Source organism: Massilia sp. Bi118, from assembly GCF_918697865.1.
Taxonomy (GTDB): Bacteria; Pseudomonadota; Gammaproteobacteria; order Burkholderiales; family Burkholderiaceae_D; genus Telluria.
This window is the reverse complement of record NZ_CAKKMV010000014.1, coordinates 111,993-162,834: the sequence shown is the minus strand read 5'-3', so window position 1 is coordinate 162,834 and position 50,842 is coordinate 111,993. Positions and strand designations below refer to the sequence as shown.

Genomic DNA, 50,842 nt, shown 5'->3' with positions numbered 1-50,842 from the left:
TGTCGGGCACCGCGCGCGTCACTTGCGGCGACAGCGTCAAGCTGCTGGCCGAGAACGAGTCGACCTACATCCCGATCGGCATGACCCACCGCCTGGAAAACCCGGGCAAGCTGCCGCTGCACCTGATTGAAGTGCAGTCGGGCAGTTACCTGGGGGAAGACGACATCGTGCGTTTCGAGGACGTCTATCAACGTGCCTGACCGGCGCGCCTGATTCTTGAAGCATCGTTCGCGTCATTTCACGCCGCCCGCGCACCAGCGCCGGCGGCGTTTCTCTTTTCCGCCGGCCGCCTAACGTGCGTTCATCATCATGCGAGGGGCATACAATGCTTCGTCGAGAACCGGTTCGGGAGAGACCATGAAGACGATCATTGCGGCGGGCGGCGTGCTGCTCGCGCTTGTTGGCGGGGTGGCCCGGGCCGGCGATATCACCGGCGGCTCCAGCCTGCTGGACGACGGCCGCCACGCCCAGCTCGAGCGCTGGCTCGGCGCCGGCGAGTTCAACCTGAACAACGTCTACACCCTGCGTCCGGGCGATACCTCGGTCAATTTCCACCAGGCGGCGGACGGGAAGGGCGCCACCTTCACCCTGATCGAAGTGACGAACACGGCCGGCCAGACTTTCCTGGTGGGCGGCTACAACCCGCAAAGCTGGTCGGCCACCGACGGCTGGCACGAGACCGAGCGCGACTTCCAGCGCACCGCCTTCATCTTCAATTTCACCACGCCGGCGGTCTACCGCCAGGTCCCGACCAGCTTCGAGCTGCCCAGCCAGGGGCAGCGCCAGACCTATAACGACATCCTGTTCGGTCCCGTGTTCGGTTCCGGCCCGGACCTGCTGGTCAACAACGACCTGACCCACGCATTGTCCTGGCAGCTGAGCTACGGCAACCCGGACAACGAGGGCGTCAGCATCATCGACGGCAGCCTGCTCGGCCAGACCGTGAACGTGAACGCGATGGAGATCTTCGCCATCGCGCCGGTGCCGGAACCCGCCTCGGGCGCGATGCTGCTGGCCGGGCTGGGAGTGGTCGGCGGCATGCTGCGCTGGCGCCAGCGCAAACGTGCGGAGCGTCTCGCGTAAATTGTCCGCATTACAATTGTGGCATCATGAAAGGGAGCAGCTGTGCTCCCTTTTTTTGACCTCCAGATTGCCGATGATATCGATCCGACGCCTGTTCCTGACTATCCTGCTGCTGGCCACCGCCGCCGGCGCCCGCGCCCAGTTCACCAGCGCGCCCAGCCTGCAGCCGGCCCAGCTGGCCATCGTGATCAACGACGCCGAGCCGAACAGCGTCAAGATCGGCGAGTACTACCGCAAGCGGCGCGGCATTCCGGCAGCGAACGTGGTGCACGTCAGCATTCCGGACAAGCCGCACGGCATCAGCGTCGAGCGCTTCCGGCTATTGAAGAAGGAGATCGACAGCCACCTCGGGCCGAATATCCAGGCCGTGCTGATGGTCTGGACCGCCCCCTACATGGTCGACTGCAATTCGATTACCGGCGCCTACACGCTGGGCTTCGACGCCTCCCAGTGCGCGAAGACCTGCGCCAGCGGACGTTCCAGTCCGTATTTCAACTCCAAGTCCACGCGGCCGTTTACCGACCTCCAGCTGCGCCTGTCCATGCTGCTGCCGACCGAGTCGGTGGCGGACGCCAGGGTCCTGATCGACCGCGGTGCCTCGGCCGGATTCCGCATCGTGCCGGCCACCGCCTATTACCTGGTGACCTCCGAGAAGGCGCGCAATTCGCGCGCCGGCTTCTTCCCGCCGCCCGGCCGCATCGAAGCCAGGAAACTCAGCACCAAGACCATCCATGGCGACGTGCTGGAAGGCGCGAAGGACGTCATGATCTACGAGACCGGCATGGCCCAGGTCGACAAGCTGGACACCCTGCATTTCGTTCCCGGCGCCCTGGCCGACCACCTGACCTCGCTCGGCGGCGATCTGCTGGGGGATGGGCAGATGAGCAGCCTGCGCTGGCTGGAAGCGGGCGCCACCGCCAGCTACGGCTCCGTCAGCGAACCCTGCAACTACTGGCAGAAATTCCCCAACCCGACCGTGTTGCTCAAGCACTATGTGCAAGGCAATAGCGCGATCGAAGCCTACTGGAAGAGCGTCGCCTGGCCCACGCAGGGGCTGTTCATTGGCGAGCCTTTGGCTGCGCCTTACCGCAAGCGGCTTCGTTAGAGGCGAGGGCAGGCGGCTTGTTTTGTATCCTTTTCGCCACCTTTCTCTGCAGTAACGCATCCTACCCAAAATGGGTGAAGCCCGCTTCCCTCTAGGGCTCCCGCCCTTTGGCGATTTATTCGTCAAACATATCAATTCTCAAAGCAAATCATATTGTTCAGTTGATCTTGCTTGGTGCATATTAAAATCCAGCCCAGTCCCGCAGATAGACCTATGCATACCTAGCCCATGGCTGCACATATTCTCGTGGTCGAACCCGATCCCGCCATCCGCCAGTTGCTCGAGCTGAACCTGACCAGCGCCGGGCACGAGGCCGACACCTGCCTCGACGCCGAGTCGGCGCTGGTGCTGATGGAATACAGCCTGCCCGAGATGCTGCTGCTGGAATGGGACTTGCCCGGACAAACCGGCGAGGCGCTGATCCGCCGCCTGCGCGCCCAGACCAAGACGCGCGATCTGCCCATCATCATGGTGTCGGGCCGGGCAGGGGAGCACGACAAGATCCTGGCGCTGGAGTCCGGCGCCGACGACTACCTCACCAAGCCCTTCAATCCGCGCGAACTGCTGGCGCGCATGGGCGCGGTATTGCGGCGGCGCGTGCCGCACGTGTCGAGCGAGACCGTGCAGATGGCCGGCCTGCGCCTCGATCCCTGCACCCAGCGCGTGATCGCCGGTTCGCGCCAGGTGGCGCTGGGAGCGGTCGAATTCCGCCTGCTGAACTTCCTGATGCACCATCCCGAGCGCGTGCACACCCGGTCGCAGCTGCTGGATAAAGTCTGGGGCCGCCACGCCGTGCTCGACGAACGCACCGTCGACACCCATGTCGGGCGCCTGCGCAGCGCGCTGCAGCCCAGCGGCCACCAGGAGCACATCGAAACCGTGCGCGGCACCGGCTACCGCTTCGTGGCCTGGAACGCGCGCGCCGACTGGTCCGGCGCCGCTTGAGCCCGTCCCTCGAACCGGTCGTCATCCTCAGCCGGCAAGAGCAGGAATACCTGCTGCGCACCATCGAATCCGGCCTTCGGGTCGTCAGCATGCGCCAGTTCTTCCTGTGGACCCAGGGCCAGCTGCAGACCCTGCTGCCGCACCAGGTGATGGTGGCGCTGCAGTTCGCGCCCTCGGGTGCGCTGCGGCGGCTGGAGTGCCTGCATGCGACCGTGCTGGCGCCGCAGCGCGAGTCCTTGCTGGCCGACCGTCGCGATGGCCTGGCCTTGCGCGTCGCCCGTCATTGCCTGCAGGGCGCGCGGCTGCCGGCCATGGCCGACGTCGCCGTGGACGGCGGGGATCGCCAAGCCGGCGTGCTGGGCGGCTTCGGCAAGGAGCTGCGCGAAGCGGGCTTCGAGAGCGTGCTGGTGCACGGGACCGGGACCACGGCCGAGGGCGCAAGCGTGTTCATGCTGTTCGGCCTGCCGATGCGGCCGGGACCGCGCCATGCCTATTTCCTGGAATTGTTGCTGGCGCATCTGCACCTGGCGCTGCTGCGCCTGCCGTCGCCGGAGAAGCGCGGCGCCGGCGCGCCGGCAAGACCGCTGAGCGCGCGCGAAGCCGAGATCGTCGGCTGGCTGCGCGAGGGGAAGAGTAACGAGGAGATGGCGCAGATACTGGGAATCAGCGCCCTGACCGTCAAGAACCACCTGCAGCGGATCTACCGCCTGCTGGGTGTCGGCAACCGCGCGCACGCACTGGCGCGCTGCCTGGAACTGCGTCTGCTGTAGGGTGGGGTAACTCAGTCCGGGGGACTGCGTTACGTGCCCACCATTGCATGCTGGAAAAGCCTAGATATTGGTGTTGCCTGCTGCCGCTTCCAGCTGGGCGCGGCGCATGGCGTCGTAGCGGTAGGCTTCGGCGTTGCCGTCGATAATGCGCAGGCTCTTGCAGCCCTCGGCGGCGCAATCCGGCTGCGGCATCGTGCTGCTGGCGACCTGGGCGGAGGCGCCGGACTGTCCGGACGCAATCACTGCGGCGGCGGTCTGGGTCGGCTGCTCGGCCTGGCCACCGCCGCAAGCGGCGAGAATCACGGCGATGCTGAGGGCGGAGACGGAACGGATGGCGTGAAGTTTCATGGTGCGGAAGAGGTCGCGTTCAACAGATGGGCTATTGTAGGCAGGAAATTTTCCGCAGCTCAACATTTTTTTAGTTGATTTAGTGCAAATATTGAAATATCGAAAGAGTTTTGTCTGGAAATAGGCGTAGTTCCGCGATGATCGCAGAAAATATCCTTGAGGAAATTTTCGATGCGTTGATGCAACGTCGTGTCGAAACGACGTCATCCATACAAATTCTTGAGAAATTTGATTGAACAATTTCCCATAAGTGGGAACTTGTGCTAGTGCATCAACTAGCCGAAGGGCGGAAGCCGGGGAGGGCGCCGGCGCAGGTCGCGGACGATTCCGCGGCCTGCGCCGGCAATCCTGCGGCGGGGTCTATCAGTGGCGGCGGCGCATGCGGGCGCCCAGGCCCAGCAGGCCGAAGGCCATCAGCGACAGGGTTGCCGGTTCGGGCACAGGATTAACCGGAGGCAGGTCCGACAGGGCGATGTTGTCGACGCCGATCTCGCCCGGACCGTTGTCCAGGCCGGTGCACTGGAAGTTGTCGTCGCAGCGGAAGCCGATGATGGCGATCTCAACGAAGTCGGTCATCGCGAACGTCGCGCCGTCGATCGTGCTTCGTAAGAGGTCGGCATCGGCGGCGTCATAAGTCTGGAAAGCGATAGCGTCCGGGATATTGAACTGGATCGTCTCCGTGGTTTGGTCTGCGCGCAGGCCGATGATCTGAAGTGCGGCGGGAATGGCAGGGTAAGTCACGCCCGGCGTGGCGATGAAGCTGGCATCCAGGCTGGCGAAGCGGAAGGTCGAACCCGTCGGCGCCGTGATGATGTCGATCAGGCCGCTGTTGAACAGGTCGAAGTAGGTGGTCGGGTTGTTCGTCGGGCAGATGCTGGGGGCGCAGGTGGCCGGATCGCTGCCGTCGATGAAGCGGCCGATCAGCACAGAGCCGGGCGAGGCCGTGCCGCCCGGGGCCTCGAAGGAGACCGTATAGCCGTCTTCCTGGAAGCTGCGTCCGTTATACGCCGGGCCGGTCTGACCCTCGAAAGTGATGACGGCCGCCTGGGCCGCGCTTACCGAGGCCAGGGTAAGTATGGCGGCGCCGAGCACGCGCCTGAGTACACCGCCGCGAAGTGTGGTCTTGTTCATATGCTTACCTTTTTCGTTGGAGTGAGCGCGGATGCGCGGCTTGCGGGACTGCTAATTCTGCTCAAAAGATTAGCACGAAGTATATCAATAAAGATAACTTTTGTTCGATGACGAACACACAAAAGAACGTTCGCCAATGGATGAGTTCGGCAAACCAATATTTGCAAAAAATGCAATGTTGCAAGGGGAAACGCTGGTGTTTTTCGATGCGGAGTGGATTTTCTAATAAGCATCAAGCGCACGGTTGACGCTGGCATGGCTTGAAGCGCATGATGGTCGGATGCGAACCTTGATCCTTTTACTACTGGCCGGCTGCGCCGCCTGCACCACCGCGGCGCCGCAAGCACCGCGAGCACCGCAAGCACCGCAAGCACCGCAAGCACCGCAAGCACCGCAAGCACCGCAAGCACCGCAAGCACAGCAGGCGCCGCAGAGCGACACCCTAGCCCGCATCCGCGTCCTGGCCGGCACGCCGGCCTGCTCCAGCGACGCCCAATGCCATTCGCTGCCCTTGGGCACACGCGCCTGCGGCGGACCGGAAAGCTACCTGGTCTGGTCGTCGGCAAGCACCTCCCAGGCCGAGATCGAGGCCCTCGGCGAGCGCTACAAGGAAGAGCGGCGCGCCGCCAATGCCGCGTCCCGCAGGGTCTCGACCTGCCAGTTCCTGATGGACCCGGGCGCGGTCTGCCGCGCCGGCACCTGCCAGCCGGGCTCAGGAGGCTTGCCGGAAGTGCGTTGACCCCTTTGCTGGGGGAAGCCGCCTTATCTTGATTTAATTCATAAAAAGAAATTGTCTGTGCGTCTAGGCGCATGGTAGCCTTGCACGGCTAAGAGCGTCTAACAAAACCTTCAGGGCAAGGGATGCGGCCTACCGACGCAGCGTCGAAGACAGTACGCTAGTACGGCGAGACGCTGCAACGCCGCCATGGAGGTTTTGTTAGGCGCTCTATGGTTCTCAAAGGCACAAAGGAGTAGAAATGGTTTCAAAGCTGTACCGGCGCGCAGGTTTCACGCTGCTCGAACTGCTGGTGGTCATCGTCATCATCGGCCTGCTGGCCGCCTATGTCGGTCCCAAGTATTTCTCGCAGCTCGGCAAGTCCGAAGTCACCGTCGCGCGCGCCCAGATCGAAGCCTTCGAAAAATCCCTCGATACCTACCGTCTCGACGTCGGCCGCTACCCGACCACCGAGGAGGGCCTGAACGCCCTGATGACCGCGCCGCCCACCGCCGCCGGCAAATGGAATGGACCCTACCTGAAGAAAGGCGTGCCGGCCGACCCCTGGGGTCATGCCTACCAATACCGTGCGCCCGGCGCAAAGAGCGAGTACGAGATCGTCTCGCTGGGCAAGGACGGCCAGCCCGGCGGCGCCGGCGAAACGGCCGATATCAGCTCGCAATAAGCGTTTCCTCTTTTCTCTCTCCGGCTTCCATGCAGTTCGCGGTTCGCACCCTCGCTCCCGACATGACCATCGCCAGCGTGGTGGTCGATGCCTCGGATGAGGCGGACGCGCGCCGCCAGGTCGAGGCGCGCGGCCTGTATGTGAGCGCGGTTGAGCCGGCGCGCGCGGCGGGCTTCGCATTCCGGCGCGGTGGCGGCGGCAAACTGTCGCTGGTGCTGTTCAGCCAGGAGCTGCTGGCCTTGCTCACCGCCGGCCTGGGCATCGTCGAAGGCCTGGAGGCCCTGCTGGAAAAGGAAGCCAGTCCCGCTACCCGCGCGGTGCTGGAACGCCTGCTGGCCGGCCTGCGCGAGGGCAAGCGCTTCTCCGGCGTACTGGCCGAGCAGCCGGCCCTGTTCCCGCCGCTCTATGTCGGCATCGTGCGCGCCGCCGAAGGCACCAGCGACCTGCCGCGCGCGCTCGAACGCTATATCGAATACCAGCAGCGCATCGATACCGTGCGCGCCAAAATCGTCAGCGCCTCCATCTACCCGGCGATCCTGCTGGTGGTGGGCGGCGGCGTCTCGATCTTCCTGATGTCCTATGTGGTGCCGCGCTTCGCCGAGGTCTACCAGGGCGCCGGCCGCAACCTGCCGTGGATGTCGCGCCTGATGCTGGAGTGGGGCCAGTTCGCCGGCCGCCACGCCGGCGGCCTGCTGCTGTCCTTCGGCGCGCTGATCGCACTGGCCGGCTTCGGCATCCGCCGCGCGCTGCGTCAGGGCGGGGCGGCGCGTTTGCTTGCAAAGCTGCCCGGCATCGGCGAGCGTGCCCGCGTGTATGAACTGTCGCGCCTCTACCTGACCCTGGGCATGCTGAACGAAGGCGGCATCACGCTGGTGAGCGCGATCGAGACCGTGCAGGGCATGGTCTCGCCCGGCATCCGCGCCGGCCTGCGCGCGGCCAAGGGCGCGATCGAATCCGGGCGCCCGCTGTCGGACGCCTTCGAGGCCAATGGCCTGACCACGCCGATTTCGCTGCGCATGCTGCGGGTGGGCGAGCGCACCGGCGAGATGGGGCCGATGCTGACCCGCTCGGCCGCCTTCTACGACGGCGAGATCGGGCGCTGGATCGACCGCTTCACGCGCACCTTTGAGCCGCTGCTGATGGCCGCCATCGGCCTGGTGGTGGGCGCCATCGTGGTGCTGCTCTACATGCCGATTTTCGACCTTGCCGGAGACATGTCGTGAGCGTTTCAAGCGTCGATATGTTCGACCCCGGCCTGCTGGCGCGCGCGCGCTCGCAGAGCCGCCAGTCGCAGCGCTCGCTGGTCGAGGAGCTGCAGGCTTTATCGGGCCAGGAACCGCGCCAGATCGTGCGCCAGCTGGCCGAGCCCTTCGGCCTGACGGTCATGGAGACGCTCGAGATGTTCGGCCAGCAGCCGGCCTTCGACCTGCTGCCGCTGGCGCTCGCGCTGGCGCGCCATTGCGTGCTGCTGCGCGATGCGCAAGGCCTGCTGACCGGCGTGATCGCCGATCCGTTCGACCTGGATCTGCAAACCTGGCTGGCCGCGCAGGCCGGCTGCACGGCGGCGCGTCCGCTGCACCTGCGCCTGGCGCTGGCCGGCGACATCCAGGCCTACCTGGGCAAGCAGGAGGAATCGGCGCGCGCGGTCGATACGCTGGTCGGCGACAGTGGAGAAGGGCGGCGCGACGGCAAGACCGCGGCCGTGCTTTCTTTTGCTTCGGTGTCGGAAGGCGCCAGCCCGGCCGTCAAGCTCGTCAACTCCACCCTGTACGATGCGCTGAAGGCCGGCGCCTCCGACATCCACCTGGAGAGCACGGCCGGCGGCCTGGCCGTTAAATACCGCGTCGACGGCGTGCTCGATCATGCGGCCTCGGTCGGCGGCATCGAGCTGGCCGAGCACATCATCTCGCGCCTGAAGGTGCTGGCGGAACTCGACATCGCCGAACGCCGCATCCCGCAGGACGGCAGCTTCCGCGTCGAATCCGGCGGGCGCGAGATCGACCTGCGCGTCTCCATCATGCCCAGCATCCACGGCGAGGATGCGGTCATCCGTATCCTCGACAAGCGCGCCATGATCGAGTCCTACGGCGCCTTGACGCTGGAGGCGCTGGGCTTCGACGCGCCTTCGCTGGCGACCCTGCGCAGCCTGGCCCAGGAAGCCTACGGCATGCTGCTGGTGACGGGGCCGACCGGCTCGGGCAAGACCACGACTTTGTACGCGGCTCTGACCGAGATCCACAACGGGCGCGAGAAGATCATCACCATCGAGGACCCGGTGGAGTACCAGCTGCCCGGCATCCTGCAGATTCCGGTGAACGAAAAGAAGGGCCTGACCTTTGCGAAGGGCCTGCGCTCGATCCTGCGCCACGACCCGGACAAGATCATGGTCGGCGAGATCCGCGACCGCGAGACCGCGGAAATCGCGGTGCAGTCGGCGCTGACCGGGCACCTGGTTTTAACAACTGTCCACGCCAACAACGTGTTCGACGTGTTCGGCCGCTTCACCCACATGGGCATCGATCCGTATGCCTTCGTCTCGGCCCTGAACGGCATCTGGGCCCAGCGCCTGATCCGCATGAACTGCCCGCACTGCGCCACGCCCTACGAGCCGGACGGCGCCGAACTGGCGTCCGCGCACCTGCAGCCGGAAGAGGTGGGCGACTACCTGTTCATGCGCGGGAAGGGCTGCGGCGACTGCCGCGGCACCGGTTATAAAGGCCGCCGCTCGATCGCGGAGATCCTGACCCTGAACGACGAGATCCGCGAGCTGATCGTCGACAAGCAGCCGATCCGCCGCATCAAGGCCGCCGCCGCGGCGAACGGCACGCGCAGCCTGCGCCTGGCGGCGCTCGACCTGGTCAGGCGCGGCGCCACCACCATCGAAGAAATCAAACGGGTGACCCTGCATGCGTAAGTGGTTCGGACAGTCCTTGCGGCTGGGCCTCGCGCCCGACGGCCTGGCGCTGGTGCGCACCAGCATCTGGCCGCACGAGCGCGCCCAGTTGCTGGCGCAGGCGCGCTTCAAGGAAAACAATGTCGACGCCGTGCTGCGCGAAGCCGAACGCATCCTGGCGGACCACGAGCGCGAAGGCTGGGCCCTGCGCGTGGTGCTGTCCGACGAACTGGTGCGCCTGTGGCAGGTCGCGCCGCCACCCGGCGCCGCGCGCATGGCCGACCTCGAAGCCGCCTGCGCGCTGCGCTACCAGACCCTGTTCGGCGCCAGCCCGGCCGGCTGGCAGATCCGCGCCGACTGGAGCGCCACCCGGCCCTTCCTGGCGTCCGCCGTGCCGCAGGCCTTGCTGGCGCAGCTGCAGCAGGCCGCCGCCGGCCAGGGCTTCCGCCTGGTCGAGGTCGTGCCGCAATTCGTCGCCGCGCTGAACCAGCACCGTTCGATGCGCCGCCCCGGCGCCTGGTTCGGGGTGGTGCATGGCGGGGTGCTGAGCGTGGCCGCCTTCGACGGCGCGCTGCTGGCGGCGGTGCGCACCGCGCCGATCCCGGAAGGCGCCGACCGCGACTGGCTGGAAGGCCACGTCGCCCGCGAAGCGCTGCGGGTGGGCCTGGGCCGGCCGGAACGCCTGCAGGTCTGCGGCCCCGCGCCCAGGGGCTGGGCCAGCAGCGCCGGGCGCCTGAAGTTCGCCTGCACGCTGTTCGAGGACGAACTCGATCCGCTGTGGCCCGACAGCGCCCGGCTGGCGATGACGGGGAGCGCGCCATGAAGAAGGTGAACATCGATTTCGCGCCGCCCAGCCTGGCGCGCAGCGTCCTGCGCACGCCGCGCCATTCGTGGGCCATGTTGTGGATCGTGTTTTTCGTCGCCATGGCGCTGGCCGGCGCGCATGCCGGGCTGCGGCGCGAGCAGGGCGAAGTCGAGCTGTTGCGCGCGCAGGCGCAGGCACGGGTAGCCACCCAGGCGCAGGCGAGCAGGGCGCCGGTCGCTGTGCGTCCGCCGGTGCCCGAGGCCCAGGCGAATGCCGTGAACGCCGCCGTGCTGCAGTTGAACCTGCCCTGGCGCGCGCTGCACGACGCGGTGCAGGCCGGCACACCGGCCACGATCGCGCTGCTGGCGCTGGAGCCGGACGCGCGCCGCAGCACGGTGCGCATCACCGCCGAGGCCAAGAGCAGCGACGACATGATCGCCTACGTCGAGCAACTGCAGAACGGCGACTGGTTCAGCGCCGTCAGCCTGACCCGCCACGAGATCAACGAGCAGGATCCGAACCGTCCGATCCGCTTCCAGCTCGATGCCCGATGGAGGCCCGCGCAATGAAGCAGCCGGCCTTCGGTCCGCTCGCGCTGCGCCTGCAACTGGCGCTGCGTGCGAATCCGCTGCCGGCGGGCGCCGGCGTGCTCCTGCTGGCCTGCGCCGCAGGGCTGGCATGGACCCTGCATGCGAACGTCGAACTCGACGCCGAACGCGAGGCCCTGCTGGCCGCACGTGCTGCGCGCCAGGCAGCGTCTCCGGCCGCCGCCGCCTCCGCAACGCCGGCACTGCAGGCTGCGCCGGCGCCGGCGCCGCCCGCGGGCAGCCTGGAAGCCTTCTACGCCGCGCTGGGCCCGCGCCGCTACGCCGAGCAGCAGGTCAAGACCCTGTTCACGCTGGCGGCAAAAAGCGGCCTGTCGCTGAGCCAGGGCGAATACAAGACCGCCTACGACCGCAACGCGCGCGTGAGCACCTACCAGGTCAACCTGCCGGTCAAGGGCAGCTATGGCGCGATCTGGCAGTTCGCCTTCGGCGCGCTGCGCGCGATCCCCTTCGCCTCGCTGGACGACGTCAGCTTCCGCCGCGACAGCATCGGCGACCCGGCCGTGGAAGCGCGGCTGCGCCTGACCTTCTATTTGAAGGACGCGCCATGAAGCCGCGCCACCTCGTGCTGGGCGCGGCCCTGGCGGGCGCCGCGCTGCTGGTGCTGTTCGGCGACCGCACGCCGGATACGGACGTGGCCGAGGCGGTCGAACGCACACCCGCTGCGCGTACCGCCACGCTGGTTCCCGCGCCTGCTCCCGGACTTGTCTCCACCATGGCACCTGCCGCGCGTGCGCCCGCCGCCGAGGGCAGTGCCGCCGCCGGCGGCGCGCCCATCCTGGCCCTGGTCCCGCGCGAAATCCTGATCGGCGACAGCGACACCCAGTTCCGCCAGGCCGAAAATGGCGTCTTCGGGCGCCAGGACTGGACGCCGCCTCCGCCGCCGCCTCAACCTGCGCCGCCGCCTCCGCCGCCGAGCGCGCCGCCGCTGCCCTTCAACTTCATCGGCAAGTCGGTGGCCGACGGCGTCTGGGAGGTCTACCTGGCGCGCGGCGACCGCACCTACGTCGTGCGCGACAAGACCCTGATCGACGGCACTTACCGGGTCGACGCCATCGCGCCGCCGGTGCTGACCCTGACTTACCTGCCGCTGAACATCGTTCAGCAGCTCAATATTGGAGTGTTCGAGTGATGCCTCGTCCGTCGATGAATGTGGCCCTCTGCGTGGCGGTGGCCGTGCTGCTGTCGGGGTGTGCCGGCCAGATGGCCTACCGCGAAGGCAATGCGCTGCTGGCCCAGGACAAGGTCGAGGCCGGCCTGCTGAAGTACCAGGAAGCGGTGGCCGCCGATCCGACCAATGCCGCCTACAAGACGGCCTGGCTGCGTGCGCGCGACGGCGCCACCAACCGCCTGCTGACCCAGGCCGACCGCGAGATCGCCGACGGCAAGGTCCAGCCGGCGCTGGAGAACTACCAGCGCGTGCTGGCCATCGATCCGGTCAACGACCGCGCCCGCGCCGGCCTGCGCCAGGTCGAGGCCGACCGCCGCCATGCCGTGCTGTTCGAGGATGCGCGCGCCGCCATCGAGCGCAAGGACTATGAGGCCGCGCGCCAAAAGCTGGGCGCGATCCTGAGCGAGCGCCCGAGCCACGAGCCGGCGCGCCAGCTGCTGGCCGAGGTTAACGAAAAGAACGCCGCCGCGCCCGCCGAGGCGGCGCTGGCGGCGGCCTTCCGCACGCCGATCAGCCTGGAGTTCCGCGACGCTCCCATCAAGCAGATCTTCGAGGTCATCGCGCGCCACTCGGGCCTGAACTTCCTGTTCGACAAGGACGTCAAGACCGACCAGCGCGCCTCCATCTTCCTGAAGAACAGCACCGTCGAATCGGCCGTCTACTACCTCCTGATGACCAACCAGCTGGAGCGCCAGGTCATGGACGGCAACACCATCCTGATCTACCCGAACGTGGCGGCCAAGCAGAAGGAATACCAGGAGATGACGGTGAAGACCTTCTACCTGGCGAACGCGGAGGCGAAGAGCATCGCCAACACGCTCAAGACCATCCTGAAATCGCGCGACGTGGTGGTGGACGAGAAGCTGAACCTGGTGATCCTGCGCGACAGCCCGGAGGCGGTCAAGCTGGCCACCCAGCTGGTGCAGCTGCAGGACGTGCCGGAGCCCGAGGTCGTGCTCGACGTCGAGGTGCTGGAAGTGCAGCGCAACCGCCTGCTCGACCTCGGCGTCGACTGGCCGACCGCACTGTCGTTCGCACCCTTGAAAAATGTCGGCGACGTGCCGCTGACGATCGACCAGCTGCGCGGGCTGAACTCCGGGAACATCGGCGTGTCGGGCGTCTCGGCGGTGATCTCGGCGAAGAAGACCGACGGCGACGCCAACACCCTGGCCGCGCCGCGCATCCGCGTGCGCAACAAGGAAAAGGCCAAGGTCGTCATCGGCGACAAGCTGCCGACCATCACCACGACGATCTCCTCGGGCGTCGGCGGCTTCGCCTCCGAGTCGGTGAACTACGTCGACGTCGGCCTGACCCTGAACGTCGAGCCGACTATCTACCTGAACAACGAGATCGGCATCCGCATTTCGCTCGAGGCCAGCACCCTGGTCGACACCATCGAGACCAAGAGCGGCACCACCGCCTACCGCATCGGCACGCGCTCGGCCGCCACCATGCTGCAGCTGAAGGATGGCGAGAACCAGGTGCTGGCGGGCCTGATCAAGAACGACGAGCGCAGCAGCGCGTCCCACCTGCCGGGACTGGGCGACCTGCCGATCATCGGGCGCCTGTTCGGCAGCCGGCAGGATACCCGCGACAAGACCGAGGTGGTGCTGTCGATCACGCCTCACCTGGTGCGCAATATCCAGCGCCCGGCCGCCAACGCCGCCGAGTTCAACGCCGGCACCGAGGCCAGCTTCCGGCGCCGCCCGGACGGCACGGTGCGGCTGCCGGCCGCGCTGCCGGGACGTCCGCAGCCGCCTTTGCCGGCCGTGGCGCAGCCGGCGCCGGCGATGGTCCCGGCTACCAGCGTCAACATGGGTGGACAGCCCCCGAGCGCGCCGCCGTCGAACCCCGCGACAGCCTTGCCATCCACGCCGGGCGTGCAGGCAGTGCCGGTCCCGCAACCGGGCGTGACGCCGCTGCCGGCCAAACAATGATGCGTCGCGCGCGCGGCTTCACGCTGATCGAGCTGCTGGTCACGCTCGCCATCCTGGCATTGCTGGGGGCGATGGTGGCGCCTAGCGCCAGCATGGCCGTGCAGCGCCGCCACGAACAGGACCTGCGCCTGGCCCTGCGCGAGATCCGCCTGGCCATCGACGCCTATAAAAAGGCCAGCGACGAAGGCCGCATCCCCAAAACCGTTGGCGCGACGGGCTACCCGCCGAAGCTGCAACTGCTGGTGGACGGCGTGGTCGACCAGCGCAATCCGAAGAAGGCCAAGATTTATTTTTTGCGTCGCCTGCCGCGCGATCCCTTTGCCGGCGATGCGGCTTTGGACGACGCCCAGACCTGGGGCAAGCGCAGCTACGCCAGCGAGGCATCGGCGCCGCGCGAAGGCAACGACGTGTACGATGTGTATTCGCTCTCCGGCCGCGTGGGACTCAATGGCATCGCGTACAACAAGTGGTGAGCTCATGAAGCGCAATCGCGGATTCACCCTGATCGAACTGCTGATCGTGCTGGGCATCGTGGCCCTGCTGCTGACGCTGGCCGTGCCGCGTTTCTTCCCCAGCGTCGACAAGACGAAAGAGACCATCCTGGCCGAGAACCTGCGCACCACGCGCGCCGTGATCGACCAGTTCTATGCCGACACCGGGCGCTATCCGGAATCGCTGGAGCAGCTGGTCGAGAAAAAATACCTGCCCCACCTGCCGGCGGATCCGATTGCGGAGAGCGACGACAACTGGGTCATCGTGCCGCCCGAGGATCCGTCGCGCGGCAGCGTCTACGACCTGCACAGCAGCGCTGAGGGCAAGGGGCGCAACGGCAAGCCATATTCGGAATGGTAGCGGCGCAGCCTCCGTTCAGACCGGGCCGTGTGGGCGGCTTCACCTACGTCGGCCTGATCGTGCTGGTGGCGATCATCGGCCTGGTGGGCGCCGCCACCCTGAAGGCAGATGCGCTGCTGCGGCGCGCCGCCGCCGAGGAAGAACTGCTGGAGATCGGCGCGGCTTTTTCCGCCGCGTTGACCAGCTATGCGGAAGCGACCCCGCGCGGCCAGCCGACCCAGCCGCCATCGCTGGAAGAGCTGCTGAAGGACCCGCGCGTGCCGGGCGTGCGTCGCCATCTGCGCAAGATCTTCGTCGACCCGATCACCGGCAAGGCCGAGTGGGGCATCGTCTGGCTGAACAAGGGAACAGGCATCAATGGCAGTGGCGGCAGCGGCGTGCTGGCCGTGTACAGCCTGTCGCAGGCCAGGCCGCTGAAGCAGGCGAACTTCGATGCGCGCTTCCAGAACCTGGAGAACCGCGAGCACCTCGCGGACTGGAAATTTGCGGCGACCGGGAAGGGCGTGGCCCAGGGGCAGATCGGTCAGCCGGGGCAGGGACAGCCCGGTCAACCGGGTCTGTTCGGGCAGCCGGGCCAGCCCGCGACTGGCCAGCCGCCGGCGCCGGCGCCATCGGACCCGCCTTCGCTGTTCCCGGGGCGCGGCAATCCGGGCACGATGAAGCCCTCGCCGGCGGAGCCGCCGCCGCCCGAACCCGCTCAGGCGCCGCCCGAGAAGGCCGAGCAGCCGGAAGCGCCAGAGCCGCCGCAGCAATCCGAAGATTCGGGCTCCGGCGACGACGAGAAGGACGCCAGGGACGAGCGGGAGCGCAAGGACAAGGAAGCGCGCGACGCCAACCGGCGTTGACGCCCCCTCGCCGGGATCGGTCCGGGACTACTTGGCGCGGCGCATGAAGTCGCGCGGACGGAAGCCCAGCGCGAACAGCACCGCGAAATAGACGGCCGCACTGAGGCCGATGATCAGCAGCAGGGCGCCGATGCGCAGGATCGGATGCGCGCGCAGCGCGGCCCAGTCGAGCTGCCCCTGGCTGACCCAGGCCGCCGCGCCCATCAGCGCGGTCGCCAGGACCACTTTGACGAAGAAGGGCAGCCAGCCGGCGTGCGGGGTGTAGATCTGGCGGCGGCGCAGGCCCAGGTACAGGAAGAGGGCGTTGATGCAGGCGCCCATGCCGATCGACAGCGCCAGCCCGGCCACGCCCATGCCCAGCACCAGCACGAACAGCAGGTTCATCAGCTGCGTGGCGACCAGCACGCCGATCGCGATGCGCACCGGGGTGCGGATGTCCTGGCGCGCGTAGAAGGCCGGCGCCAGGATCTTGACCAGGATGATGCCCAGCAGGCCGACCGCATAGGCCATCAGCGGCGCGGTGGCGGCGGCCACGTGGGCGGCCTTGAACGCGCCATAGTTGAACAGGGTGGCGATCAGCGGCGTCGACAGCGCCGCCAGGCCGACCGCGGCGGGCAGTGCCAGCAGCAGGGTCAGGCGCAGGCCCCAGTCGAGCAGGGCCGAGTATTCGGTGATGTCGCCCTCGGTGTTGGCTTTGGACAGGCTGGGCAGCAGGATGGTGCCGAGCGCCACGCCCAGGATCCCGGTCGGGAATTCCATCAGGCGGTCTGCGTATTGCAGCACCGAGACGGCGCCGCCGCCCATGTTGGAGGCGTAGTTGGTATTGATGAGCAGGCTGATCTGGGCGGCGGAGACGGCGAACACGGCCGGCCCCATCTTCTTGAGGATGCGGCGCACGCCGGGGTCGCTGAGGCCGGCAAGCGGATTGAGGGAAAGGCGCGGCAGCATGCCGATGCGCTTCAGGGCCGGGATCTGGATCGCGATCTGGGCCACGCCGCCGACCATCACGGCCACCGCCATCGAATAGATCGGCACTTCGAAATACTTCACCAGGAAGAGCGAGAAGAAGATCGAGGACAGGTTCCACAACACCGGCGTGAAGGCCGGGATCTTGAATTCGCGCCAGGTGTTGAGCACGGCGCCCGACAGCACCACGAAGGACATGCAGGCGATGTAGGGGAACATCAGGCGCGTCATGACGACGCCCTTGTCGAAACCGTCACCGTCCAGGCCGCTGGCGATGCCCATCAGGATCAGCGGCGCGCCGACGATGCCGAGCACGCTGACCAGCACGGTCGCCCAGACCAGGGTGTTGGCGACGTGGTCGACCAGGCTCCTGGTGGCCGCCTCGCCCTTCTGCGTCTTGTACTCGGCCAGGATGGGCACGAAGGCTTGCGAAAAGGCGCCTTCGCCGAACAGCCGGCGCAGCAGGTTGGGCAGGCGGAAGGCTATATAAAAGGCATCGGTGTAGGGGTTGGCGCCGAAAGCGCGGGCGAACAGGGTGTCGCGCAGCAGGCCGGTGAGGCGGGAAACCATCGTCATGCTCGAGATGGCTGCCAGGGTTCGAAGTAGGTTCATAGCCCGCGATTATAGCTGGGCAATAGCCCACGGAAACCGCCGGACGTCGCTTTTTCCGGGCAAAAGCGGACTCGAGTATGAATTTGGAATTGCCCTGCGATGAAACCTTCGCTATAATCGAGGGCTGTATTGAATTCAGTTGGCAGACACTAATCGTTTGAGGTGTTTGCGGACGCAACTTACACCGATTAGGAAATTCCATGGCAAATACCGCACAGGCGCGTAAGCGCGCTCGTCAAGCAGTTAAGCAAAACGCTCACAACTCGGCTCAGCGCTCGACCCTGCGCACCGCGATCAAGGCTGTCAAGAAGGCCATCCAGGCTGGCGACAAGGCCGCTGCGACCACCATCTTCCAGCAGTCCGTGTCGACCATCGACAGCATCGCTGACAAGAAAATCATCCACAAGAACAAGGCCGCTCGCCACAAGAGCCGTCTGGCTGCCGCTATCAAGGCCCTGTCGGCCTAAGCGACACCCCCGCGCGGCCTCTGCCGTGCAGGTTCTGCAGGATGAAAAACCCGCCCGACCCCAGGTCCGGCGGGTTTTTTCGTTGCCTGTACCCGTAAATTCGGGGTCAGAGCACTTTTTGGCTGCAATTCGGGGTCAGAGCACTTTTTGAGGTAAGTGCCTGCGAGCATACTTGGGTGGTCTCATACGGGCACCGCTACCTCCTCGCCAAGTGACTCATGCTAGAAAGTGCAATCTGGACATTGCTCCAAAAGTGCTCTAACCCCGAATTTTCATTGCTCCAAAAAGTGCTCTGACCCCGAATTTTGGCTTACTTTTTAGGGCCTACCGCCTCGGCCGGCACTTCCATCCATTCACCGGGCATGAGCGGGTGGCTGGACAGCGAGAAGGGCCCGATGCTCATGCGTACCAGGCGCAGGGTCGGCAGGCCGACCGCGGCCGTCATGCGCCGCACCTGCCGGTTCTTTCCCTCTTCGAGCGTGATCGCGATCCAGCTGGTTGGCTTGTCCTGGCGTTGCCGGATCGGCGGGTTGCGCGGCCACAGCCAGTCGGGTTCGGCGATCTTCACAGCGCGGCAGGGCTTGGTCACGAAGTCGCCGAGGTCGAGCGGCGCCTGCAGGCGGGCGAGCAGGGCAGGCTCGGCCACGCCTTCCACCTGCACGATATAGGTCTTGGCTTCCTTCTGGTCCGGATGGGCGATGCGGTGCTGCAGTTTGCCGTCGTCGGTCAGCAGCATCAGGCCTTCGCTGTCGGCGTCCAGGCGGCCGGCCGGGTAGATGTTGGGGATATCTATATAGTCGGCGAGCGAGGCGCGGCCGTCTTCGGCGCTGAACTGGCAAAGGACCTGGAATGGCTTATTGAATAAGATAAGGGACATGGAAGAGGTTTTTAGAGCAAAATAGCAATCATCGATATTGTATTTCGGAGACCCCACGATGTACGAACATATTCAAGTGCCAGCCGAAGGCAGGAAAATCACCGTCAACCCGGATTGCTCGCTGAACGTGCCCGACCAGCCCATCATTCCGTACATCGAGGGCGACGGCACCGGCGTGGACATCAGCCCGGTGATGCTGAAAGTGGTCGACGCGGCGGTGGCGAAAGCCTACGGCGGCCAGCGCAAGATCAGCTGGATGGAGATTTTCGCCGGCGAGAAGTCGACCCGGGTCTACGGCCCCGACGTCTGGCTGCCGCCCGAGACCCTGGCCGCGGTAAAGGAATATGTGGTGTCGATCAAGGGGCCGCTGACGACCCCGGTCGGCGGCGGCATCCGTTCGCTGAACGTGGCGCTGCGGCAGGAGCTGGACCTGTACGTGTGTCTGCGCCCGGTGCGCTACTTCGCCGGCGTGCCTTCGCCGCTGAAGGAGCCGCAGAAGACCGACATGGTGATCTTCCGCGAGAACTCCGAAGACATCTATGCCGGCATCGAATGGGCCGCCGAATCCGAGGGCGCGAAGAAGATCATCGATTTCCTCGTGAACGAGATGGGCGTGAAAAAGATCCGCTTCCCGGAGACCTCCGGCATCGGCGTCAAGCCGGTCTCGCGCGAAGGCACCGAGCGCCTGGTGCGCAAGGCGATCCAGTATGCGATCGACAACGACAAGCCTTCGGTGACCCTGGTCCACAAGGGCAATATCATGAAGTACACGGAAGGCGGCTTCCGCGACTGGGGCTATGCGCTGGCGCAGAAGGAATTCGGCGCCGAGCTGATCGACGGCGGCCCGTGGTGCAAGTTCAAGAATCCGAAGACCGGCCGCGACATCACGGTCAAGGATTCGATCGCCGACGCCTTCCTGCAGCAGATCCTGCTGCGCCCGGCCGAGTACAGCGTGATCGCCACCCTGAACCTGAACGGCGACTATGTCTCGGATGCGCTGGCGGCCCAGGTCGGCGGCATCGGCATCGCGCCCGGCGCCAACATGTCGGACTCGGTGGCGATGTTCGAGGCCACCCACGGCACCGCGCCCAAGTATGCCGGCAAGGACTATGTGAACCCGGGCTCGCTGATCCTGTCGGCCGAGATGATGCTGCGCCACATGGGCTGGACGGAAGCGGCCGACCTCCTGATCAGCTCGATGGAAAAGGCGATCACCTCGAAGCGCGTGACCTACGACTTCGCCCGCCTGATGGAAGGCGCGACCCAGGTGTCGTGCTCGGGCTTCGGCGAGGTCATGATCGAGAACATGTGAGAGGAGGGCGCGGCGGGAGCAAGCCGCGCCGGCATAAAAAAGCCCCGCCGAAGCGGGGCTTTTTGCTTCCTGGCGAACGCTTACGCGCCGACGATGTTGGAAGCTTGCTTGCCTTTAGGGCCTTGCGTGACTTCGAATTGGACTTTTTGACCTTCTTTGAGGGTCTTAAAACCGTTCATGTTGATTGCGGAGAAGTGCGCGAACAAATCCTCGCCGCCGTCATCTGGGGTGATGAAGCCAAAACCTTTGGAATCATTGAACCACTTCACAGTACCTGTTGCCATAAAATAACCTTCGATTTTAAAAACGAATCACACGAGCCATAAAAGCAAGAAGCTTCTTGCCCCCTCCTCAGCCTGCTCACTTCTTATCAACTAGTACATAAGTACATGTCAATAACTGCATTGTTGTTGCAATAATCTTGTAAGTCAAGCGCTTTTGAGCACGTGTTGTAAAAACTTTCACTACTGCTTTAGAACAAGGTCTTGATTTTTGCAATCGGGGCGCCATCTGCGCGCAGCAGGGAAAACGCGTAAGATGGAAAGCACATGGGATCGCACAGGAAACTACCCTGATTGTCCCTGATTGTTAACGTACGCACGAACAGCGAAAGCATCTTAGAATACTCTTATGGCAACCAAGCACGATACCGAACAGCTGCTGGAGCGGCAGACCGTAAAGCCACCCCCCCTGTACCAGGTGGCGCTGCTGAATGACGACTACACACCCATGGAGTTCGTGGTCGCCATCATCCAGGAGTACTTCAATAAGGATCGCGAGACGGCGACGCAGATCATGCTTTCCGTACATCGCCATGGTAAAGGGGTGTGCGGCGTGTTTTCCAAAGATATAGCGTGTACCAAAGTGGAGTTTGTATTAACGCATGCGCGCAAGGCAGGGCATCCCCTGCAGTGCGTGATGGAGGAAGTATGATTGCGCAGGAATTGGAAGTCTCTTTACATATGGCCTTTGTCGAAGCCCGGCAGGCTCGGCACGAGTTCATCACGGTCGAACACCTGCTGCTGGCGCTACTCGACAACCCCTCGGCCGCTGAAGTCCTGCGTGCGTGCGCGGTCAACATCGAAGATCTGCGCAAGACCTTGACGAATTTCATCGGCGACAACACCCCGACCGTGCCCGGCACGGGCGAGGTCGACACCCAGCCGACCCTCGGTTTCCAGCGCGTGATCCAGCGTGCGATCATGCACGTGCAATCCGCCTCGAACGGCAAGAAGGAAGTCACCGGCGCCAACGTGCTGGTGGCGATCTTCGGCGAGAAGGATTCGCACGCGGTCTATTATCTGCACCAGCAGGGCGTGACCCGTCTCGACGTGGTCAATTTCATCTCGCACGGCGTGCGCAAGGACCAGCAGATCGACAGCCAGAAGGCGTCGGAAGGCGTGGAAGAAGCGCAGGTCGAAGGTGCGACGAAGGAAAGCCCGCTGGACCAGTTCACGCAGAACCTGAACAAGTCGGCTGCCGACGGCAAGATCGATCCGCTGATCGGCCGCGAGGAAGAAGTCGACCGCGTGATCCAGATCCTGTGCCGCCGCCGCAAGAACAATCCGCTGCTGGTGGGCGAGGCCGGCGTCGGCAAGACCGCGATCGCCGAAGGCCTGGCCTGGCGCATCGTCCAGGAAGACGTCCCGGAGATCCTGCAGAATGCCGTCGTGTATTCGCTTGACATGGGCGCGCTGCTGGCCGGCACCAAATACCGCGGCGACTTCGAGCAGCGCCTGAAGGCGGTGCTGAAGCAGCTGAAGGACACGCCGAACGGGATCCTGTTCATCGACGAGATCCACACGATCATCGGCGCCGGTTCGGCTTCGGGCGGCACGCTCGACGCCTCGAACCTGCTGAAGCCGGCCCTGGCGAACGGCCAGCTGAAGTGCATCGGCGCGACCACGTTCACGGAATTCCGCGGCGTGTTCGAGAAGGACCACGCACTGAGCCGCCGCTTCCAGAAGGTCGACGTCAACGAGCCTTCGGTCGAGCAGACCGTGCAGATCCTGCGCGGCCTGAAGTCGCGCTTCGAAGAGCACCACGGCGTGAAGTACTCGTCGTCGGCGCTCTCCACCGCGGCGGAACTGGCGGCGCGCTTCATCAACGACCGTCACCTGCCCGACAAGGCGATCGACGTGATCGACGAAGCCGGCGCGGCCCAGCGCATCCTGCCGAAGTCGAAGCAGAAGAAGACCATCGGCAAGACGGAGATCGAGGACATCATCGCGAAGATCGCGCGGATCCCCCCGCAAACCGTCAACCAGGACGACCGCAGCAAGCTGCAGACCATCGACCGCGACCTGCGCAACGTGGTGTTCGGGCAGGACCCGGCCATCGAAGCGCTGTCGGCCGCGATCAAGATGGCCCGTGCGGGCCTGGGCAAGCAGGACAAGCCGATCGGCTCCTTCCTGTTCTCCGGTCCGACCGGCGTCGGCAAGACCGAGGTGGCCAAGCAACTGGCCTTCATCCTCGGCATCGAGCTGGTGCGCTTCGACATGTCGGAGTACATGGAACGCCATGCGGTGTCGCGCCTGATCGGCGCCCCGCCGGGCTATGTCGGCTTCGACCAGGGCGGCCTGCTGACCGAGGCCATCACCAAGAAGCCGCACGCGGTGCTGCTGCTGGACGAAATTGAAAAAGCCCACCCGGACATTTTCAACATCCTGCTGCAGGTGATGGACCATGGCACGCTGACCGACAACAACGGCCGCAAGGCGGACTTCCGCAACGTGATCATCATCATGACCACGAACGCGGGCGCCGAAAGCCTGACCAAGCGCTCGGTGGGCTTCGTGGATTCGAAGGCGGCAGGCGACGAGATGGCCGACATCAAGCGCATGTTCACGCCGGAGTTCCGCAACCGCCTGGATGCGATCATCAGCTTCCGCGCGCTGGACGAGGAAATCATCCTGCGCGTCGTGGACAAGTTCCTGATGCAGCTGGAAGAGCAACTGCACGAGAAGAAGGTGGAGGCCGTCTTCAGCGAGAAGCTGCGCAAGTTCCTGGCCAAGAAGGGCTTCGATCCGCAGATGGGCGCCCGTCCGATGTCGCGCCTGATCCAGGACATGATCCGCAAGGCGCTGGCCGACGAGCTGCTGTTCGGCCGCCTGGTCAACGGTGGACGCGTGACCGTGGACCTGAACGAGAAGGACGACGTCTTCCTCGAGTTCCCGGAAGGCGACGTCCCGCCGCCGCCGGAGCCGGTCGAAACGGTCGAGATCGAGTAATCGCAGAACCCCGCCCCGGCGGGGTTTTTTTTCGCCTGTCATCCTGGCCCGGGGCGTGGTCATGAAGTTGTCATATGGCAATCCTATACTGCCGCCATCTTCGCTTCCGCCCACGCCACCATGCGCCTCTCCAGGATCCAGACCGGTACCAAGATCATCGGCGCCTTCGCCGCCGTTTCCGCCGCCATCGTCGTCATCTGCATCGTCGCCTTGTGGCGCATGCAGGCGGGCGACGCGCTGACGAAGGACCTCGTCGACAACAGGCTGGCCAGCCAGCAGCTCACCGCCGAATTGCTGGGCATGGCGCGCCTGAACGGGGTGCGCGCCGGCGCCATCGCGCGCAGCGACAGCCTGGAGGCGGGCGACTATTTCCAGGCCCAGCTGACCAGGGGCGACAAGGAGGAGGCCGCGCTCGAAGCGCGCCTGAAAGCCATGCCTTCAAGCCTGGAGGAGCGGCGCCTGGCGGAGCAGGCCGCACAGCGCAAGGCGGCCTGGCTGGCTGTGCGCAGGCAGGTGTTCCAGGCCAAGGACCTCGGCAAGACCCAGGAAGTCGAACAGCTGGCCTCGACCGTCATGGCCGCCAGCTTCGAGGCCTACACCAGGGCGCTCGATGCCCTACTGGCCTGGCAGACCCGCCATGCGCGCGAACTCGCGGCAACATCAAGCAGCGCCTCGCTGTTCAGCCGCATGCTGCTGCTGGCCGTGGGCGGCGCCGCGCTACTGCTGGGCGGTGCAGCCGGCTGGCTGCTCACGCGCAGCATCGTCGCGCCGCTGCAGGACGCGGTGCAGCTGGCCGAACGCGTCGCCCGGGGCGACCTCAGCGCCACCATCCGCCACGCGCGCGGCGATGAGATCGGCCGCCTGTTCGACGCCCTGAACCATATGACGGGCGGCGTCTCGGCCACCGTCGTGAAAGTTCTGTACAGCGCCCGCCTGATCGACGACGCCTCGGCCGACATTGCCGCCGGCAACCGCGACCTCTCGCAGCGCACCGAGCACCAGGCCAGCAGCCTGCACGCGACGGTCCAGGCGATGGCCGGGCTGCTTGAAACCGTCCAGCAGAACCACCTGAACGCCCACGACGCCAGCGAACTGGCGCTGGCGGCCTCCGGCGTCGCTAGGGAAGGGGCGGGCGCGGTCGAGCAGATGGTGGAGCGCATGGCCACGATCCGCCAGTCGGCCGCGAAGATCGGCGACATGACGGCGATGATCGACGGAATCGCCTTCCAGACCAATATCCTGGCCCTGAACGCGGCGGTGGAAGCGGCGCGGGCCGGCGCGGAGGGACGCGGCTTTGCCGTGGTCGCCAACGAGGTGCGCAGCCTGGCCCGGCACTCGGCCGCGGCGGCCAAGGAGATCAAGACCCTGATCGCGGCCTCGCTCGGCGCCATCGAATCCGGCGCGGGCATTGCGGGCAGCGCCGGCGCGACCATGCGCCAGATACTCGGCCGCGTGCAGCAGGTGGCCGACCTGATGAAAGCCATCGACGCCGCCAGCGCCGAGCAGGCCGAGGGCATTGCCCAGGTCCGCCGCACCGTCGCCGGAATGGATGAGGCGACCCGCCAGAATGCCGCGATGGTCGAGCAGGCCGCGGCGGCTGCCGAGACCATGCGCGCGCAGGCCGAACAGCTGACCGGCGTGGTGGCGACCTTCAAGGTGAGTGAGCAGGGGAGAGGAGCATTGCTGCTGCCGGCCTGAGGCTGGGCCTACTCTTTTTTGCACGTATGCACGCCAACTGGCCGTTTCACTATGGCAAACTCATGTTCTCTAGCAAACTTGTCTAAGTGAACATGAACGTCTCCCGCACCGTCCTTGCGCTGTCGCTCGCACTCATCGGCCAGCAGGCCGCCGCCGCCGATCCTTATTTCCGTTTTCCCGCCGTGCGCGGCGACACGGTCGTGTTCACCGCCGAGGGCGACCTCTGGCGCACGTCGATTCTAGGGGGCAAGGCCACGCGCCTGACCACCCACCCCTCAAGCGAAACCCATGCCGCCATTTCGCAGGACGGCAAGCTGGTCGCCTTCATCGCTTCCTACGAGGGCGCCCAGGAAGCCTATGTGATGCCGATCGAAGGCGGACTGCCCAAGCGCATCACCTTTGAAAACGGCGGCGTGAACGTGCTCGGCTGGACGGCGCAGGGCGAGGTCCTGGTCAGCCTCGAAAACCCGGTCGGGCCAGCCAAGCGCCGCGTGGTCGCCACGCTGGATCCGGTCAAGCTCACGCGCCGGGTGCTGCCGCTGGCCGACGCCAACGACGCCGTGCTGGACGACACCGGCCGCACGGTCTACTTCACGCGCATGGGTCTGTCGATGACCAACGATAACGTGAAGTCCTACCGCGGCGGCGCCTACGCGCAACTGTGGCGGTTCGACCTGAATTCGAAAAACGAGGCCGAGCCGCTGTTCAAGAGCGATGTCTCGAACAACCGCCGCGCCATGTGGTGGAAGGGCCGCCTCTACTTCATCAGCGATGCCGGCGGCGCCGACAATCTGTGGACGGCGCTCCCGGACGGCAGCGACCGCCGCGAGCTCACCCACCACAAGGCCTGGGACGTGCGCACCGCCTCGCTCGGCGACGGCCGCATCGCCTACCAGCTGGGCGCCGATCTGCATCTGTTCGACATCGCCAGCGGCAGCGATGCGACCTTGAGCGCCAGCCTGGTGTCGGACTTCGACCAGCAGCGCCTGCGCCGCGTGAAGTCGCCGCTCGACGCCCTGACCGGCATCGAGGTCGCCAGCAAGCTTGATCGTATCGTGCTGACCGCGCGCGGCCGCGTGACGATCGCCGGCACCGGCAGCCATCGCCGCGTCGAGATCGCGGTGCCGGAAGGCGCCCGCGCCCGCGGCGCCGTCTTCAGCCACGACGACAAATGGGTCTATGCGATCGCCGACAACAGCGGCGAAAACGAAATCTGGCGCTACGCCGCCGACGGTTCCGGCCACGGCGAACGCCTGACCACGGACGGCGCCAGCCACCGCTCGGCCCTCTACCCCTCGCCGGACGGCAAATGGCTGGCGCACACCGACAAGAAGGGCCGCACCTGGCTGCTCGACCTGGCCGCGCGCACCAATGTCATCATCGACGATGCCGGCCAGGCAGGCCTCGACCGTTCGGATCAGGTGGTGTGGTCGCCCGACAGCCGCAACCTGGCCTTCGTGCGCGCCGGCAGCAGCGAGCGGCGCGACCAGATCGGCATGTTCAACCTGGCGAGCCGCACGATCACTTTTGTGACCACCGACCGCTACGAGGCCAGCTCGCCGGCCTTCTCGCCGGACGGCAAATGGCTGTACTTCCTGTCGGCGCGCCACTTCAACGTGGACGGCAAGAACTCGGTCTGGGGCGACCGCAACATGGGACCGGTGTTCGACAAGCGCGTCGGCGTGTTCGCGCTGGCGCTGCAGCCGGACGTGCGCTTCCCCTTCAAGCCGGAAGACGAGCTGACCAGGCCGGAAGAGAAGTCGCCCGAGGCGGCGGCCAAGGCGGCCGTGAAGTCGCCGGGCGCGGAAGAGCCGGACAGCGCCAAGGGCGCGGCGGTCGCTGCGGCGGCTGCAGCAGCGAACGCGGCCGCCAAGACGAAACCGGAGCCGCCGACGCCGGCCATCGTCTACGCCGGCCTGCGCGAGCGCCTGTACGAAGTGCCTGTCGCGCCGGGCAACTACCGTGCGCTGGCGGTCGACGACAAGCGCCTCTACCTGCTCGAAGCCGGCGACGACGAAGCCGGCAAGGGCACTTTGAAGACCCTGGCGATCGCGCGCAGCAGCCCGCAGCCGGAGACCTTTGCCGCCAACGTGCGCGAATTCGGCCTCTCCACCGACCACAAGCACGTTTTCTACCGCACCTGGGCCAAGGGCACGCCGGGCGACATGCTGATCGTCGACGCCGCCGCCAAGGCGCCCGCGGATGTCAGCAAGGCCAAGGTCAAGATCGACGACTGGGCGGTGAGCTCGAACCCGCGCATGGAATGGAAGCAGATGTTCAACGACGCCTGGCGCATGCACCGCGACTTCCTGTACGACGCCAGGATGCGCGGCATCGACTGGAACGCCGTGCGCACCCGCTACGCGCCACTGGTCGAACGCGTGACCGATCGCGCGGAACTGGACGATGTGCTGGGCATGATGGTCGGCGAGGTCGGCGCGCTGCACTCGCAGATCCGTCCCGGCGACGTGCGCCGTGCGCCGGCCGAGGGCACGCCCGCCAGCCTGGGCGCCGTGCTGACCCGTGTAGCCGACGGCTACCGCGTCGACCATGTCTACCGCAGCGAACCGGAACTGCCGCTGGAGGCCGGCCCGCTGGCCGCGCCGGACGTCAAGGTGAAGGAGGGCGACATCATCACGGCCGTCAACGGCAAGTCGCTGACGGAAGCGCGCGACATCGCCGACCTGCTGCTGGACACCGCCGGCAAGCAGGTGCTGCTGAACGTGAAGAGCGACGCCAAAGCAGGCGCCAAACCACGCGCCCTCATCGTGACCCCGGTCTCGATGGCCACCCACGCCAGCCTGCGCTACGCCGACTGGGAACAGGGCAGGGCACAGCAGGTCGACACGAGCTCGAAAGGCAAGATCGGCTACCTGCACCTGCGCGCCATGGTGGCGCGCGACATCAACGCCTTTGCGCGCGACTTCTACGCCAACATCAACAAGGAAGGCCTGATCATCGACGTGCGCCGCAATAACGGCGGCAACATCGACAGCTGGATCATCGAAAAGCTGCTGCGCCGCTCCTGGGCCTTCTGGTCCTCGAACGGCAAGCAGCCCTACTCGAACATGCAGAACACCTTCCGCGGCCACCTGGTGGTGCTGACGGACGAGCTGACCTATTCCGACGGCGAGACCTTTGCCGCCGGCGTCAAGGCCCTGAAGCTGGGGCCCCTGGTCGGCAAGCGCACCGCCGGCGCCGGCGTCTGGCTCAGCGACGGCAACGGCCTGGCGGACAACGGCATGGCGCGCGTCGCCGAGAACGGCCAGTTCTCGAGCGATGGCGACTGGCTGATCGAAGGCGTGGGTGTGACCCCGGACGTCGAGGTCGACAACTTGCCGAACGAGACTTTCAACGGGCGCGACCGCCAGCTCGAAGCCGCCATCGAACTGCTGGAGAAGAAGCTGAAGGAGCAGCCGGTGAAGCCCTGGAAGCCGGCTGCGATTCCTGCCCTTAAACGCTAATCAAACGGCGGCCAGTGCCCGCGCCAGATCGGCGCGCTGGTCGTCGACATGCTCGATGCCGACCGACAGCCGGATCAGGCCATCGCCGATACCCAAAGCCGCCCGCTGCTCCGGCGGGATGGTCGCATGGGTCATGATGGCCGGGTGCTCGATCAGGCTTTCCACGCCGCCCAGGCTTTCGGCCAGGGTGAAGACTTCGCAATGCTCGAGGAAGCGGCGCGCACCTGCCAGGTCGGTGTCGAGGTCGATCGAGATGATGCCGCCGTAGCCGTGCATCTGGCGCCGCGCCAGCTCGTGCTGCGGATGCGAGGCCAGGCCCGGGTACCAGACGCGGCTGACCTTGCGCTGGTCTTCCAGCCAATGCGCCAGCTCCATCGCATTGGACGAGCTGCGCTCCACGCGCAGGGCCAGGGTCTTTATACCGCGCAGCACCAGGAAGCTGTCGAAGGGCCCCTGGATCGCGCCCACCGCATTCTGGATGAAGCCGAGGCGTTCACGCAGCGCCTGGTGGCGCGCTTCCGTGCCGACCACCGCCACCCCGCCGATGACATCTGAATGGCCGTTCATGTATTTGGTGGTCGAGTGCACCACGATGTCGATGCCTTGCTCCAGTGGGCGCTGCACAATGGGGCTGGCGAATGTGTTGTCGCACACGCTGAGGACGCCGCGCTCGCGACACAGCGCGCCGATGGCGTGCAGGTCGGCCAGCTTGAGCATCGGGTTGGTCGGCGTCTCGACCCACACCATCTTCGTCTCAGGGCGCAGCGCATTGGCCAGGGCCAGCGGGTCGGTCAGGTCGACGTAGCTGAATTCGTGGCCGGCGCTGTGGCGGCGCACGCGTTCGAACAGGCGGTAGGTGCCGCCATACATGTCGTCGCCGGCGACGATGTGCGAGCCGGCCGGCAGCAGCTCCAGCACCGCGGAGATGGCCGCCAGGCCGGACGCGAAGGCGAAGGCCGCGCCGCCGCTTTCGATGTCGGCCACGCAGCGCTCCAGCGCCCAGCGGGTCGGGTTGTGCGAGCGGCCGTAATCGAGGCCCTTGTGCACGCCCGGGCTCTCCTGGGCGAAGGTGGAGGTCGCGTAAATCGGCGGCATCACCGCGCCGGTGGAGGGGTCGGGCGCCTGGCCGCCGTGGATGACGCGGGTGGCGATGTGGCGCTTGTCTTTGCTTTCGCTCATTTCAGGGTCCTGCGCAGATGGTTGAGTAGGTCGAAGCGCGTGATCAGGCCGTAAAAACGGTCGCCTTCCGCGATCACCACGGTCAGGCCGCGGTCGAGGATTTCCCTCACCTGATGCATGCTGCCCGACGGTGGCAGGGTCTGCAGCGCGGAAGTCATGGTGCCGGACACCGGCGCCTGGAAATGCTCACGCTCGTCGGTCACGTGCATGAGGATATCGGATTCGTCCACCAGCCCGACCAGGCGGCCCCGGTCGATGACGGGCAGCTGGGCCAGGTCGGCGCTGCGCATGCGGTTGAAGGCGGTTAGCAGAGTGTCGCCCGGGGCCACGGTGACGACGTCGCCGTCGTCGAAGCGGCGCCCGATCAGGTCGCGCAAATCGCCCGTGCGCGGGCGCTGCAGCAGTCCCTGGTCGACCATCCAGCCGTCGCTGTAGACCTTGGTCAGGTAGCGCGTGCCGGTGTCGCACACGAAGGTGACCACGCGCTTGGGCGTGCTCTGCTCGCGGCAGTAGCGCAGGGCCGCGGCCAGCAGGGTGCCGGTGGAAGAGCCGGCCAGCAGGCCTTCCTGGCGCAGCAGGGCGCGCGCGGTGTTGAAGCTTTCCTCGTCGCCGATGGTATAGGCCCGGCGCACGCGCGACAGGTCGGCAATCGAAGGGATGAAATCCTCGCCGATGCCCTCGACCGCCCACGAGCCCGAGACTGTCGACACCTGCCCGATGCGCACGTACTCGGCCAGGATCGAGCCCTGCGGATCGGCCAGCACGAATTCCACGTCCGGCTGCACCTTCGCGAAATAGCGCGACAGGCCGGTCAGGGTGCCGGACGAGCCGACGCCGACCACGATCGCGTCCACCTCGTGCTTCATCTGCTCCCAGATCTCGGGGCCGGTGCCGGTTTCGTGGGCCAGCGGATTGGCAGGGTTGTTGAACTGGTCGGCGAACCAGGCGCCGGGAATTTCGCGCGCCAGCCGCGCCGCATAGTCCTGGTAGTACTCGGGATGGCCCTTGCCGACGTCCGAGCGGGTCAGGTGAATCTCGGCGCCGAGGGCCTTCAGGTGCAGCACCTTTTCGGCCGCCATCTTGTCCGGCACCACCAGCACCACGCGGTAGCCCTTGATGCGGGCCACCAGCGCCAGGCCCAGGCCGGTATTGCCGGCGGTCGCTTCGACCACGGTGCCGCCGGGCTGCAGGCGCCCGTCCAGCTCCGCCGCCTCGATCATGGCGCGGCCGATGCGGTCCTTGATGGAGCCGCCGGGATTCTGGGATTCGAGTTTGAGGAAGAGCTGGCAGGGACCGGTGTCCAACCGGGTGACCTCGACCAGCGGGGTATTGCCGATCAGGGAGAAGATTGCGGCGGAAGATGCGGGCTGTGGAGCAGGCTGCGAAGCTTTCATGATTGCCTCCGAATGCGGGTCGGACGCCGCTTCGTGCGGCGGCGCCATGCCGTATAAACAAAGCATGTTACGGCGGATTTCTATGGTCTGCTTTGTCGCGCGACATGGTTCCCGCGTCTCAAGTGAGCTAGCAGCGGGCTGATGCGGATCTCAGATCAGGCCCAGTCTCAGCGCCTTGACGACCCCGGCCGTCTTGTTCTTGACTTCCAATTTCATCAGTACATTATTGATGTGGAAATTGACTGTACGCTCAGTGATATGCACCTTGTCGCTGACCTGGGCGGAGGTTGCGCCATCGGCGGTCCAGCGCAGGATCTCGGCTTCGCGCCGGGTGAGCTGTATCGATGGCTGCGGGAGGAGGCGCTGCATCAGGCGGCCGGACAGCACCTCATGCGCTGCCTGGCCCAGCCATGACATCTGGTAAGCATTGTGCTGCAATTCCTGCGCCGAAAGCGGCTCGTGCGAGCGGGCCAGGGTCAACAGGCCGGCAACGCCGCGACCGTCGTGACAGGACTGCGACCACCCGACACGCAGTCCGTGGCCGCGCGCATCTTCCCAGAAAGGGCGGGCTTCCTGGAACACGGCTTCCGACCACACCAGCGGCATCACCGACCGGCTGCCATGGGCCACGGTCGGGTCGATCGACAGATAATCTTCCTGGGCGTAACGTTGCAGCCAATCCGGAGAGTAATTGCTCAGTATTGCCACCTGAGGCGCCGCGATGGGCAGCGGCAGCCGCATGCCATAGGAGCAAAAATCGAAGCCGAGGTCTTTGGCGGCACGCGCCAGGCAGTTGGAGAATGCCTCGTCGGACCGGGTCTCGAGCAATGCCTGGAGCTGATCTTCTCGCCAAGTGTTCATGAAAAAAGAATTACAAAGCCGGACTGATGCATTGTAGGTCGAAAAGAGACATCGGCAAGGAAAAAATCTGTCAAATTTTACAGTTACGATGCACTGTGGGTTGCGGCAAGATGTCTCTCGTCAACTACGTCAACTGTTACCGGAGATGTTCATGCGCACCCTGCTATCCCTGTTCTCGCTGTCTTCCTGCCTGCTGCTGGCCAACGCCCACGGCGCCGACATCACGCGTATCGACGCGCACACGCTGCTGCTCAAGGGGGCCATTGAAAGGGGCGACGATGCCAAGCTGGAAAAGATGTACACGCCGGGCACGACGCTGCTGAAGGTGCGCAGCGTCGGCGGTGACAGCGAAGCCGGCATCCTCATGGGCAGCTTCATCCATGACAAGAACCTCGACCTGGAAGTCGTCGGCGGTTGCGCATCCAGCTGCGCCAACTACCTGTTTCCCGCCGCCCGCCACAAGACCATTCCCGCTGGCGCCGTGCTCGGCTTCCACGGCACGCTGACGCTGACCGCACTGGCTGGCAAAGAGGAAATGCGCCGCCAATTCACCGCAAGCGGCATGCCGCCGGACGAAGTCGAGAAACAACTGCCGGTCATGGTCGAATACGTCAATCGCATCGCCAGGATGGAAAGCGAATTCGTGGCCAGGATCGGGGTCAATCCCCAGTTCTACCGCGACTTCAAAACCATCGCCGAAAACGCCGATGCAGTCGAGAAGCAATACGCCTCGAAGCAGGTCGAGCCCTTGTGGTGGCCCTCCAGCGAGCGCCTGGCCGCGTGCTACGGCGTACGTGGCGTGACCGACCTCGGCCGCCCGGCGGCGCTGGACAGCGTCGGCCACGCGCTCGATGAAACGCACGGTCAGTTGCATTTGCTGCTGCTCGGCGACCAGCCCTTGCCGCGCTGCGGAAAGTAAAGCCGCTGGCCGGCCGCTTCAGGTGCCGGCCTTCAGCCGCCGCCACAGCGTCGTGCGGCTGATGCCCAGGTGGCGTGCGGCGGCGTCGCGCTGGCCGTGGAAGCGCGCCAGCACCTCGGTCACGGTCTCCTGCGGGCGTGGCGCGGCCGAGGGCAGGGCGACCGGCGCGGCGGCTTGCGGCGCATTGCCCAGCTCCGGCGCCACCGCCAGCAGGAAGGCTGGGGTCAGGGCCTGCAGCGGCTCGGCCGCCAGGAATAGCGCCAGCCGCTCCATCAGGTTGCGCAGCTCGCGCACATTGCCGGGCCAGGCGTAGGCCTGCAGCACGGGCGCGCAGGCCGCGATCTCGGCGCCCAGGTTCGGATGCGGGCGCGCGCTCAGGGCCGCCATCGCGTTCTTCAGCGACCACTCGGCCAGCGCCGGGATGTCGGCGCGGCGCTCTGCTAGCCTCGGCAGCACCAGGCGCAGCACCGCCAGGCGGTAGTATAAATCGGCGCGGAAGCGGCCTTCGCGCACGCGGGCGTCGAGATCGCAATGGGTGGCGCTGATCACGCGCACCTCGATCGGCACCGGGCGCGTGCCGCCCACCCGCATCACCTCGCGCTCTTCCAGCACCCGCAGGAGCCGCGTCTGCAATGCGAGCGGCATCTCGCCGATCTCGTCGAGGAAGAGGGTGCCGCCATTCGCCGCTTCGAACAAGCCCGCATGGCCGCCGCGCCGCGCCCCGGTGAAGGCGCCTTCCTCGTGGCCGAACAGTTCCGATTCCAGCAGCGATTCAGCGATCGCGCCGCAATTCACCGCGACGAAGGGCCGGTTGGCACCGCGGTGCGGGCCCTCGCGGTGGATCGCCTGGGCCACCAGCTCCTTGCCGCTGCCGGTCTCGCCCTGGATCAGCACCGTGGCCTTGGAGCGCGCATACAGCACCACGGTCTGGCGCAGCTTTTCCATGGCCGCGGACTCGCCGCGCAGGTCGTTCAGACCGCGCCGCGCGCGCCGCGGGTCCGGGCTGCCGCGCCGTCCGCGGCCGGATTCGAGCCGGGTCAGGCGCGCCATTTCGAGCGCATCGTCGAAGGCCTGGCGGATCGAGGCCGCCGAGTACACGAACACCGCCTTCAGGCCCGCTTCCTCGGCCAGGTCGGTAATCAGGCCGGCGCCGACGATCACCTCGACTCCGTCCGCCTTCAGTTCCTCGATGGCGGCGCGCGCGTCTTCCTCCGTCACGTAGGTGCGTTGAAAGATGGCGAGGCCGAAGGTGGCGGTGAATTCGGCCAGTTCCGGCATCGGCTGCTGGTAGCTGATCACCGCGATCCGCGGCGACAGCCTGCGCGCGCGCGCCAGCGCCTGCATTACGTCGCTGCCGCTGGCCTTGGCCACGACCACCGGCACCGACACGCGGCCTTTCAGATAGGCCGCGTTCGAGCCGGCCGCGATCACGACGTCGCAATGGTCGCTCGCCATGCGTTCGCGGATGTGGCGCGCGGCTTCGTCGAAGCCCAGGTGCAGCGGCTCGATCTGGGCCAGGTGGTCGTATTCGAGGGTGATGTCGCGGAACAGGTCGGACAGGCGCGAGACCGAAACGGTCCAGATCACGGGCTTGTCGACGGCGTCGTGGGAAGCGTTTCCTGGGATGCGGGCGGGAGGACTCATGTTGCAAGTGTAGCGCAATGTGCACCTGGTGTTTCAGCGTGAAACACCGGCGCCGTCGCGAAATCCGGTTTATGCCGTAAGAATCGGGTAAGCACCAGCCCGTAGGATCGCACCCAGCCTGTACCAAAAAGGCATTAAAAACTATTGGAGACTAAAAGTGGACCAAGACGTTGTTCAACGGGTCAAAAGCGACCCCAATTACCAGAAGCTGGTCAGGACCCGCTCCCGCTACGGCTGGATGCTGACCTGGGCCGTGATGATCGTGTATTACGGCTTTACCTGCCTGAACGCCTTCGACAAGGAATTCATGGGTTCGCGCATCGGCGCGGGCGTGATGTCCTGGGGCGTGCCCCTGGGCCTGTTCGTGATCCTGTTCACGGTGGTCGTCACCGGCATCTACGTTCGCCGCGCCAACAGCGAATTCGACGCGCTGACCGACGCTATCCAGCGCAACGCCGCTGCCGGCGATTCCGGCACCGGCGCCGCTCCGACCAAACAAAAGGTCCGCGCATAATGAAGAATACGATCCGTAACGCTGCCGCACTGGCAGCCCTGGCCGCGACCAACGCCGCCATCGCCGCGCCCGACCTGGGCCAGGCTACCAAGCAGGCCACCAACTGGACCGCGATCACGATGTTCGCGGTGTTCGTCATCCTGACCCTGTTCATCACCAAGTGGGCCGCCAAGCGCACCCGCTCGGCCTCCGACTTCTACACCGCGGGCGGCGGCATCACCGGCTTCCAGAACGGCCTGGCCATCGCCGGCGACTTCATGTCGGCCGCCTCCTTCCTCGGCATCTCCGCCGCGGTGTTCGCCAACGGCTTCGATGGCCTGATCTACGCGATCGGCTTCCTGGTCGGCTGGCCCGTCATCACCTTCCTGATGGCCGAGCGCCTGCGCAACCTGGGCCGCTTTACCTTCGCCGACGTCGCTGCCTACCGCTTCGCGCAGAAGCCTGTGCGCATGTTCGCGGCCTCGGGCACCCTGGTCACCGTGCTGTTCTACCTGATTGCGCAGATGGTCGGCGCCGGCCAGCTGATCAAGCTGCTGTTCGGCCTGGACTACAGCATCGCCGTGGTGCTGGTCGGTATCCTGATGATGGTCTACGTGCTGTTCGGCGGCATGACCGCCACCACCTGGGTCCAGATCATCAAGGCCGTGATGCTGCTGGCGGGCGCCTCCTTCATGGCCTTCTCGGTGCTGGCCATGTACAACTTCAGCCCGGAGCAGCTGTTCGCCAAGGCCGTCGAAGTGCACAGCAAGAAGGACTCGATCATGGGTCCGGGTAACTTCATCAAGGACCCGATTTCCGGCATCTCCTTCGGCATGGCGCTGATGTTCGGCACCGCCGGCCTGCCGCACATCCTGATGCGCTTCTTCACCGTCCCGAGCGCCAAGGAGGCGCGCAAGTCGGTGCTGTGGGCCACCACCTGGATCGGCTACTTCTACATCCTGACCTTCATCATCGGCTTCGGCGCGATCGTGCTGGTCGGTACCAACCCGTCCTTCAAGGATGCAGCCGGCGCGCTGCTGGGTGGTAACAACATGGCGGCCGTGCACCTGGCCAGCGCCGTTGGCGGCGACGTCTTCCTCGGCTTCATTTCGGCCGTGGCCTTCGCGACCATCCTCGCGGTGGTGGCTGGCCTGACCCTGTCCGGCGCCTCGGCGGTCTCGCACGATATCTACGCGACCGTGATCAAGAAGGGCCAGCCGGCCCCGGGCAGCGAATTGCGCGTGTCGAAGATCACCACCATCGTCCTCGGCATCATCGCCGTCTTCCTCGGCTACGTGTTCGAGAAGGTCAACGTCGCCTTCATGGTGTCGCTGGCATTTGCGATTGCCGCCTCGGCCAACTTCCCGGTGCTGTTCATGTCCGTCCTGTGGAGCAAGTGCACCACCCGCGGCGCGACCATCGGCGGCTTCCTGGGCCTGATCACGGCTGTCGGCCTGACCGTGGTATCGAAGTCGGTGTGGGTCGACGTCTTCCACTACAAGGATGCGATCTTCCCGTACACCTCGCCGGCCCTGTTCTCGATGACCGTCGGCTTCGTCGGCGTGTGGCTGTTCTCGGTCACCGACAAGAGCCCGCGCGCGGCGATCGACAAGGCTGGTTTCGAGGCGCAGGAAGTGCGTTCGGAGACCGGTATCGGCGCGGCGGCTGCTTCGGCCCACTGATCCCTGAAGTAGTCGTACACTGAACCCGGAGACCGCTGGCGGGGAGGCCGCTGGCGGCCTCCGGTTTTTTTCATGTCTGGGGGGACGATGCTGATACCGATACTGGTGGTGCGCGACGTGCCGGAAGCGATCGCGTTCTACACGCGCGTGCTCGACTTCGCGCTCGATTTTACCTGGCCCGAAGACCAGCCCTTCTATGCAGGGCTGCGGCGCGGCGAAGATGAACTGCACCTGAACCTGACGCCGGGAGAAGGCCGCTACGGCCATTCCAGCACGATCGTCCTGTGCGAGGACGTGGATGCCGCGTTCGCAAGCTTCGTCGCGCGCGGCTTCAGGCCGCCCTTGCGGCCGGAATCGCCGGTGCACCAAGGTCCGCTGGAGCAGACCTGGGGCACCCGCGAAGTGTATATCGACGACCCCAGCGGCAACACGCTGGTGTTCCAGCAACGCCGCTAGGGCCTTCGTTCAGGCTTACTCCTTCGCCGGATCCCGGTAGTGGAAAGGATCCGTCGGCGTCGGCTGCTTCGGCAGCACGTTGCGCGGCATCGGCGTGTCGCTCTCCGCTGCCTGCAGCAGCACAGTGGCCATGATCACCGCGGCCTGGCGCAGATCTTCGGTGCGCAGGTGATCGAAGGTGTCGAGGTTCGAGTGGTGCACGCGCGAACCGTAGTCCAGCGGGTCCTGGATGAACTGGAAGGCAGGCAGGCCCATGCCGGCCATGATCTCGTGGTCGGTGCCGCCGGTCTTCTTGGCCACCACTTTATCCGCGCCCAGGCTGGAGAAGGGCGCGAGCCAGCTGCGCAGCACCGGCATCGCGGCGAAATTCCCTTCGGCGTAGATGCCGCGGATCTTGCCCGAGCCGTTGTCCAGGTTGAAGTAGGCGGCCATCTCGTTGTAGCCGGGCAGGGGCGTGATCGGGTAGGTGTCCCACATGAACTCGGGCAGCTTCGCATGCCCCGCGTCGCTCGGGCGCGGGCGGGTGGCGATGTGCTTCTGGATGTAGGCCAGGGAACCGAGCAGGCCTTGTTCCTCGCCGCTCCACAGCGCAAAGCGGATCGTGCGCTTGGGCTTCACGCCCAGCTGCGACAGGATGCGCGCCGCTTCCATCACCACCACCGAGCCGGCGCCGTTGTCGGCGGCGCCGTCGCCGGCCACCCAGCTGTCGAGGTGGGCGCCGGCCATCACGTAGCCGGCCTGCGGGTCGCTGCCCGGGATCTCGGCCAGCACGTTGTAGGCGTTCATGTCGCGGTCGTCGAAGTGGACATTGCTGTTCATCTCGAGCTTCACTTCGCCGACCTTGGCCAGGCGCGCCAGGCGGCGGTAGTCTTCGGCGGCCATCTCGACTTCCGGCAGCGACACCGTCTCGCCCTTGCGGTGGAAGTAGCCCTCGCCCTGCACCAGGCCGCCGCCGCGGTAGGACATCTTCACCAGCGCCAGCGCGCCTTCCGCCGCCATGAAGCGGTCGATCTCGCGCGCCTGCTCGAAGTATTTTTTGTACAGGTCGAACGACTGGTCCGGATCGTAGTGCGGCTGGTCGTAGGTCGACAGCTTGCCCAGTTCCGCTTCGTCGAAGCGCTTGAAGGTGGCGGCGGTGTCGTCCTTCGGGGCGTCCGGATAGCTGACCAGCACGATCTTCCCGCGCAGCTTGCCCTTGTACTGGGCCAGGTCGCGCACGTGGCGGATCGGCGCCACCGCGATCGGCGCGCTCACGGTCCCTTTGGTCGGCGGCGTCCACGCCACCGGGATCGCGGTCAGCGCCAGCGGGCGCGGCGCGGTCATGCGGACCGACGACGATTCGATCCACCAGCCGCGGCCGAAGTCGTAAGCTTCGAGGTGGACATTCTGCAGGCCCCAGCCGGTGAACATCTGCTGGGTCCATTTTTCCGCCTGGCGCATGGCAGGCGAGTTGGTCATGCGGCCGCCGATTCGGTCGGTCAGGTGAGCTGCGAGGCTCACGACCTGGCCGCGGTTGTAGCCCTCGTCGGCAATGCGGTTGATGGTGTTGGCATCGACGTCGGCGGCCTGGGCGCCGAAGCAGGCCGTAACCAGGGTCGCCAGCAGGCTGGCCTTGCGAATGTCTCCCATAAATCCTCTTGGTGGTTGTTGTTGTCAAAAGAGAACTGCGCAGGGGATTCTACGCTTACGAACTCAGCTATACCAGCGGAACAGGTGTGCCGAACGGTGCACGTTTCATCGTGAAACAATGTTGCAGAGTGAAACGCTGAGAAGACTTCCTCAGGGACGCAAGTCCTTGAAAACAGGGCAGGGCGGCGTAGCATGGGAGCTGGCACGGCGTTTGCATTGATGTGCCCGTACTCCGCTCAATGAATCAATCGAAAGGACAGCACCATGAGTCAACTCTCCGCAGGCGCCAAATTCCGCCTGGCCGTGCAGGAAGAACATCCGCTGCAGGTGATCGGCGCGATCAACGCCAACCACGCCCTGCTGGCCAAGCGCGCCGGCTACCGTGCGATCTACCTGTCGGGCGGCGGCGTGGCCGCGGGTTCGCTGGGCCTGCCTGACCTCGGCATCTCGGGCCTCGAAGACGTGCTGATCGACGTGCGCCGCATCACCGACGTCTGCGACCTGCCGCTGCTGGTCGACATCGACACCGGCTTCGGCTCCTCCGCCTTCAACGTCGCCCGCACCGTGCGCTCGCTGATCAAGGCCGGCGCCGGCGCCTGCCACATCGAAGACCAGGTCGGCGCCAAGCGTTGCGGCCACCGTCCGGGCAAGGAGATCGTCAGCCAGGGCGAAATGGTCGACCGCGTGAAGGCCGCCGTCGACGCCCGCACCGACGACAACTTCGTCGTCATGGCCCGCACCGACGCGCTGGCCGTCGAGGGCCTGGATAAAGCCGTGGAGCGCGCCGTCGCCTGCGTCGAAGCCGGCGCCGACATGATCTTCCCGGAAGCGATCACCAGCCTGGAGATGTACGCCCAGTTCAAGAAAGCGGTCAAGGTGCCGATCCTGGCCAACATCACCGAATTCGGTTCGACCCCGCTGTTCAGCGTCGAAGAGTTGAAGGGTGCCGACGTCGACATCGTGCTCTACCCGCTGTCGGCCTTCCGCGCCATGAACAAGGCGGCCGAGAACGTGTACGAAACCATCCGTCGCGAAGGCACGCAGAAGAGCGTGGTCGATACCATGCAGACCCGCGCCGAACTCTACGACCGCATCGATTACCATAGCTTCGAGCAGAAGCTGGATGCCCTGTTTGCCCAGAACAAAGCCAAATAATTGAGGAGACCCGAGATGACCGATCAGACCACCCAATCCGACACCCCGACCTTCAAGCCGAAGAAATCCGTCGCCCTGTCCGGCGTCGCCGCAGGTAACACCGCGCTGTGCTCGGTGGGCCGTTCCGGCAACGATCTGCACTATCGCGGCTACGACATCCTGGACGTGGCCGACACCTCCGAATTCGAAGAGATCGCCTACCTGCTGGTGCACGGCAAGCTGCCGAACGCCGCCGAACTGAAAGGCTACAAGGCCAAGCTGAAGATGCTGCGCGGCCTGCCGCAGGCGGTGAAGGGCGCACTGGAAGCGCTGCCGGCCGCCTCGCATCCGATGGACGTGATGCGCACCGGCGTCTCGGTGCTGGGCTGTACGCTGCCGGAAAAGGACGACCATAACATCCCGGGCGCGCGCGACATCGCCGACCGCCTGATGGCATCGCTGGGTTCGATGCTGCTGTACTGGTACCACTTCAGCCATAACGGCAAGCGCATCGAAGTCGAGACCGACGACGACTCGATCGGCGGCCACTTCCTGCACCTGCTGCACGGCGAAAAGCCGTCCGACGACTGGGTCAAGGCGATGCACACCTCGCTCATCTTGTACGCCGAGCACGAGTTCAACGCCTCGACCTTCACCGGCCGCGTGATCGCCGGCACCGGTTCCGACATCTACTCGGCCATCACCGGGGCCATCGGCGCGCTGCGCGGTCCGAAGCACGGCGGCGCCAACGAAGTCGCCTTCGAGATCCAGAAGCGCTACGAAAACGCGGACGAAGCCGAAGCCGACATCCGCAACCGCGTCGCCAACAAGGAAGTCGTGATCGGCTTCGGCCACCCGGTGTACACGATCTCGGACCCGCGCAACAAGGTGATCAAGGAAGTCGCGCGCAAGCTCTCAAGCGATGCCGGTTCGATGAAGATGTTCGACATCGCCGAGCGCCTGGAATCGGTCATGTGGGAAGTGAAGAAGATGTTCCCGAACCTGGACTGGTTCTCGGCCGTGTCCTACCACATGATGGGCGTGCCGACCGCGATGTTCACCCCGCTGTTCGTGATCGCGCGCACTTCGGGCTGGTCGGCGCACATCATCGAGCAGCGTATCGACAACAAGATCATCCGTCCGAGTGCGAACTATGTCGGTCCGGAGGATCTGAAGTTCGTGCCGCTGAGCGAACGTAAATAAGCCACCACGTCGTCCCCGCGCAGGCGGGGACCCAAGTTTGCGTGAGCTAACGATAACGCTACTAACTTGGGTTCCCGCCTTCGCGGGAACGACGGTAAATACCATGCCGACCATCCGCCAACTCACCCCCAGCGACACAGCCGCCTACCGCGAACTGCGCCTGGCCAGCCTGCGCGACTTCCAGTTTGCCCACGGCCCCGACCATGAAGAAGCGCTGGCCAAAGGCCTGGACTGGCATGCGCGGCGCCTGGCCAAACAGGATTATCATTGGTTCGGCGCCTTCGATGGCGCGCAGTCCGATGCACCGCTGGTCGGCGCCATCTGCCTGCGCATGCAGGAGGGCAGGCGCCTGCGGCACGCGGCCAGCCTGAACAGTCTGATGGTCGCGCGCAGCCACCAGCGCGCCGGCATCGGGCGCCTGCTGGTGGCGCACCTGATCGGCTTTGCCCGTTCGCTCGGCACGGTCCGCCAGCTCACCCTCGAGGTGAACGAATCGAACCTGCCGGCCCGGCGGCTGTACGACAGCTTCGGCTTCCGGCAATTCGGCCTCGAGCCGGATGCCATTCATCACGAAGGCAGGTACTGCGCCAAGCAGCACCTGGTTTTATCTCTCGTTTCGCAACATCCAAATGAACAGCCAATATCGTAAACCCCTGCGCGGGACCAATCTCCACTACTTCGACGCGAAAGCGGCGGTCGAAGAGATCCAGCCGGGCGCCTGGGACGGCCTGCCTTACACCTCGCGTGTGCTGGCCGAGAACCTGGTGCGCCGCTGCGAACCGCAAGCCCTTGTCCCGTCGCTGAAGCAGCTCATCGAGCGCAAGCGCGAGCTCGATTTCCCCTGGTTCCCGGCGCGCGTGGTCTGCCACGACATCCTCGGCCAGACCGCGCTGGTCGACCTGGCCGGCCTGCGCGACGCCATCGCCCTGCAGGGCGGGAACCCGGCCCTGGTCAACCCGGTGGTGCCGACCCAGCTGGTGGTCGACCACTCGCTGGCCGTCGAGTGCGGCGGCTTCGATCCGCAGGCCTTCGAAAAGAATCGCGCCATCGAAGACCGCCGCAACGAGGACCGCTTCCACTTCATCGAGTGGACCAAGAAGGCCTTCCAGAACGTCGACGTGATCCCGCCGGGGAACGGCATCCTGCACCAGATTAATCTCGAGCGCATGAGCCCCGTGGTCCAGGTGAGCGACGGCGTGGCCTACCCGGACACCCTGGTCGGCACCGACTCGCACACCCCGATGGTCGATGCGCTGGGCGTGATCGCGATCGGCGTCGGCGGCCTGGAAGCGGAAAGCGTCATGCTGGGCCGCGCCTCCTGGATGCGCCTGCCGGACATCGTCGGCGTCGAGCTGACCGGCAAACCGCAGCCGGGCATCACCGCCACCGACATCGTGCTGGCGCTGACCGAGTTCCTGCGCAAGTCGAAGGTCGTTTCCGCCTACCTGGAGTTCTTCGGTGAGGGTTCCTCGAATCTGACCCTGGGCGACCGCGCCACGATCTCGAACATGGCCCCGGAATACGGCGCCACCGCCGCCATGTTCGCCATCGACGAGCAGACCATCAAGTACCTGAAGCTGACCGGCCGCGACGACGAACTCGTGAAACTGGTCGAGACCTATGCGAAGGAAACCGGCCTGTGGGCCGACACCCTGGTCAAGGCCGAGTACGAGCGCACGCTGCAGTTCGACCTGTCGACGGTCGTCCGCAACATCGCCGGTCCGTCGAACCCGCACAAGCGCGTGCCGACCTCGGAACTGGCGGCCCAGGGCATCGCCATTCCGGCCGAAATGCGGGTCGAAAACGAGCCAGGCCTGATGCCGGACGGCGCCGTGATCATCGCCGCCATCACCAGCTGCACCAACACGAATAATCCGCGCAACATGATCGCGGCCGGCCTGATCGCCCGTAACGCCAACAAGCTGGGCCTGCTGCGCAAGCCCTGGGTGAAATCCTCGCTGGCGCCCGGCTCCAAGGCTGTCGCACTGTACCTGGACGAAGCCGGCCTGCTGCCGGAACTGGAAAAGCTGGGCTTCGGCATCGTCGCCTTTGCCTGCACCACCTGCAACGGCATGTCCGGCGCGCTCGATCCCGTCATCCAGAAGGAAGTGGTGGAGCGCGACCTGTACGCGACCGCCGTCCTGTCGGGCAACCGCAACTTCGACGGCCGCATCCACCCGTATGCCAAGCAGGCCTTCCTGGCTTCGCCGGCGCTGGTGGTGGCCTATGCGATCGCCGGCACGATCCGCTTCGACATCGAGAAGGACGTGCTGGGCGTCGACGCGAATGGCAAGGAAGTCCGCCTGGCCGACATCTGGCCGAGCGACGCCGAGATCGACGCCGTGGTCGAACAATCGGTCAAGCCGCAGCAGTTCCGCAACGTGTATGACGTGATGTTCGCACGCCAGGAATCGCTTGATGAAGCGGTGTCGCCGCTGTACGACTGGCGCGAGATGAGCACCTACATCCGCCGTCCGCCCTACTGGGAAGGCGCGCTGGCCGGCGAACGCAGCCTGAAGGGCATGCTGCCGCTGGCGGTCCTGGGCGACAACATCACCACCGACCACCTGTCGCCGTCGAATGCGATCATGATGAATTCCGCTGCGGGCGAGTACCTGCACAAGATGGGCCTGCCGGAAGAGGACTTCAACTCCTACGCGACCCACCGCGGCGACCACCTGACCGCGCAGCGCGCGACCTTCGCCAATCCGACCCTCAAGAACGAGATGGTACGCAACGCAGATGGCAGCGTGCGTGCGGGTTCGCTGGCCCGCATCGAGCCGGAAGGCCAGGTCACCCGCATGTGGGAAGCGATCGAAACCTATATGGAGCGCAAGCAGCCGCTGATCGTGGTCGCCGGCGCCGACTACGGCCAGGGTTCCTCGCGCGACTGGGCGGCGAAAGGCGTGCGCCTGGCGGGCGTGGAAGCCATCGTGGCCGAAGGCTTCGAACGCATCCACCGCACCAACCTGGTCGGCATGGGCGTGCTGCCGCTGGAGTTCATGCCGGGCACGACCCGCCTGACCCTGGGCCTGGACGGTACCGAGGGCTACGACGTGGTGGGCGAGCGCACGCCGCGCGCAACGCTCACGCTGGTGATCCACCGCAGGAATGGCGAGACGGTCGAGGTGCCGGTGACCTGCCGCCTCGATACCGCGGAAGAGGTGTCGATCTACGAGGCCGGCGGCGTGCTGCAGCGGTTTGCGCAGGACTTTTTGGCAACGACGAAGGTCGCTGCCTGAAACTCGTCGTTCCCGCGAAGGCGGGAACCCAAGTTTGTTGAGCGGTCGATAGGTCAAGCAGAACTTGGGTCCCCGCCTGCGCGGGGACGACGTATTACCGGATAACACATATGCCCCACGTACCACAAATCAAAATCCCCGCCACCTACATGCGCGGCGGCACCAGCAAAGGCGTCTTCTTCCGCCTGCAGGACCTGCCCGAAGCCGCGCAAGTGCCCGGCGAAGCGCGCGACAAGCTGCTGCTGCGCGTGATCGGCAGCCCGGACCCCTATGCCAAGCAGATCGACGGCATGGGTGGCGCCACCTCGAGCACCAGCAAGACCGTCATCGTCGCCGACAGCACGAAGCCCGGCCACGACGTCGACTACCTGTTCGGCCAGGTCTCGATCGACAAGCCCTTCGTCGACTGGAGCGGCAACTGCGGCAACCTGTCGGCGGCGATCGGCCCCTATGCGATCAGCAATGGTTTCATTCCCGCGGACCGCATCCCGGACAACGGCATCGTCACGGTGACGATCTGGCAGGCCAACATCGGCAAGACCATCATCGCCCACGTGCCGGTGACGAACGGCCAGGTCCAGGAAACCGGCGACTTCGAACTGGACGGCGTGACCTTCCCGGCGGCCGAAGTCCAGCTCGAGTTCATGGACCCGGCGGCCGAGGAGGGCGAGGGCGGCGGCGCTATGTTCCCGACCGGGCAACTGGTCGACGAACTCGAGGTGCCGGGCGTCGGCACGCTCAAGGCGACCATGATCAACGCCGGCATCCCGACCATCTTCGTCAACGCCGCCGACATCGGCTACAAAGGCAGCGAACTGCAGGACGACATCAACGGCGACCCGAAGGCGCTGGCGATGTTCGAACTGATCCGCGCCCACGGCGCCATGCGCATGGGCCTGATTGCGCACCTGGAAGAGGCGGCGCGCCGCCAGCACACGCCCAAGGTGGCCTTCGTGGCCCCGCCGGCAGACTATGTGGCGTCGAGCGGCAAGCGGGTAGCCGCCCAGGACATCGACCTGCTGGTGCGCGCGCTCTCGATGGGCAAGCTGCACCACGCGATGATGGGCACGGCGGCGGTGGCGATCGGCACCGCCGCGGCCATTCCCGGCACCCTGGTCAGCCTGGCCGCCGGCGGCCGCGCCCATGAAGCGGTGCGCTTCGGCCACCCGTCCGGCACCCTGCGCGTCGGCGCCCAGGCCGAGCAGGATGCGCAAAGCGGCGACTGGGCCGTGAAAAAGGCGGTGATGAGCCGTAGTGCCCGTGTGCTGATGGAAGGCTGGGTCCGCATCCCCGGCGACGCCGTCTAAATCATTGCAAGCCCCATGAGCCCGCCGTACAACACGGCGGGCTTTTTTTTGCTTGTTTGATATTTACTACCACTTGTTGGTTTATGATTCTCCCCGGAAAAAGAGGTCCAGAGGACGGACCCGCAAAATGGGACAGGGATGGATCGTGTAACGAGCAAACCGGCCATGGTGGCCGAGGCGCTGGCGCTGCTGGCGGCGCCGGCCTGCGCCTGCGATGCGCAGGGAATGATTTGGGCGGCCAACGAGGCCCTCGAGCGGCTGCTCGGCGCAGCGCTGGAGGGAAGGCGGCTGCCTGTGCTGTTCTGCGAGCGCAGCAGGCCGCAGGCCGGGCATGAGGCCGGGCTGGCCTTGGGGGGCGAGCGGCGCTGGAGCGGGCTGCTGGCCGCCGGCGGGCTCGAAGTGCCGGTCGAGGTCCGGGCGCGGCCGCTGCCGGCTGCAGCGGGCATTGCCGGCGCCACCTTTGTGTTCTGCGAGCTGCCCGGCGCCACGCATGCCGCCGGCGCGGAAGGCGCGCTGCGCAGCGTCCAGCTGGAGCAGGCCATGGTGCTCGAGCACGCGCCGGTTGGCATCGTCGTTACCCTGCCGCACCTGGTCAAGTCCTGCAATCCGCGCATGGCCCGCATGCTGGGCTACGAGCCCGCCGAGCTGGTGGGACGCGATCCCGCCGCCTTCTTCGTCTCGCGGCCGCAGTACGAGGGCTTCATGGAGCAGGCGATCCGCGTGCTCACCGCCGGCGAGCTGTTCGAGCGGGACGAGATCCAGCTGCGCCGCCGCGACGGCTCGCTGATCTGGTGCCGCATCCGCGCCAGGGCGGTCGACATGACCTCGCGCGAGGCCGGCACGATCTGGATCCTGGAAGACGTCAGCGAGGCGCGCCAGGCGCTGCGCGAAGTGCAGGCGATCATGATCAACGCCTCGATCGGCATCTTCTTCACGCGCAGCCGGGTGATCACGCGCGCAAACAGCAGCTTCGATCGCATGTTCGGCTATGCCGAAGGCGAAGCGATCGGCAGCCTGACCCGCATCCTGTACGCCGACGACCAGGCCTTCGACTATCTGGGCGCCGAGGCCTATGCGGTGCTCGGGCAGGGCAAGCCCTTCCAGGCCGAGAGCACCATGGTGCGCAAGGACGGCACCCCGATGTGGGTGCGCCTGATCGGTTACGCCATCAACAGCGAAGACCCGGCGCAGGGCACGATCTGGATGATCGAGGACCGCACGCGCCAGAAGTGCGACGAGGAGTCGCTGCGCAACGCGGTGCTGGAAAACCAGGCCATCCTCGACAACGCGGTGCTTGGCATCGCTGTGGTCGAGGATGGGCGTACGCTGCGCTGCAACCGCAAGATGGAGGAGCTGTTCGGCTGCCCGGCCGGCGCGATCGACGGCGCCAGCGTGCGCGAGCTGTATCCGGACACCGCCAGCTGGGAAGACGCGCGCCGCCAGACCCAGGCCGACTTCGCGTCCGGCCGGGTGCACATGGCGGAATACCACCTGATGCGGCGCGACGGCACGCGCTTCTGGGCGCGCCTGTCGGGCCGGCCCTTCGACATGGCCCAGCGCGGCGGCCGCAGCGTCTGGCTGATCGACGACGTCACCGCCCAGCACGAGGCGGCCGACGCGCTGCGCCGCGCGCGCGACGAACTCGAAGTGCGGGTGCAGGAACGTACCGCCGAACTGGCGGGCGCGAACCGCCTGCTGCAGGCCGAAATCGTCGAGCGCCGCCAGGCCGAGGCGCGGGTCCATCACATGGCCTACCACGACGCGCTGACCGGCCTGCCGAACCGCGCGCTGCTGTCCGAGCGCCTGGACCGGGCGATGCTGGCGGCGCGCCGCGACGGCCGCAAGCTGGCCGTGATGTTCATCGACCTGGACCGCTTCAAGACCATCAACGATTCGCTCGGCCACCTGACCGGCGACCACCTGTTGAAGGAAGTCGCGAACCGCCTGTGCCGCGTGGTGCGCGCGGTCGATACCGTGGCGCGCCTGGGCGGCGACGAATTCGTGGTGCTGGTGCCGGGCGTGCGCACGCTCGACGAGTGCGCGCTGGTCGGCGACAAAATCATCGGCGCCCTGGCCGAGCCGGTGCGCTTCGAGGGCCGCAGCCTGCACATCTCGCCTTCGATCGGCATCTGCCTGTGCCCGGACGACGGCGAGGACGTCGAAACCCTGATGCGCAAGGCCGACGCCGCGATGTACCACGCCAAGGCCTCGGGCCGCAACAACTACCAGTTCTTCGCCGAGCGCATGAACGTGGCGGCGGCACGCCATTTCGAGCTCGAGACCAGCCTGCGCGGCGCGCTCGAGCGCGAGGAGTTCACGCTGTTCTACCAACCCATCGTCGCCACCCGCGACGGCAAGGTAGAGGGCATGGAGGTGCTGCTGCGCTGGCGCCGCCCGGACCACGGCCTGGTGGCGCCGGACGACTTCATCCCCATGCTGGAGGAGAACGGCCTGATCGTGCCGGTCGGCGAGTGGGTGATCCGCGCCGCCTGCGAACAGGCGATCGCCTGGAGAAAGGCCGGGCTGGCGCCGGTGCCGCTGGCGGTCAATCTGTCGGCGCGCCAGTTCATGCACCGCGGCCTGGTCGAGGCGATCCGGCGCACCCTGGAGGAAACCGGCATCGAGCCGGCCATGCTGGAATTCGAGATCACCGAGACCGCGCTGATGCAGCACGGCCGCCAGACCCTGGAGACGCTGGAACAGATCTCGGCGATGGGCATCCGCCTGTCGATCGACGACTTCGGCACCGGCTATTCGAGCCTGGCCTACCTGAAGCGCTTCCCGGTCCACAAGATCAAGATCGACCGCGCTTTTATCCGCGACCTCGCAGGCAGCGGCGAGGACCGCGCGATCGTCGCCGCGATCATGGCGCTGGCCGGCAGCCTGCAGCTGTCGGTGGTGGCGGAAGGGGTGGAGACCGAGGCCCAGCTGGCGCTGCTGCGCGAGCATGGCTGCGACCTGGCGCAGGGTTACCTGTTCGCCAGGCCGGCGGATGCGGCGGCGATGCCGCGGCTACTCAATCGATCGTAGCGATGACGGGAGTGTGATCCGAAGGCTGCTCCCACTTGCGCGGCTCGCGGTCGATGACGCAGGCGGTGCAGCGCTTCGCCAGGCTGGGCGAGAGCAGGATGTGGTCGATGCGCAGGCCGCGGTTGCGGCGGAAGGCCATCATGCGGTAGTCCCACCAGCTGTACAGCTTTTCCGGCTGCTCGAACAGGCGGAAGGCATCCGACAGGCCCAGGCCGAACAGCTCGCCCAGCGCGGCGCGCTCCGGTTCCGAGCAGTGGATCGCGCCGGCCCATTCGACCGGGTCGTAGACGTCGCGGTCGTCCGGGGCGATGTTGTAGTCGCCCAGGATCGCGAACTCCGGGTGCGCCGCCATCTCTTCCTTGACCCACTCGCGCAGCGCCGCCAGCCAGGCCATCTTGTAGGCGAACTTGTCGGAACCGACCGCCTGGCCGTTGACGACGTAGGCGCAGATGACGCGCACGCCCTGCACGGTGGCGGCGATCAGGCGCTGCTGCTCGTCCGGAAAGTGCGGGTTGTTGCGCACCACGTCCGTCAGCGGATGCCGCGACAGGATGGCGACGCCGTTATACGTCTTCTGGCCGGTGAAGGCGACCTCGTAGCCGGCCGCGTTGATTTCGGCGACCGGGAATTTGTCGTCGGTGAGCTTGGTCTCCTGGAGGCAGAGCACGTCGACCGGATTGGCGGCGAGCCATTGCAGCAGGTGCGGCAGGCGCACTTTCAGGGAGTTGACGTTCCAGGTAGCTAATTTCATGAATGCTTGAGGATGGAGATGGCAAGACTGCCATTATTACATGGCAGCCGGCTACCCTGTCCTCAGGGCTGCAGCATTGGCACGTCGTCCTCGTCGGGCGGGATCTCGATCTTCTGGGGCAGCACGCGGTTCAGCCAGATGCGCGCCGGATTCTCGACGAAGAACAGGCTGACGCCGATGGCGCCGAAGTTCAGGCCAGGGACAGGCAGGAAGTGCCCGATCAGGAGAAACACGATGGCAAGGCCGCGCCAGCCATCCAGGTAGGGAATATGTGTTTTCATGATCGGGCGGCTTATCGTAAATATGCAAGTGTACTGTCCGGCAATCTATTAGGCTCCCCCTCCCCCCGCGCGGCGCATGAAAGCCTTGCCAGCCTTCTGTCGGAATTGCTTACAATCTCTGCGATGGATTCTCGAATTTCAAAGTAAGTGATTGATTTATAAGAAAAATAAATAGGAGGAATGTATTTTGCTTAAATGCTGTTGCCGCATAGAGCATAGTGTTTCTCAGGGCTGATCGAGAAGCTGTTGTTTTTCTGAAATATTGCTATTTAAAACTATGCACAATTGCAACAATTTGTAGAAAAAGCAACGTTGATGTCGTAGAATTATTGCTTGATAAGAAAAATATATTTCCTCAGGTCTGGCAAACTCTGCCGAACTGTGACAAGATGTAACAATCGCGGCAAGAGAAGGGGCGATTACGTATCTTTTCCCTTCTGGAAGAAAAAGTTGCATTACGCCAATATAGCTTGTAGTATTTGCATATTTCTTTGAAGTCAAGTATCTCTTGGCAATTCATTGCTTTGATAGGGTTGCCGAAGCCGGCACGATTACCGGCCGCCGGCAGGTGTGTAACGATCGCGGATCCGCAAGCAGGATTTGCACACAGCTTTTATAAAGGACAGCAATGCGTCAAGCATTCGAAGCATGGGCCCAACGCGATGGCCACATTGTCCGGCGCCGTGAGGACAAGCCGGAAGAGTACCTGGTGTATGAAACCCAGCGCCGCTGGCTGATCTGGCAAGCCGCGCTCGCGCACGGCGCCAAGGCCGTCGACGCGCAGCAGGCCGCGCAGGCACAGAAGTTCGCACCCAGCGAGGACAAGGCGCCGGTCATGCTGGCCGACGAAGCCTCGGTGCGCAACCGTGTGCTGAACGAGGTGCTGGATGCCTTCAGCGAGCTCGACGAGAACGCCGGCATCGAGGGCATCGTCCGCGTCATCCAGAGCCTGAAGAAGAAAAGCCAGGCCCAAAGCCAGAGCCACAGCCAGAGCCGCCAGGTCGAAGAACAGACCTGATGCGCTACCGCCACTACAAGGGCGGGGTGTGCGAGCTGGTTTGCGAGGCCGTGCTCGAGGCGGACCATACCCCGGTCATGGTCTACCGGGGCGAGGACGGACG

General features: G+C 65.7%; 47 protein-coding genes (1 of these 47 running past the window's edge). 35 read left to right on the top strand and 12 right to left on the bottom strand.

Annotation, left to right across the window (positions count from 1 at the left end):
* From LQV39_RS20345 to LQV39_RS20325, 5 genes are all read left to right on the top strand, one after another.
* Positions 1–200, top strand: a 200-nt coding sequence (locus LQV39_RS20345) for a cupin domain-containing protein (RefSeq protein WP_374199450.1), incomplete at its 5' end; no start/stop codon positions are given.
* 157 nt (positions 201–357) lie between these two features.
* Positions 358–1,083, top strand: a complete 726-nt coding sequence (locus tag LQV39_RS20340) for a PEP_CTERM-anchored TLD domain-containing protein (RefSeq protein WP_230028377.1) — start codon at positions 358–360, stop codon at positions 1,081–1,083.
* Between the two features lie 73 nt (positions 1,084–1,156).
* Positions 1,157–2,188, top strand: a complete 1,032-nt coding sequence (locus tag LQV39_RS20335; protein WP_230028375.1) for a TIGR03790 family protein — start codon at positions 1,157–1,159, stop codon at positions 2,186–2,188.
* A gap of 228 nt (positions 2,189–2,416) precedes the next feature.
* The gene (locus LQV39_RS20330) at positions 2,417–3,133 is read left to right on the top strand and encodes a winged helix-turn-helix domain-containing protein (RefSeq protein WP_230028373.1); all 717 of its coding nucleotides are present in this window, start codon (positions 2,417–2,419) and stop codon (positions 3,131–3,133) included.
* Positions 3,130–3,903 carry a LuxR C-terminal-related transcriptional regulator gene (locus LQV39_RS20325; RefSeq protein ID WP_230028369.1) on the top strand — a complete coding sequence of 258 codons (774 nt, stop codon included), beginning with the start codon at positions 3,130–3,132 and terminating at the stop codon, positions 3,901–3,903. The genes LQV39_RS20330 and LQV39_RS20325 overlap by 4 nt, the downstream gene beginning before the upstream one ends.
* 60 nt (positions 3,904–3,963) lie before the next feature.
* Here LQV39_RS20325 and LQV39_RS20320 read toward each other — a convergent pair whose 3' ends face one another.
* Together LQV39_RS20320 and LQV39_RS20315 are read right to left on the bottom strand one after the other, a co-directional pair.
* Entirely contained in the window at positions 3,964–4,251 is a 288-nt protein-coding gene (locus LQV39_RS20320; RefSeq protein ID WP_230028362.1) for a hypothetical protein, read from the bottom strand.
* A 363-nt stretch (positions 4,252–4,614) separates the two neighbouring features.
* Complete coding sequence (locus LQV39_RS20315; protein ID WP_230028355.1) at positions 4,615–5,382, bottom strand: NF038120 family PEP-CTERM protein; 768 nt, start codon at positions 5,380–5,382, stop codon at positions 4,615–4,617.
* 280 nt (positions 5,383–5,662) lie between these two features.
* On the opposite strand from LQV39_RS20315, the gene LQV39_RS20310 reads away from it, so the two are divergent.
* The 12 genes from LQV39_RS20310 (at position 5,663) to LQV39_RS20255 (ending at position 15,890) form a co-directional block, all read left to right on the top strand.
* Positions 5,663–6,121: a hypothetical protein gene (locus LQV39_RS20310; RefSeq protein ID WP_230028349.1), complete on the top strand. Its 459-nt coding sequence runs from the start codon at positions 5,663–5,665 to the stop codon at positions 6,119–6,121.
* Between the two features lie 238 nt (positions 6,122–6,359).
* Positions 6,360–6,782 carry a type II secretion system major pseudopilin GspG gene (gene gspG, locus LQV39_RS20305; RefSeq protein ID WP_230028342.1) on the top strand — a complete coding sequence of 141 codons (423 nt, stop codon included), beginning with the start codon at positions 6,360–6,362 and terminating at the stop codon, positions 6,780–6,782.
* A gap of 29 nt (positions 6,783–6,811) precedes the next feature.
* The gene (locus tag LQV39_RS20300; protein ID WP_230028335.1) at positions 6,812–8,005 is read left to right on the top strand and encodes a type II secretion system F family protein; all 1,194 of its coding nucleotides are present in this window, start codon (positions 6,812–6,814) and stop codon (positions 8,003–8,005) included.
* 17 nt (positions 8,006–8,022) lie between these two features.
* Positions 8,023–9,696, top strand: a complete 1,674-nt coding sequence (locus tag LQV39_RS20295) for a GspE/PulE family protein (protein ID WP_230028385.1) — start codon at positions 8,023–8,025, stop codon at positions 9,694–9,696.
* Positions 9,689–10,498, top strand: coding sequence for a hypothetical protein (locus LQV39_RS20290; RefSeq protein ID WP_230028329.1), 810 nt, complete (start codon positions 9,689–9,691; stop codon positions 10,496–10,498). The genes LQV39_RS20295 and LQV39_RS20290 overlap by 8 nt, the downstream gene beginning before the upstream one ends.
* The gene (locus tag LQV39_RS20285) at positions 10,495–11,049 is read left to right on the top strand and encodes a PilN domain-containing protein (RefSeq protein WP_230028323.1); all 555 of its coding nucleotides are present in this window, start codon (positions 10,495–10,497) and stop codon (positions 11,047–11,049) included. Before LQV39_RS20290 ends, LQV39_RS20285 begins: the two co-directional genes overlap by 4 nt.
* Positions 11,046–11,636 carry a hypothetical protein gene (locus tag LQV39_RS20280; RefSeq protein WP_230028317.1) on the top strand — a complete coding sequence of 197 codons (591 nt, stop codon included), beginning with the start codon at positions 11,046–11,048 and terminating at the stop codon, positions 11,634–11,636. The genes LQV39_RS20285 and LQV39_RS20280 overlap by 4 nt, the downstream gene beginning before the upstream one ends.
* Positions 11,633–12,217: a hypothetical protein gene (locus LQV39_RS20275; RefSeq protein WP_230028311.1), complete on the top strand. Its 585-nt coding sequence runs from the start codon at positions 11,633–11,635 to the stop codon at positions 12,215–12,217. Before LQV39_RS20280 ends, LQV39_RS20275 begins: the two co-directional genes overlap by 4 nt.
* Positions 12,217–14,193 carry a secretin N-terminal domain-containing protein gene (locus LQV39_RS20270; RefSeq protein WP_230028383.1) on the top strand — a complete coding sequence of 659 codons (1,977 nt, stop codon included), beginning with the start codon at positions 12,217–12,219 and terminating at the stop codon, positions 14,191–14,193. Before LQV39_RS20275 ends, LQV39_RS20270 begins: the two co-directional genes overlap by 1 nt.
* Positions 14,190–14,666 carry a type II secretion system protein gene (locus tag LQV39_RS20265; protein WP_230028304.1) on the top strand — a complete coding sequence of 159 codons (477 nt, stop codon included), beginning with the start codon at positions 14,190–14,192 and terminating at the stop codon, positions 14,664–14,666. The genes LQV39_RS20270 and LQV39_RS20265 overlap by 4 nt, the downstream gene beginning before the upstream one ends.
* Positions 14,667–14,670: 4 nt before the next feature.
* The gene (locus LQV39_RS20260) at positions 14,671–15,045 is read left to right on the top strand and encodes a type II secretion system protein (protein ID WP_230028298.1); all 375 of its coding nucleotides are present in this window, start codon (positions 14,671–14,673) and stop codon (positions 15,043–15,045) included.
* Between the two features lie 29 nt (positions 15,046–15,074).
* On the top strand, positions 15,075–15,890 hold the full coding sequence (locus LQV39_RS20255; protein ID WP_230028291.1) for a type II secretion system protein: 816 nt from the start codon (positions 15,075–15,077) through the stop codon (positions 15,888–15,890).
* Positions 15,891–15,917: 27 nt separating this feature from the next.
* On the opposite strand, the gene murJ is transcribed toward LQV39_RS20255, so the two are convergent.
* Positions 15,918–17,468: a murein biosynthesis integral membrane protein MurJ gene (gene murJ / locus LQV39_RS20250; RefSeq protein ID WP_230028283.1), complete on the bottom strand. Its 1,551-nt coding sequence runs from the start codon at positions 17,466–17,468 to the stop codon at positions 15,918–15,920.
* Positions 17,469–17,668: 200 nt separating this feature from the next.
* Between murJ and rpsT the strand changes: the two genes are divergently transcribed.
* Positions 17,669–17,935 carry a 30S ribosomal protein S20 gene (rpsT, locus tag LQV39_RS20245; protein ID WP_047823157.1) on the top strand — a complete coding sequence of 89 codons (267 nt, stop codon included), beginning with the start codon at positions 17,669–17,671 and terminating at the stop codon, positions 17,933–17,935.
* Positions 17,936–18,245: 310 nt separating this feature from the next.
* Here the strand turns inward: rpsT and LQV39_RS20240 are convergent, their stop codons facing one another.
* Positions 18,246–18,812 carry a pseudouridine synthase gene (locus LQV39_RS20240; RefSeq protein WP_230028276.1) on the bottom strand — a complete coding sequence of 189 codons (567 nt, stop codon included), beginning with the start codon at positions 18,810–18,812 and terminating at the stop codon, positions 18,246–18,248.
* 58 nt (positions 18,813–18,870) lie between these two features.
* On the opposite strand from LQV39_RS20240, the gene icd reads away from it, so the two are divergent.
* Positions 18,871–20,124: an NADP-dependent isocitrate dehydrogenase gene (gene icd, locus LQV39_RS20235; RefSeq protein ID WP_230028274.1), complete on the top strand. Its 1,254-nt coding sequence runs from the start codon at positions 18,871–18,873 to the stop codon at positions 20,122–20,124.
* 80 nt (positions 20,125–20,204) lie between these two features.
* Here icd and LQV39_RS20230 read toward each other — a convergent pair whose 3' ends face one another.
* Positions 20,205–20,408 carry a cold-shock protein gene (locus LQV39_RS20230; protein ID WP_036165387.1) on the bottom strand — a complete coding sequence of 68 codons (204 nt, stop codon included), beginning with the start codon at positions 20,406–20,408 and terminating at the stop codon, positions 20,205–20,207.
* A gap of 346 nt (positions 20,409–20,754) precedes the next feature.
* Here LQV39_RS20230 and clpS point away from each other — a divergent pair, with 346 nt between their 5' ends.
* From clpS to LQV39_RS20210, 4 genes are all read left to right on the top strand, one after another.
* Positions 20,755–21,057, top strand: a complete 303-nt coding sequence (gene clpS, locus LQV39_RS20225) for an ATP-dependent Clp protease adapter ClpS (RefSeq protein WP_027864722.1) — start codon at positions 20,755–20,757, stop codon at positions 21,055–21,057.
* Positions 21,054–23,354, top strand: coding sequence for an ATP-dependent Clp protease ATP-binding subunit ClpA (gene clpA, locus LQV39_RS20220; RefSeq protein ID WP_230028272.1), 2,301 nt, complete (start codon positions 21,054–21,056; stop codon positions 23,352–23,354). The genes clpS and clpA overlap by 4 nt, the downstream gene beginning before the upstream one ends.
* Before the next feature lie 120 nt (positions 23,355–23,474).
* Complete coding sequence (locus LQV39_RS20215; RefSeq protein WP_230028270.1) at positions 23,475–25,052, top strand: methyl-accepting chemotaxis protein; 1,578 nt, start codon at positions 23,475–23,477, stop codon at positions 25,050–25,052.
* A gap of 92 nt (positions 25,053–25,144) precedes the next feature.
* On the top strand, positions 25,145–28,516 hold the full coding sequence (locus LQV39_RS20210) for a S41 family peptidase (protein ID WP_230028268.1): 3,372 nt from the start codon (positions 25,145–25,147) through the stop codon (positions 28,514–28,516).
* Here the strand turns inward: LQV39_RS20210 and LQV39_RS20205 are convergent, their stop codons facing one another.
* The 3 genes from LQV39_RS20205 to LQV39_RS20195 all read right to left on the bottom strand — a co-directional run bounded on the left by LQV39_RS20205 (position 28,517) and on the right by LQV39_RS20195 (position 31,950).
* Entirely contained in the window at positions 28,517–29,695 is a 1,179-nt protein-coding gene (locus tag LQV39_RS20205) for a PLP-dependent aspartate aminotransferase family protein (protein WP_230028266.1), read from the bottom strand.
* The gene (locus tag LQV39_RS20200; RefSeq protein ID WP_230028264.1) at positions 29,692–31,089 is read right to left on the bottom strand and encodes a cystathionine beta-synthase; all 1,398 of its coding nucleotides are present in this window, start codon (positions 31,087–31,089) and stop codon (positions 29,692–29,694) included. The genes LQV39_RS20205 and LQV39_RS20200 overlap by 4 nt, the downstream gene beginning before the upstream one ends.
* Before the next feature lie 150 nt (positions 31,090–31,239).
* On the bottom strand, positions 31,240–31,950 hold the full coding sequence (locus LQV39_RS20195; protein ID WP_230028262.1) for a LuxR family transcriptional regulator: 711 nt from the start codon (positions 31,948–31,950) through the stop codon (positions 31,240–31,242).
* 151 nt (positions 31,951–32,101) lie between these two features.
* Here LQV39_RS20195 and LQV39_RS20190 point away from each other — a divergent pair, with 151 nt between their 5' ends.
* Positions 32,102–32,869: a hypothetical protein gene (locus tag LQV39_RS20190; protein ID WP_230028260.1), complete on the top strand. Its 768-nt coding sequence runs from the start codon at positions 32,102–32,104 to the stop codon at positions 32,867–32,869.
* Positions 32,870–32,887: 18 nt separating this feature from the next.
* On the opposite strand, the gene prpR is transcribed toward LQV39_RS20190, so the two are convergent.
* Positions 32,888–34,513, bottom strand: coding sequence for a propionate catabolism operon regulatory protein PrpR (prpR, locus tag LQV39_RS20185; RefSeq protein WP_230028259.1), 1,626 nt, complete (start codon positions 34,511–34,513; stop codon positions 32,888–32,890).
* A gap of 157 nt (positions 34,514–34,670) precedes the next feature.
* Here prpR and LQV39_RS20180 point away from each other — a divergent pair, with 157 nt between their 5' ends.
* The 3 genes from LQV39_RS20180 (at position 34,671) to LQV39_RS20170 (ending at position 37,144) form a co-directional block, all read left to right on the top strand.
* Complete coding sequence (locus LQV39_RS20180; protein WP_230028257.1) at positions 34,671–35,027, top strand: DUF485 domain-containing protein; 357 nt, start codon at positions 34,671–34,673, stop codon at positions 35,025–35,027.
* On the top strand, positions 35,027–36,688 hold the full coding sequence (locus LQV39_RS20175; RefSeq protein WP_230028255.1) for a cation acetate symporter: 1,662 nt from the start codon (positions 35,027–35,029) through the stop codon (positions 36,686–36,688). The genes LQV39_RS20180 and LQV39_RS20175 overlap by 1 nt, the downstream gene beginning before the upstream one ends.
* Before the next feature lie 87 nt (positions 36,689–36,775).
* A complete protein-coding gene (locus tag LQV39_RS20170; protein WP_230028253.1) occupies positions 36,776–37,144 on the top strand; it encodes a glyoxalase superfamily protein in 369 nt (122 codons plus the stop codon).
* A gap of 15 nt (positions 37,145–37,159) precedes the next feature.
* Here the strand turns inward: LQV39_RS20170 and LQV39_RS20165 are convergent, their stop codons facing one another.
* Positions 37,160–38,773 (bottom strand): M20/M25/M40 family metallo-hydrolase, encoded by a 1,614-nt coding sequence (locus LQV39_RS20165; protein ID WP_230028251.1) that lies wholly within the window; start codon positions 38,771–38,773, stop codon positions 37,160–37,162.
* A gap of 264 nt (positions 38,774–39,037) precedes the next feature.
* On the opposite strand from LQV39_RS20165, the gene prpB reads away from it, so the two are divergent.
* The 6 genes from prpB (at position 39,038) to LQV39_RS20135 (ending at position 48,689) form a co-directional block, all read left to right on the top strand.
* Complete coding sequence (gene prpB / locus LQV39_RS20160) at positions 39,038–39,928, top strand: methylisocitrate lyase (protein WP_230028249.1); 891 nt, start codon at positions 39,038–39,040, stop codon at positions 39,926–39,928.
* 15 nt (positions 39,929–39,943) lie between these two features.
* Positions 39,944–41,110, top strand: a complete 1,167-nt coding sequence (prpC, locus tag LQV39_RS20155; protein WP_230028247.1) for a 2-methylcitrate synthase — start codon at positions 39,944–39,946, stop codon at positions 41,108–41,110.
* Positions 41,111–41,213: 103 nt separating this feature from the next.
* Positions 41,214–41,759, top strand: a complete 546-nt coding sequence (locus LQV39_RS20150) for a GNAT family N-acetyltransferase (RefSeq protein ID WP_230028245.1) — start codon at positions 41,214–41,216, stop codon at positions 41,757–41,759.
* A complete protein-coding gene (acnD, locus tag LQV39_RS20145) occupies positions 41,740–44,352 on the top strand; it encodes a Fe/S-dependent 2-methylisocitrate dehydratase AcnD (protein ID WP_230028243.1) in 2,613 nt (870 codons plus the stop codon). The genes LQV39_RS20150 and acnD overlap by 20 nt, the downstream gene beginning before the upstream one ends.
* A 110-nt stretch (positions 44,353–44,462) precedes the next feature.
* The gene (gene prpF, locus LQV39_RS20140; RefSeq protein WP_230028241.1) at positions 44,463–45,659 is read left to right on the top strand and encodes a 2-methylaconitate cis-trans isomerase PrpF; all 1,197 of its coding nucleotides are present in this window, start codon (positions 44,463–44,465) and stop codon (positions 45,657–45,659) included.
* Between the two features lie 138 nt (positions 45,660–45,797).
* Entirely contained in the window at positions 45,798–48,689 is a 2,892-nt protein-coding gene (locus LQV39_RS20135) for an EAL domain-containing protein (protein WP_230028239.1), read from the top strand.
* Here the strand turns inward: LQV39_RS20135 and xth are convergent.
* Positions 48,676–49,440, bottom strand: a complete 765-nt coding sequence (gene xth / locus LQV39_RS20130; RefSeq protein ID WP_230028237.1) for an exodeoxyribonuclease III — start codon at positions 49,438–49,440, stop codon at positions 48,676–48,678. The genes LQV39_RS20135 and xth overlap by 14 nt on opposite strands.
* Before the next feature lie 62 nt (positions 49,441–49,502).
* Positions 49,503–49,721, bottom strand: coding sequence for a hypothetical protein (locus LQV39_RS20125; protein ID WP_230028235.1), 219 nt, complete (start codon positions 49,719–49,721; stop codon positions 49,503–49,505).
* Positions 49,722–50,349: 628 nt separating this feature from the next.
* Here LQV39_RS20125 and LQV39_RS20120 point away from each other — a divergent pair.
* Together LQV39_RS20120 and LQV39_RS20115 are read left to right on the top strand one after the other, a co-directional pair.
* Entirely contained in the window at positions 50,350–50,739 is a 390-nt protein-coding gene (locus LQV39_RS20120) for a hypothetical protein (protein WP_230028233.1), read from the top strand.
* Positions 50,739–50,842: the 5' portion of a DUF1653 domain-containing protein gene (locus LQV39_RS20115; RefSeq protein ID WP_230028231.1), read on the top strand. Its footprint extends 100 nt past the window's final position; only the first 104 of its 204 coding nucleotides appear in the window; its start codon is at positions 50,739–50,741; its stop codon lies off the right edge, out of view. Before LQV39_RS20120 ends, LQV39_RS20115 begins: the two co-directional genes overlap by 1 nt.

Coding starts and splice junctions, on each gene's coding strand:
- LQV39_RS20340 (WP_230028377.1), top strand. CDS start 358: ATGAAGACGATCATTGCGGCGGGCGGCGTGCTGCTCGCGCTTGTTGGC.
- LQV39_RS20335 (WP_230028375.1), top strand. CDS start 1,157: ATGATATCGATCCGACGCCTGTTCCTGACTATCCTGCTGCTGGCCACC.
- LQV39_RS20330 (WP_230028373.1), top strand. CDS start 2,417: ATGGCTGCACATATTCTCGTGGTCGAACCCGATCCCGCCATCCGCCAG.
- LQV39_RS20320 (WP_230028362.1), bottom strand. CDS start 4,251: ATGAAACTTCACGCCATCCGTTCCGTCTCCGCCCTCAGCATCGCCGTG.
- LQV39_RS20315 (WP_230028355.1), bottom strand. CDS start 5,382: ATGAACAAGACCACACTTCGCGGCGGTGTACTCAGGCGCGTGCTCGGC.
- LQV39_RS20310 (WP_230028349.1), top strand. CDS start 5,663: ATGCGAACCTTGATCCTTTTACTACTGGCCGGCTGCGCCGCCTGCACC.
- gspG (WP_230028342.1), top strand. CDS start 6,360: ATGGTTTCAAAGCTGTACCGGCGCGCAGGTTTCACGCTGCTCGAACTG.
- LQV39_RS20300 (WP_230028335.1), top strand. CDS start 6,812: ATGCAGTTCGCGGTTCGCACCCTCGCTCCCGACATGACCATCGCCAGC.
- LQV39_RS20295 (WP_230028385.1), top strand. CDS start 8,023: ATGTTCGACCCCGGCCTGCTGGCGCGCGCGCGCTCGCAGAGCCGCCAG.
- LQV39_RS20290 (WP_230028329.1), top strand. CDS start 9,689: ATGCGTAAGTGGTTCGGACAGTCCTTGCGGCTGGGCCTCGCGCCCGAC.
- LQV39_RS20285 (WP_230028323.1), top strand. CDS start 10,495: ATGAAGAAGGTGAACATCGATTTCGCGCCGCCCAGCCTGGCGCGCAGC.
- LQV39_RS20280 (WP_230028317.1), top strand. CDS start 11,046: ATGAAGCAGCCGGCCTTCGGTCCGCTCGCGCTGCGCCTGCAACTGGCG.
- LQV39_RS20275 (WP_230028311.1), top strand. CDS start 11,633: ATGAAGCCGCGCCACCTCGTGCTGGGCGCGGCCCTGGCGGGCGCCGCG.
- LQV39_RS20270 (WP_230028383.1), top strand. CDS start 12,217: ATGCCTCGTCCGTCGATGAATGTGGCCCTCTGCGTGGCGGTGGCCGTG.
- LQV39_RS20265 (WP_230028304.1), top strand. CDS start 14,190: ATGATGCGTCGCGCGCGCGGCTTCACGCTGATCGAGCTGCTGGTCACG.
- LQV39_RS20260 (WP_230028298.1), top strand. CDS start 14,671: ATGAAGCGCAATCGCGGATTCACCCTGATCGAACTGCTGATCGTGCTG.
- murJ (WP_230028283.1), bottom strand. CDS start 17,468: ATGAACCTACTTCGAACCCTGGCAGCCATCTCGAGCATGACGATGGTT.
- rpsT (WP_047823157.1), top strand. CDS start 17,669: ATGGCAAATACCGCACAGGCGCGTAAGCGCGCTCGTCAAGCAGTTAAG.
- LQV39_RS20240 (WP_230028276.1), bottom strand. CDS start 18,812: ATGTCCCTTATCTTATTCAATAAGCCATTCCAGGTCCTTTGCCAGTTC.
- icd (WP_230028274.1), top strand. CDS start 18,871: ATGTACGAACATATTCAAGTGCCAGCCGAAGGCAGGAAAATCACCGTC.
- LQV39_RS20230 (WP_036165387.1), bottom strand. CDS start 20,408: ATGGCAACAGGTACTGTGAAGTGGTTCAATGATTCCAAAGGTTTTGGC.
- clpS (WP_027864722.1), top strand. CDS start 20,755: ATGGCAACCAAGCACGATACCGAACAGCTGCTGGAGCGGCAGACCGTA.
- clpA (WP_230028272.1), top strand. CDS start 21,054: ATGATTGCGCAGGAATTGGAAGTCTCTTTACATATGGCCTTTGTCGAA.
- LQV39_RS20215 (WP_230028270.1), top strand. CDS start 23,475: ATGCGCCTCTCCAGGATCCAGACCGGTACCAAGATCATCGGCGCCTTC.
- LQV39_RS20210 (WP_230028268.1), top strand. CDS start 25,145: ATGAACGTCTCCCGCACCGTCCTTGCGCTGTCGCTCGCACTCATCGGC.
- LQV39_RS20205 (WP_230028266.1), bottom strand. CDS start 29,695: ATGAGCGAAAGCAAAGACAAGCGCCACATCGCCACCCGCGTCATCCAC.
- LQV39_RS20200 (WP_230028264.1), bottom strand. CDS start 31,089: ATGAAAGCTTCGCAGCCTGCTCCACAGCCCGCATCTTCCGCCGCAATC.
- LQV39_RS20195 (WP_230028262.1), bottom strand. CDS start 31,950: ATGAACACTTGGCGAGAAGATCAGCTCCAGGCATTGCTCGAGACCCGG.
- LQV39_RS20190 (WP_230028260.1), top strand. CDS start 32,102: ATGCGCACCCTGCTATCCCTGTTCTCGCTGTCTTCCTGCCTGCTGCTG.
- prpR (WP_230028259.1), bottom strand. CDS start 34,513: ATGAGTCCTCCCGCCCGCATCCCAGGAAACGCTTCCCACGACGCCGTC.
- LQV39_RS20175 (WP_230028255.1), top strand. CDS start 35,027: ATGAAGAATACGATCCGTAACGCTGCCGCACTGGCAGCCCTGGCCGCG.
- LQV39_RS20170 (WP_230028253.1), top strand. CDS start 36,776: ATGCTGATACCGATACTGGTGGTGCGCGACGTGCCGGAAGCGATCGCG.
- LQV39_RS20165 (WP_230028251.1), bottom strand. CDS start 38,773: ATGGGAGACATTCGCAAGGCCAGCCTGCTGGCGACCCTGGTTACGGCC.
- prpB (WP_230028249.1), top strand. CDS start 39,038: ATGAGTCAACTCTCCGCAGGCGCCAAATTCCGCCTGGCCGTGCAGGAA.
- prpC (WP_230028247.1), top strand. CDS start 39,944: ATGACCGATCAGACCACCCAATCCGACACCCCGACCTTCAAGCCGAAG.
- LQV39_RS20150 (WP_230028245.1), top strand. CDS start 41,214: ATGCCGACCATCCGCCAACTCACCCCCAGCGACACAGCCGCCTACCGC.
- acnD (WP_230028243.1), top strand. CDS start 41,740: ATGAACAGCCAATATCGTAAACCCCTGCGCGGGACCAATCTCCACTAC.
- prpF (WP_230028241.1), top strand. CDS start 44,463: ATGCCCCACGTACCACAAATCAAAATCCCCGCCACCTACATGCGCGGC.
- LQV39_RS20135 (WP_230028239.1), top strand. CDS start 45,798: ATGGATCGTGTAACGAGCAAACCGGCCATGGTGGCCGAGGCGCTGGCG.
- xth (WP_230028237.1), bottom strand. CDS start 49,440: ATGAAATTAGCTACCTGGAACGTCAACTCCCTGAAAGTGCGCCTGCCG.
- LQV39_RS20125 (WP_230028235.1), bottom strand. CDS start 49,721: ATGAAAACACATATTCCCTACCTGGATGGCTGGCGCGGCCTTGCCATC.
- LQV39_RS20120 (WP_230028233.1), top strand. CDS start 50,350: ATGCGTCAAGCATTCGAAGCATGGGCCCAACGCGATGGCCACATTGTC.